The 56,046-nt window shown below is 64.6% G+C and carries 55 protein-coding genes and 3 tRNA genes (2 of these 58 cut by a window edge); 18 read left to right on the forward strand and 40 right to left on the reverse strand.

Annotated features, from left to right (window positions below):
* The 6 genes from G7Y85_RS01485 to G7Y85_RS01510 all read left to right on the forward strand — a co-directional run.
* Positions 1–426: the 3' portion of a TetR/AcrR family transcriptional regulator gene (locus tag G7Y85_RS01485; protein ID WP_166250838.1), read on the forward strand. It extends 210 nt beyond the left edge of the window; only the last 426 of its 636 coding nucleotides appear in the window; its start codon lies beyond the left edge, outside the window; its stop codon occupies positions 424–426.
* A gap of 56 nt (positions 427–482) precedes the next feature.
* Positions 483–2,852: an efflux RND transporter permease subunit gene (locus tag G7Y85_RS01490; RefSeq protein ID WP_366514897.1), complete on the forward strand. Its 2,370-nt coding sequence runs from the start codon at positions 483–485 to the stop codon at positions 2,850–2,852.
* 32 nt (positions 2,853–2,884) lie between these two features.
* Entirely contained in the window at positions 2,885–4,231 is a 1,347-nt protein-coding gene (locus G7Y85_RS01495; protein ID WP_166250839.1) for a DUF1329 domain-containing protein, read from the forward strand.
* Positions 4,232–4,481: 250 nt separating this feature from the next.
* Positions 4,482–4,793, forward strand: a complete 312-nt coding sequence (locus G7Y85_RS01500; protein ID WP_166250840.1) for a hypothetical protein — start codon at positions 4,482–4,484, stop codon at positions 4,791–4,793.
* A gap of 42 nt (positions 4,794–4,835) precedes the next feature.
* Positions 4,836–5,513: a response regulator transcription factor gene (locus tag G7Y85_RS01505; RefSeq protein ID WP_166250841.1), complete on the forward strand. Its 678-nt coding sequence runs from the start codon at positions 4,836–4,838 to the stop codon at positions 5,511–5,513.
* Complete coding sequence (locus tag G7Y85_RS01510; RefSeq protein ID WP_366514898.1) at positions 5,492–6,871, forward strand: ATP-binding protein; 1,380 nt, start codon at positions 5,492–5,494, stop codon at positions 6,869–6,871. The genes G7Y85_RS01505 and G7Y85_RS01510 overlap by 22 nt, the downstream gene beginning before the upstream one ends.
* Positions 6,872–6,935: 64 nt before the next feature.
* On the opposite strand, the gene orn is transcribed toward G7Y85_RS01510, so the two are convergent.
* Positions 6,936–7,493 (reverse strand): oligoribonuclease, encoded by a 558-nt coding sequence (gene orn, locus G7Y85_RS01515; protein ID WP_366514899.1) that lies wholly within the window; start codon positions 7,491–7,493, stop codon positions 6,936–6,938.
* A gap of 75 nt (positions 7,494–7,568) precedes the next feature.
* Between orn and G7Y85_RS01520 the strand changes: the two genes are divergently transcribed.
* From G7Y85_RS01520 to G7Y85_RS01530, 3 genes are read left to right on the forward strand one after another with little or no spacing between them, the layout of a single operon-like run.
* Positions 7,569–8,939: a pyridoxal-phosphate dependent enzyme gene (locus G7Y85_RS01520; RefSeq protein ID WP_166250843.1), complete on the forward strand. Its 1,371-nt coding sequence runs from the start codon at positions 7,569–7,571 to the stop codon at positions 8,937–8,939.
* Between the two features lie 16 nt (positions 8,940–8,955).
* Positions 8,956–10,125 carry a trans-sulfuration enzyme family protein gene (locus G7Y85_RS01525; protein ID WP_166250844.1) on the forward strand — a complete coding sequence of 390 codons (1,170 nt, stop codon included), beginning with the start codon at positions 8,956–8,958 and terminating at the stop codon, positions 10,123–10,125.
* A 43-nt stretch (positions 10,126–10,168) separates the two neighbouring features.
* Positions 10,169–10,504: a 4a-hydroxytetrahydrobiopterin dehydratase gene (locus tag G7Y85_RS01530; RefSeq protein WP_166250845.1), complete on the forward strand. Its 336-nt coding sequence runs from the start codon at positions 10,169–10,171 to the stop codon at positions 10,502–10,504.
* A gap of 41 nt (positions 10,505–10,545) precedes the next feature.
* On the opposite strand, the gene recR is transcribed toward G7Y85_RS01530, so the two are convergent.
* From recR to ppsR, 3 genes are all read right to left on the reverse strand, one after another.
* A complete protein-coding gene (gene recR, locus G7Y85_RS01535) occupies positions 10,546–11,145 on the reverse strand; it encodes a recombination mediator RecR (RefSeq protein WP_166250846.1) in 600 nt (199 codons plus the stop codon).
* Positions 11,146–11,186: 41 nt separating this feature from the next.
* On the reverse strand, positions 11,187–12,869 hold the full coding sequence (locus G7Y85_RS01540) for an alkaline phosphatase D family protein (RefSeq protein ID WP_166250848.1): 1,683 nt from the start codon (positions 12,867–12,869) through the stop codon (positions 11,187–11,189).
* Between the two features lie 107 nt (positions 12,870–12,976).
* On the reverse strand, positions 12,977–13,798 hold the full coding sequence (ppsR, locus tag G7Y85_RS01545) for a posphoenolpyruvate synthetase regulatory kinase/phosphorylase PpsR (RefSeq protein ID WP_166250850.1): 822 nt from the start codon (positions 13,796–13,798) through the stop codon (positions 12,977–12,979).
* 253 nt (positions 13,799–14,051) lie between these two features.
* Here ppsR and ppsA point away from each other — a divergent pair, with 253 nt between their 5' ends.
* From ppsA to G7Y85_RS01560, 3 genes are all read left to right on the forward strand, one after another.
* On the forward strand, positions 14,052–16,391 hold the full coding sequence (ppsA, locus tag G7Y85_RS01550; protein WP_241695961.1) for a phosphoenolpyruvate synthase: 2,340 nt from the start codon (positions 14,052–14,054) through the stop codon (positions 16,389–16,391).
* 5 nt (positions 16,392–16,396) lie between these two features.
* Entirely contained in the window at positions 16,397–17,023 is a 627-nt protein-coding gene (locus tag G7Y85_RS01555; protein ID WP_166250853.1) for a ribonuclease T2 family protein, read from the forward strand.
* Positions 17,024–17,957: 934 nt separating this feature from the next.
* A complete protein-coding gene (locus G7Y85_RS01560; protein WP_166250855.1) occupies positions 17,958–18,938 on the forward strand; it encodes a hypothetical protein in 981 nt (326 codons plus the stop codon).
* 61 nt (positions 18,939–18,999) lie between these two features.
* Here the strand turns inward: G7Y85_RS01560 and G7Y85_RS01565 are convergent, their stop codons facing one another.
* The 18 genes from G7Y85_RS01565 to cysC all read right to left on the reverse strand — a co-directional run bounded on the left by G7Y85_RS01565 (position 19,000) and on the right by cysC (position 29,823).
* On the reverse strand, positions 19,000–19,215 hold the full coding sequence (locus G7Y85_RS01565) for a DUF4224 domain-containing protein (RefSeq protein ID WP_166250857.1): 216 nt from the start codon (positions 19,213–19,215) through the stop codon (positions 19,000–19,002).
* A gap of 33 nt (positions 19,216–19,248) precedes the next feature.
* Positions 19,249–19,506, reverse strand: coding sequence for a hypothetical protein (locus tag G7Y85_RS01570; protein ID WP_166250859.1), 258 nt, complete (start codon positions 19,504–19,506; stop codon positions 19,249–19,251).
* Between the two features lie 344 nt (positions 19,507–19,850).
* Complete coding sequence (locus tag G7Y85_RS01575) at positions 19,851–20,900, reverse strand: DnaB-like helicase N-terminal domain-containing protein (RefSeq protein WP_166250861.1); 1,050 nt, start codon at positions 20,898–20,900, stop codon at positions 19,851–19,853.
* Entirely contained in the window at positions 20,897–21,778 is an 882-nt protein-coding gene (locus G7Y85_RS01580) for an LvrA C-terminal domain-related protein (RefSeq protein ID WP_166250864.1), read from the reverse strand. The genes G7Y85_RS01575 and G7Y85_RS01580 overlap by 4 nt, the downstream gene beginning before the upstream one ends.
* Positions 21,779–21,921: 143 nt before the next feature.
* Positions 21,922–22,254 (reverse strand): hypothetical protein, encoded by a 333-nt coding sequence (locus G7Y85_RS01585; protein ID WP_166250866.1) that lies wholly within the window; start codon positions 22,252–22,254, stop codon positions 21,922–21,924.
* Positions 22,254–22,631, reverse strand: coding sequence for a helix-turn-helix transcriptional regulator (locus G7Y85_RS01590; RefSeq protein WP_166250868.1), 378 nt, complete (start codon positions 22,629–22,631; stop codon positions 22,254–22,256). The genes G7Y85_RS01585 and G7Y85_RS01590 overlap by 1 nt, the downstream gene beginning before the upstream one ends.
* A gap of 61 nt (positions 22,632–22,692) precedes the next feature.
* Complete coding sequence (locus G7Y85_RS01595; protein ID WP_166250870.1) at positions 22,693–23,349, reverse strand: hypothetical protein; 657 nt, start codon at positions 23,347–23,349, stop codon at positions 22,693–22,695.
* 40 nt (positions 23,350–23,389) lie between these two features.
* Positions 23,390–23,827, reverse strand: coding sequence for a helix-turn-helix domain-containing protein (locus G7Y85_RS01600; RefSeq protein ID WP_174839728.1), 438 nt, complete (start codon positions 23,825–23,827; stop codon positions 23,390–23,392).
* Entirely contained in the window at positions 23,815–24,096 is a 282-nt protein-coding gene (locus tag G7Y85_RS01605; RefSeq protein ID WP_166250872.1) for a type II toxin-antitoxin system HigB family toxin, read from the reverse strand. Before G7Y85_RS01605 ends, G7Y85_RS01600 begins: the two co-directional genes overlap by 13 nt.
* Before the next feature lie 103 nt (positions 24,097–24,199).
* The gene (locus G7Y85_RS01610; protein ID WP_166250874.1) at positions 24,200–24,562 is read right to left on the reverse strand and encodes a hypothetical protein; all 363 of its coding nucleotides are present in this window, start codon (positions 24,560–24,562) and stop codon (positions 24,200–24,202) included.
* Positions 24,559–24,873 (reverse strand): DUF3077 domain-containing protein, encoded by a 315-nt coding sequence (locus G7Y85_RS01615; protein WP_166250876.1) that lies wholly within the window; start codon positions 24,871–24,873, stop codon positions 24,559–24,561. The genes G7Y85_RS01610 and G7Y85_RS01615 overlap by 4 nt, the downstream gene beginning before the upstream one ends.
* Positions 24,874–24,973: 100 nt before the next feature.
* Complete coding sequence (locus G7Y85_RS01620) at positions 24,974–25,207, reverse strand: hypothetical protein (protein ID WP_166250878.1); 234 nt, start codon at positions 25,205–25,207, stop codon at positions 24,974–24,976.
* A gap of 10 nt (positions 25,208–25,217) precedes the next feature.
* Positions 25,218–26,462, reverse strand: coding sequence for a tyrosine-type recombinase/integrase (locus tag G7Y85_RS01625; protein WP_166250880.1), 1,245 nt, complete (start codon positions 26,460–26,462; stop codon positions 25,218–25,220).
* Between the two features lie 167 nt (positions 26,463–26,629).
* Positions 26,630–26,705, reverse strand: a tRNA-Glu gene (locus G7Y85_RS01630).
* Between the two features lie 15 nt (positions 26,706–26,720).
* Positions 26,721–26,796: transfer RNA gene (locus G7Y85_RS01635), tRNA-Ala, on the reverse strand.
* A gap of 97 nt (positions 26,797–26,893) precedes the next feature.
* Complete coding sequence (locus tag G7Y85_RS01640; protein WP_166250882.1) at positions 26,894–27,874, reverse strand: DHH family phosphoesterase; 981 nt, start codon at positions 27,872–27,874, stop codon at positions 26,894–26,896.
* Positions 27,875–27,976: 102 nt separating this feature from the next.
* Positions 27,977–29,173 (reverse strand): sulfate adenylyltransferase, encoded by a 1,197-nt coding sequence (gene sat, locus G7Y85_RS01645; RefSeq protein ID WP_166250884.1) that lies wholly within the window; start codon positions 29,171–29,173, stop codon positions 27,977–27,979.
* 29 nt (positions 29,174–29,202) lie between these two features.
* A complete protein-coding gene (cysC, locus tag G7Y85_RS01650; protein WP_166250886.1) occupies positions 29,203–29,823 on the reverse strand; it encodes an adenylyl-sulfate kinase in 621 nt (206 codons plus the stop codon).
* A gap of 156 nt (positions 29,824–29,979) precedes the next feature.
* Here cysC and G7Y85_RS01655 point away from each other — a divergent pair, with 156 nt between their 5' ends.
* On the forward strand, positions 29,980–30,873 hold the full coding sequence (locus G7Y85_RS01655; RefSeq protein ID WP_166250888.1) for a LysR family transcriptional regulator: 894 nt from the start codon (positions 29,980–29,982) through the stop codon (positions 30,871–30,873).
* A 3-nt stretch (positions 30,874–30,876) separates the two neighbouring features.
* On the opposite strand, the gene G7Y85_RS01660 is transcribed toward G7Y85_RS01655, so the two are convergent.
* The 5 genes from G7Y85_RS01660 to G7Y85_RS01680 form a co-directional block, all read right to left on the reverse strand.
* Entirely contained in the window at positions 30,877–31,272 is a 396-nt protein-coding gene (locus tag G7Y85_RS01660; RefSeq protein WP_166250890.1) for a thermonuclease family protein, read from the reverse strand.
* Positions 31,273–31,402: 130 nt separating this feature from the next.
* A complete protein-coding gene (clpX, locus tag G7Y85_RS01665) occupies positions 31,403–32,677 on the reverse strand; it encodes an ATP-dependent Clp protease ATP-binding subunit ClpX (RefSeq protein ID WP_166250892.1) in 1,275 nt (424 codons plus the stop codon).
* Positions 32,678–32,776: 99 nt separating this feature from the next.
* The gene (clpP, locus tag G7Y85_RS01670) at positions 32,777–33,397 is read right to left on the reverse strand and encodes an ATP-dependent Clp endopeptidase proteolytic subunit ClpP (protein ID WP_166250894.1); all 621 of its coding nucleotides are present in this window, start codon (positions 33,395–33,397) and stop codon (positions 32,777–32,779) included.
* Between the two features lie 105 nt (positions 33,398–33,502).
* Positions 33,503–34,828: a trigger factor gene (gene tig / locus G7Y85_RS01675; RefSeq protein WP_166250896.1), complete on the reverse strand. Its 1,326-nt coding sequence runs from the start codon at positions 34,826–34,828 to the stop codon at positions 33,503–33,505.
* A gap of 40 nt (positions 34,829–34,868) precedes the next feature.
* Positions 34,869–34,953, reverse strand: a tRNA-Leu gene (locus tag G7Y85_RS01680).
* 144 nt (positions 34,954–35,097) lie between these two features.
* Here G7Y85_RS01680 and hemP point away from each other — a divergent pair.
* Genes hemP through G7Y85_RS01695 form a run of 3 tightly spaced genes read left to right on the forward strand, consistent with a single transcriptional unit; the run spans position 35,098 to position 37,162 of the window.
* The gene (gene hemP / locus G7Y85_RS01685) at positions 35,098–35,277 is read left to right on the forward strand and encodes a hemin uptake protein HemP (RefSeq protein WP_166250898.1); all 180 of its coding nucleotides are present in this window, start codon (positions 35,098–35,100) and stop codon (positions 35,275–35,277) included.
* Positions 35,278–35,324: 47 nt separating this feature from the next.
* Positions 35,325–36,368: a FecCD family ABC transporter permease gene (locus G7Y85_RS01690; protein ID WP_166250900.1), complete on the forward strand. Its 1,044-nt coding sequence runs from the start codon at positions 35,325–35,327 to the stop codon at positions 36,366–36,368.
* Positions 36,368–37,162 carry a heme ABC transporter ATP-binding protein gene (locus tag G7Y85_RS01695; protein WP_166250902.1) on the forward strand — a complete coding sequence of 265 codons (795 nt, stop codon included), beginning with the start codon at positions 36,368–36,370 and terminating at the stop codon, positions 37,160–37,162. The genes G7Y85_RS01690 and G7Y85_RS01695 overlap by 1 nt, the downstream gene beginning before the upstream one ends.
* 131 nt (positions 37,163–37,293) lie before the next feature.
* Here the strand turns inward: G7Y85_RS01695 and G7Y85_RS01700 are convergent, their stop codons facing one another.
* Positions 37,294–38,979, reverse strand: coding sequence for an AMP-binding protein (locus tag G7Y85_RS01700; RefSeq protein WP_166250904.1), 1,686 nt, complete (start codon positions 38,977–38,979; stop codon positions 37,294–37,296).
* Between the two features lie 79 nt (positions 38,980–39,058).
* Here G7Y85_RS01700 and G7Y85_RS01705 point away from each other — a divergent pair, with 79 nt between their 5' ends.
* Complete coding sequence (locus tag G7Y85_RS01705; protein WP_166250906.1) at positions 39,059–40,210, forward strand: acyl-CoA dehydrogenase family protein; 1,152 nt, start codon at positions 39,059–39,061, stop codon at positions 40,208–40,210.
* A 272-nt stretch (positions 40,211–40,482) separates the two neighbouring features.
* Positions 40,483–42,180: a thrombospondin type 3 repeat-containing protein gene (locus tag G7Y85_RS01710; RefSeq protein ID WP_174839729.1), complete on the forward strand. Its 1,698-nt coding sequence runs from the start codon at positions 40,483–40,485 to the stop codon at positions 42,178–42,180.
* A 73-nt stretch (positions 42,181–42,253) separates the two neighbouring features.
* Here G7Y85_RS01710 and G7Y85_RS01715 read toward each other — a convergent pair whose 3' ends face one another.
* The 12 genes from G7Y85_RS01715 to ribH all read right to left on the reverse strand — a co-directional run.
* Positions 42,254–44,251 (reverse strand): ATP-binding protein, encoded by a 1,998-nt coding sequence (locus tag G7Y85_RS01715; protein ID WP_166250908.1) that lies wholly within the window; start codon positions 44,249–44,251, stop codon positions 42,254–42,256.
* A 91-nt stretch (positions 44,252–44,342) separates the two neighbouring features.
* A complete protein-coding gene (locus G7Y85_RS01720; RefSeq protein ID WP_277817105.1) occupies positions 44,343–45,191 on the reverse strand; it encodes an enoyl-CoA hydratase/isomerase family protein in 849 nt (282 codons plus the stop codon).
* The gene (locus G7Y85_RS01725; protein WP_166250910.1) at positions 45,191–46,828 is read right to left on the reverse strand and encodes an acyl-CoA carboxylase subunit beta; all 1,638 of its coding nucleotides are present in this window, start codon (positions 46,826–46,828) and stop codon (positions 45,191–45,193) included. Before G7Y85_RS01725 ends, G7Y85_RS01720 begins: the two co-directional genes overlap by 1 nt.
* A gap of 116 nt (positions 46,829–46,944) precedes the next feature.
* Positions 46,945–47,814: an SDR family oxidoreductase gene (locus G7Y85_RS01730; protein WP_166250912.1), complete on the reverse strand. Its 870-nt coding sequence runs from the start codon at positions 47,812–47,814 to the stop codon at positions 46,945–46,947.
* Between the two features lie 72 nt (positions 47,815–47,886).
* Entirely contained in the window at positions 47,887–48,819 is a 933-nt protein-coding gene (locus tag G7Y85_RS01735) for an electron transfer flavoprotein subunit alpha/FixB family protein (RefSeq protein WP_166250914.1), read from the reverse strand.
* A gap of 23 nt (positions 48,820–48,842) precedes the next feature.
* Positions 48,843–49,589 carry an electron transfer flavoprotein subunit beta/FixA family protein gene (locus G7Y85_RS01740; RefSeq protein ID WP_166250916.1) on the reverse strand — a complete coding sequence of 249 codons (747 nt, stop codon included), beginning with the start codon at positions 49,587–49,589 and terminating at the stop codon, positions 48,843–48,845.
* Between the two features lie 105 nt (positions 49,590–49,694).
* The gene (locus G7Y85_RS01745; protein ID WP_174839730.1) at positions 49,695–51,356 is read right to left on the reverse strand and encodes an electron transfer flavoprotein-ubiquinone oxidoreductase; all 1,662 of its coding nucleotides are present in this window, start codon (positions 51,354–51,356) and stop codon (positions 49,695–49,697) included.
* A 144-nt stretch (positions 51,357–51,500) separates the two neighbouring features.
* Positions 51,501–53,309 (reverse strand): acyclic terpene utilization AtuA family protein, encoded by a 1,809-nt coding sequence (locus tag G7Y85_RS01750; RefSeq protein WP_166250918.1) that lies wholly within the window; start codon positions 53,307–53,309, stop codon positions 51,501–51,503.
* Between the two features lie 292 nt (positions 53,310–53,601).
* Positions 53,602–54,138: a phosphatidylglycerophosphatase A family protein gene (locus G7Y85_RS01755; protein ID WP_166250920.1), complete on the reverse strand. Its 537-nt coding sequence runs from the start codon at positions 54,136–54,138 to the stop codon at positions 53,602–53,604.
* A complete protein-coding gene (thiL, locus tag G7Y85_RS01760) occupies positions 54,135–55,091 on the reverse strand; it encodes a thiamine-phosphate kinase (protein WP_166250922.1) in 957 nt (318 codons plus the stop codon). The genes G7Y85_RS01755 and thiL overlap by 4 nt, the downstream gene beginning before the upstream one ends.
* A gap of 32 nt (positions 55,092–55,123) precedes the next feature.
* Positions 55,124–55,600 carry a transcription antitermination factor NusB gene (gene nusB / locus G7Y85_RS01765; protein ID WP_166250924.1) on the reverse strand — a complete coding sequence of 159 codons (477 nt, stop codon included), beginning with the start codon at positions 55,598–55,600 and terminating at the stop codon, positions 55,124–55,126.
* On the reverse strand, positions 55,597–56,046 hold the 3' portion of the coding sequence (gene ribH / locus G7Y85_RS01770; RefSeq protein WP_166250926.1) for a 6,7-dimethyl-8-ribityllumazine synthase. 81 nt of this gene lie beyond the right edge of the window; only the last 450 of its 531 coding nucleotides appear in the window; the start codon falls outside the window, past its right edge — the gene reads right to left on this strand; the stop codon is at positions 55,597–55,599. The genes nusB and ribH overlap by 4 nt, the downstream gene beginning before the upstream one ends.

Below are 56,046 nucleotides of genomic sequence, written 5' to 3' on the forward strand. Positions count from 1 at the left end.
GATCAATACGTGTTCGAACCGATGCGCGCCGAGAGCGATCCGGTGCGGGCCATCCTGCACGTGTTCACCGGCCTGCAGAAGTTGCTGCAGGACTCGCGCGTCGAGAAAGGCGTGGCAGGCTACTGGCTGATCCCCTCGCGCCCCGAAACGGCGGCACTGACCGCCGCACAGCGGGCCTTTGAGGCCGCCTCGATCGAAACCCTGCGCCGCAACCTCCAGCTCGCCAGCGAGCACGGTCAGCTCGAACTGGGCGGCGAGGCGGACGAGATGGCGCGTGCGGTGATCGCGCTGATCGAGGCCTGCGTCGTGCCGCTGCGCCAATACAGCGTCGACGAAATGCATGGCATTCTTGCCGTGCTCGCGCGCACGCTGTTCCGTGCGTATGCAAAATCGGACGAGCTGCTGAAGCTCGCGTTGACGATCTGACGCGCAGCGCAGGTCGACACGGCTGGCGTCGACCACAACAAGAAACGGAGGACGAGGTGGGCCGCAACGCCGAACGCATTCTGCGCATCGTCGAACCGATCGTGTACGCGCGACGCTGGCTGACCTTCGGCGTCCTGCTCGCGTTCACGGCCGGCATGCTGGTGCTGGCCTTGCGCCTGCAGCCCGACGCCGGCTTCGAGAAGCAGATACCGCTCGATCATCCGTACATGAAGGTGTTCAAGCGCTACGAGCAGGCGTTCGGCGGCGCCAACCTGATCTCGATTGCGGTCATGCGCAAACCCGGCACGCCGGGCGACATCTACGACGCCGGTTTTCTCGATACGCTGCACAAGGTCACGGACGACGTCTTTTTCCTGCCGGGTGTCGATCGCTCGCGCGTGACGTCGCTGTTCACGCCCGGCGTGCGCTACATGGAAGTCGTCGAGGACGGCTTCAGCACCGGCGACGTCATCCCGCGCGACTATCGCCCGACGCCGGAAATGCTCGCACGCATCCGCTCGAACGTCGGCAAGGCCAACGTGATCGGCCGCCTCGTGTCGCTCGATCAACGCGGTGCGATGGTGGTCGCCGAACTGCTGGAACGCGATCCGTCGACCGGTGCCCGCCTCGACTATCGCGCGGTCGCGGCCAGACTCGAAGCGATACGCCAGCGCTACGAAAACGATCAGATCGACATCCGCATCATCGGCTTCGCCAAGGTGGTCGGCGATGTCAGCGACGCCAGCAGCGAAGTGCTGATGTTCTTCGCCATCGCGCTGCTGTCGACGCTGCTGCTGCTGTGGATGTTCTGCGGTTCCTGGCGACTGGCGCTGCTGCCGCTGTTCGCCGCGCTCGCGGCGGTGGTCTGGGAACTCGGCCTGCTGCGACTCGCCGGTTTCGGCCTCGATCCGTTCGCGATCCTGGTGCCGTTCCTGATCCTGTCGATCGGCGTTTCGCACGGCGTGCAGTACGTCAACGCCTGGCGTTACGAGGTGGCAGTCAACGGCCTTGATTCACGCGAGGCCTCGATCGCCACGTTCCGCCAGCTGTTCATTCCCGGCACGGTCGCGATCCTGACCGACGTGATCGGCTTCGCGACGCTGGCGTTCATCAAGATCGACATCGTTCGCGAGATGGCGATCAACGCGGCGATGGGCATGGCGGCGGTGATCATCAGCAACAAGCTGATGCTGCCGATCGTGCTGTCGTGGGTGCGCGTGCACGACGTCGAGGCGTTCCGAGCACGTCAGCGCCAGCGCGTCGCCCTGTCCGATCGCGTCTGGCAGCGCGTTGCCGCGTTCGCGACCGCGCAAGCGGCCATCCCGACGCTGATCGTCGCCGCCGTCGCGCTGGTGTGGGCGCTGGTGATGTATCCGAAACTGACCGTCGGCGATCAACAGGCCGGCGTGCCGGAGTTGCGACCGGACAGCCGCTACAACGTCGACTCGCGCGCGATCGGCGGCAGCTTCGCGATCGGTGTCGACGTACTCAAGGTGTTTGCGGTCGGTGCGCCATACAGCTGCGTCGATCCGCAGAAGATGGAGGAAATCGATCGCTTTGCCTGGCACATGCAGAACACCGACGGCGTGCGGTCGGTGCTGTCGCTGCCGCAGATTGCCAAACAGGTGCGCGCCGGCTGGTTCGAAGGCTCGCCGAAATGGCGAGTGCTGCCGCGCAACCAGAACCTCTCGCAGCTGGTGGCGCCGGTACCGAGCCAGCTCGGCCTGCAGAATCCGGACTGCAGTGTGATGCCGGTACTGATCTTCACGCGCGATCACCGCGCCAGCACGATCGATCGCGTGGTCAATGCAGTGAAAACCTTTGCGCGCGACAACGCCGGCCACGGCGTCGATTTCCAGCTGGCGTCCGGCAACGTCGGCGTCTGGGCGGCGACCAACGAAGAAATCCGCGCGCGCGAACTGCTGGTGATCATCTGGGTACATGCGACGCTGGCACTGTTTGCATGGCTGAGTTTTCGCAGCGGCGTCGCGGTGTTCTGCATTCTCACGCCGCTGGTGCTGTGCTCACTGCTGACCTACGGCCTGATGGCGACACTCGGCATCGGCATGAAACCGGCGACCCTGCCGGTTGCCGCCTTCGGCGTCGGCATCGGCGTCGACTACAGCATTTACCTGTGGAGCGTGTTCTCGCGCCATCTGGATCGCGCGACGCCTCTGCGCAAGGCCTACTACGAAGCACTGCGTCACACCGGCAAGGCCGTGATCTTCACGTCGGCCTCACTGGTGCTGAGTGTCTTCACCTGGCTGTTCTCGGGCCTGCAATTCCAGGCCGACATGGGCCTGCTGCTGCTGTTCATGTTCAGCACCAATCTGTTCGGTGCGATTTTCCTGTTGCCGGCCCTCGCCTGGCTGGCTTTGCGTCGACGTGACACGAACCCGACGCCGGTTCGTGCAGTCGAAACCTGAAGGAGGCGGTCGCGCTGCGACCGAAAACCGTCATGATGCCTCGTATCGCACGCTGTCTCGCCCTGCTGCTGCTGCCGCTGATGGGCTGCGCGTTCGCCAAGGTCACGGCCGACGAAGCCGCCAGACTCGGCAAGGATCTCACGCCGATGGGCGCCGAACGCGCCGGCAATGCCGCGGGCACGATCCCGGCGTGGACCGGCGGCCTGCCGAAACAGGATCTGCCGCGCGGCGCCAATCCGTTTGCCGCCGACAAGCCGCTGTACACGATCACGGCGCAGAACATGTCGCAGCACGCCGATGTGCTGACCGAGGGTTACAAGGCGCTGTTCAAGACCTTTCCCGATTACAAGATGATCGTCTACCCGACGCGGCGCAGCGCTTCGTACCCGCAGTGGTATTACGACGCGACCGAGAAGAACGCGACCGAAGTCTCGCTGACTGACGACGGCTACGGCTTCTGCTGCGCCGCACAGGGCGATCCGTTTCCGATCCCGAAGAACGGCACGGAAGTGATGTGGAACCACATCATGCGCTACAACACGCGCGGCTTTCGCGGCTTCGTCGACTCGGCAGCGACCGCCGCGGACGGCAGCTTCGTCGTGCAGCGCGACTACGTCGAACTCGCCTTCATGTACAACAATCCGGACGCGACCGTGAAATCGCTGGACGGCATGAACCTGTACGCATTCCAGAAGACCGTCGCGCCGCCGAACCTCGCCGGCGAGGCGCATCTGCTGCACGTGCCGATCGATCGCATCGCCAACCAGACCGGCGTCTGGGTCTACAACAACACGGTCGGCCGGCCGCGGCGCATCGGCGAGGTCGGCTACGACAATCCGCTGTACGACGGCCTGATGACGCACGACCAGATCGACATGTTCAACGGGCCGCTCGACCGCTACACGATCAAGCTGCTCGGCAAGAAGGAAATGCTGATCCCGTACAACAGCTACAAGCTCTACGACCCGAAACTCAAGTACAAGGACATCGTCACCAAGGGCCACATCAATCAGGATCTCGCCCGCTACGAGCTGCACCGCGTCTGGGTGATCGAGGCGAACGTGCGGCAGGGCTACGCCCATCGTTACAAGAAGCGCGTGTTCTATGTCGACGAGGACTCGTGGATCGTCCACGCCGAAGACATCTACGACGAGCGCGATCAGTTCTGGCGGACCGCCGAGTCGCATTCGATCACGTTTCCGAACGAGCCCGTTGTCGTCAACGGCGTGCAGGTTCACTACGACCTGCAGTCGCGACGCTACGTGATCATCAACATGACCAACGAGGAGCGGAACCTGATCGAATACGACTGGAACGCCAAGCCCTCGTACTTCACGCCGCAGGCGCTGAAACGCTTCGCAACCAGCGGACCCAATTGAATCCTCACCGGAAACTGTCGTGACTGACAGCTTAGTCGCTGAAATTCCAGAAAAAATTAAGGACGAATTCAGTTAGCAGGGCTAGTCTGCAAACTTCTCGGTTCTTCTCGCCGCAAGCCTCGGAGACGCGCCATGATCCTGCTGTCGACTGCCGCCGACCCGGTGCTTGATGCGAAGCGCCCGGGCGGGCGTGGCGTCGCTCCGTGCCTCGACGTGGACGTACGGGCGCGCGCCGACTAAATTGCCTGCGATGCGTATCTCTTTTTTCATCGTCGTTGGCTTGGCCGGCGTCGTCCTGCTGCAGCCGGCGAGCGCGGCGCTGGCCCGCCCGGCCAAGCACGATGGCGATCGCGGCACCGTCCTGCGGGCCCCGGTACAACCGCCGCCGGCGCCGGCGCCGGCGCAGGATCTGCGCGCAACGACCTTCACGCCCGACTCGGCAGCGCGCGAGATCCAGCGCATGCACGGTGGCCGGGTGCTGGCCGTGCAGCCGGACGGCGCCGGATATCGCGTCAAGATGCTCAAGGACGGCGAAGTCCGAATCTATCAAGTCGATCCATAGCGGACCTGCCGGTCCGCTCCGTTTTAACAGGGAGAAAGCAGGATGCGTGCCCTAGTCATTGAAGACGATCCGGACCTGCGCGAGCAGGTCGCCAAGTTTCTCAGCGACGACGGCTTTGCCGTCGACGTTGCCGCCGATGGCGACAACGGCGCCTACATGGCCGAGGAATATCCGGCCGACATCGCCATCATCGATCTCGGCCTGCCCGGCATGCCCGGCATCGACATCATCCGCCAGGTCCGCAAATCGGGACGCAAGTATCCGATCCTGATCCTGACCGCTCGCGACGGCTGGCAGACCAAGGTCGAGGGCCTGGAAGCCGGCGCCGACGATTATCTGGTGAAGCCCTTCCATCGCGAGGAGCTGATCGCCCGCGTGCGGGCTCTGGTGCGCCGCGTCGGCGGCTGGACGCAGGCAACGCTGAACTCCGGGCCGTACATTGTCGACACCAGCGCCAAGTCGGTGATGGTCGACGGCAAGCCGGTCGATCTGACCAGCTATGAATTCCGCGTGCTCGAATACCTGCTCACGCATGCCGGCAAGGTCATCTCCAAGAGCGAGCTGACCGAACACCTGTACACCGAAGACGAGGAACGCGACAGCAACGTCATCGAAGTCTTCATCCGCCGTCTGCGTTCCAAACTCGATTCGGACAGCCAGTACAACCCGATCACCACCTTGCGCGGTTCAGGCTACCGGTGGGACCTGCCGCGCGCCTGAAGGCGACTGCAGCGCGCCGCCCGCGCCTCACGTCCCTTCGCGCCCGTCTGCTGATTTCGACCGCGGTCGTGCTGCTGGCCTTTGTCGGACTCGGTGGCCTGGCGCTGGAGAAGGCCTTCGAGCGTTCGCTGCTGCAGGCACAGCAAGACAAGCTCGAAGGCCTGATCTACGCGCTGCTCGGTGCGGCGTCGACCACGCCGGACGGCGATCTGACGATCGCGCTCGACGCAATCCCGGATCGCCGTCTGCGCGAACCGATGTCCGGCCTGCAGGCGGCGCTGTTCAACGAGCTCGGCATCATGGTCTGGAGTTCGTCGCAGTCCCTGGACATGCCGCCGCCGCCGTCGATCAACGTCGGTCAATGGAGTTTCCAGCGGCTCGCCAGTCCGAACGCATTCCGTCTCAGCTTCGGTCTGCGCTGGATCGATTCCGAACGCAACCAGCCGCGCCTGTACACCGTGAGCGTGATCGACGACACCCGTTCCTTCGATCGCCAGCTGGTGATTTTCCGGCGTACCTTGTGGATCTGGCTGGGCGGTACCGTGATCGCCCTGGTCGCGATCCTGCTGCTGATCCTGCGCTGGAGCCTGGCGCCGTTGAAGCGTCTGGGGCGCGAGCTGCATCGCGTCGAATCCGGGCTGCAGCTGGAAATCGAAGGTTCCTATCCGGACGAGCTCAAGCCCCTGACCCGCGATCTCAACGCGATGATCGTCAGCGAGCACAGCCACCAGACACGCTACCGCAATGCGCTCGGCGATCTGGCGCATTCGCTGAAAACACCGCTCGCGGTACTGCGTGGCATCAGCAGCGAACCGCAGATTCCGGCAGCGCAGCAGAGCCAGCTCGACGAGCAGGTCAGTCGCATGCAACACATCGTCGATCACCAGCTGCGCCGTGCCGCGGCTGCCGGCAGCCGCACGCTCACCGAGCCGATCCTGCTCAAGCCGCTGATCGACAAGCTGACGTCGGCGCTGACCAAGGTCTATGCGAGCCGCGGCGTCGGCTTCTACAACCGCCTCGACCCGGAATTGCGACTGCGCGCCGATCAAGGTGATCTCTACGAACTGTTCGGCAATCTGCTCGACAATGCTGCCAAGTACGGCGACGAACACATCCGCATCTCGGCGCACACCGAGAAGAATCTGCTGCACATCGATGTCGACGACGATGGTCCGGGCTTCCCTGACGAGCCGGAAAAGCTGCTCGAGCGCGGCGCCAGGGCCGACACCAGAAAGCCCGGCCAGGGCATCGGGCTGGCCGCTGTCAACGAGATCGTGCAGGCCTATGGTGGCCGGCTGGAACTGGCGCGCTCGCCGCTCGGCGGCGCCCGTGTCGGCGTGATCATGCCGACACGCTGAAGGCGCCGCTCGATTTCCGTGGCGACGCTCGAACTGCAGTGCGGCGCCAATTCAGCCGCTTCTCTCAGACTGCCGGAAAACGCAGGAAGTGATTGCGGTAGTAGCGCAGCTCTTCGATCGATTCCTTGATGTCGTCGAGCGCCAGATGGCGGGACTGCTTGTTGTAGCCGCGCGCGATTTCCGGTGCCCAGCGCGTGCACAGCTCCTTGAGCGTGCTGACATCGATGTGCCGGTAATGGAAATGGCGTTCCAGTGCCGGCATCCAGCGGGCCAGAAAGCGGCGGTCCTGGCAGATCGAATTGCCGCACATCGGCGATTTGCCGGCCGGCACCCACTTTTCGAGAAACGCGAGCGTGCGACGTTCGGCGTCCGTGTCGTCGACGTCGCTGTCGCGTACACGTTGCGTCAGGCCCGAGCGGCCGTGCTGATTGACGTTCCAGTCATCCATGAGCGCCAGCTCGTCCTGCGTGCGACGCACGGCCAGCACCGGCCCTTCGGCCAGAACATTGAGGTGCGGGTCGGTGACGACCGTCGCGATCTCGATGATGCGATGCTGCTCGGGAATCAGACCGGTCATCTCCAGATCGATCCAGATCAGGTTCTGCGGGTTTTGCTCCGTCACGGGGTTTTCTTTCATTCGCGGTGAGGAACGCGATGTTATCGTGAAGCGATCGTGCATGACGCCGAGGAGACGGCCATGGCCCACGAAGGAGCGATCCTGCAGACGATCGGCAATACGCCGCTGGTCGAACTGAAGAACCTCGACACCGGCTGCTGCCGGCTGTTTGCCAAGCTCGAGAACCAGAACCCCACCGGCTCGATCAAGGATCGCATCGGCCTGTCGATGATCGAAGCCGCCGAGCGCGAAGGTCGTATCCAGCCCGGCGGCACACTGATCGAAGCCACGGCCGGCAACACCGGCCTGGGCCTGGCGCTGGTTGCCAGCCAGAAGGGCTACAAGCTGATCCTGGTGATACCCGACAAGATGGCGCAGGAGAAGGTCCTGCATTTGCGCGCGCTCGGCGCCGACTGCCGCATCACGCGCAGCGACGTCGGCAAGGGTCATCCGGACTACTACCAGGATGTCGCCGAACGCCTGAGTCGCGAGAACCCCGGCAGTTTCTACGTCAACCAGTTCGCCAATCCCGCCAATCCGCTCGCGCATGAAGCCAGCACCGGCCCGGAGATCTGGGCGCAGATGCAGCAGATGCTCGATGCGGTCGTGGTCGGTGTCGGCAGCGGCGGCACGCTGACCGGCCTGTCGCGCTACTTCGCGCGCGTCGCGCCGCATGTCGAGATGCTGCTGGCCGACCCCGGCGGCTCGGTACTCGCCGACATCGTCAATACCGGCAGGATCCAGAAGGAAGCCGGCAGCTGGCTGATCGAAGGCATCGGCGAGGATTTCGTGCCACCGAACTGCAGGCTCGATGGCGTGAAGCAGGCCTTCGAGATCGACGACCGCGAGAGCTTCGAAGCAGCGCGCCTGCTGCTGCGTCGCGAGGGCATCCTCGGCGGTTCCAGCACCGGCACCCTGCTCGCCGCGGCGCTGCGCTACTGTCGAGCGCAGACCGCGCCGAAACGGGTCGTGACCCTGGTCTGCGACAGCGGCAACAAGTATCTGTCGAAGATGTACAACGACAGCTGGTTGTTCGAGCAGGGGCTGCTCGACCGACCGCAGGCCGGCAGCGTCGTCGACCTGATCGTGCGCCGCTACGCCGAAGGCTCGGCGGTCACGGTCACGCCCGAGGACTCCCTGCTGCACGCCTACCGGCGCATGAAACTGTTCGACGTCTCGCAATTGCCGGTGATGAACGGCGAGCAGATTGCCGGCATCGTCGACGAAACCGATCTGGTCCAGCACGTCGCACTCGATCCGGCGCGCTTTCACGACCCGATCGCGACGGCCATGGTTCGTGAACTGGAAACCGTCTCGCCGGATGCACCGATCGCCGAACTGATGCCGGTATTCGCCCGCGATCACGTCGCGATCGTGGCCGATGCGCAGGGTTTCGTCGGCTTGATCACGCGCATCGACCTGCTCAACTATCTGCGCAAGCAACTCGTGTAGCACCGGGGAATCCACCATGACCGATGACGCCAGGCCAGCCGCGTTCGCCACCCGCGTCATTCATGCCGGCCAGCATCCGGACCCGAGCACCGGCGCGATCATGCCGCCCATCTATCAGACTTCGACCTACGTGCAGACCTCGCCTGGCGTGCACCAGGGCTACGAGTACTCGCGCTCGCAGAATCCGACGCGTTTCGCCTACGAGCGCTGTGTGGCCGACCTTGAGGGCGGCCGCCACGGCTACGCGTTCGCATCCGGCCTGGCCTCGACCGCGACCCTGCTCGACAGTCTGCCGAGCGGCGCACACGTCATCGCCAGCGACGATCTGTACGGCGGCACCTATCGCCTGTTCGCGCGCGTACGGGAAAAATCGGCCGGCCTGCGTTTCAGCTTCGTCGACATGCGCGATCCGCAGAACATCGAAGCGGCCATCACCGCCGACACGCGGATGATCTGGGTCGAGACCCCGACCAACCCCATGCTCAAGCTGGTCGATCTCGACGCGGTGAGCGCCATCGCGCGACGGCACCGGCTGATTGCCGCCGCCGACAACACCTTCGCCAGCCCCTATCTGCAACGTCCGCTCGAACATGGCTTCGATGTCGTCATGCATTCCGCAACCAAGTACATCAGCGGCCACTCCGATGTGGTCGGCGGCATGCTCGTGGTCGGCGACAATTCCGAACTCGCCGAACAACTCGGCTTCCTGCAGAACGCGGTCGGCGCGGTCGCCGGTCCGTTCGACAGCTTCCTCGCCTTGCGCGGCGTCAAGACCCTGGCGCTGCGCATGCAGCGGCACTGCGAAAACGCCCTGCAGCTCGCGCAGTGGCTGGAATCGCATCCGAGCGTCGCACGCGTGCATTACCCCGGTCTGAGCTCGCATCCGCAACACGCGCTGGCGCAACGGCAGATGCCGCGCGGCAGCGGCGGCATGATCAGCATCGAGCTGCAAGGCACGCTCGCCGACGCACGGCGTTTTCTCGAACGCTGCCGGCTGTTCTCGCTGGCCGAATCGCTGGGCGGCGTCGAGAGCCTGATCGAACACCCGGCAATCATGACCCATGCCAGTGTGCCGGCGCCGGCGCGCGCGGCACTCGGCATCAGCGACACGCTGTGCCGCCTGTCGGTCGGCGTCGAAGCGCTCGACGACCTGCGTGCCGATCTCGCTGCCGCACTGCAAGGCTGAAGACTGCTTTAGAATCGCGGCCCAGCAATCCGGAACCGATGACATGAGCGAACTGGCAGAACGACGCTGCAAGCCCTGCGAGGGTGGCGTGCCGCCGCTCGACCTCGCTGCCGCCAGCAAACTCAAGGATCAGGTCAACGCGCGCTGGAAATGGAGCCGCGACGGCAAGGCGATCGAAGCCGCGTTCGAATTCGACAACTACTGGCAGACCACGGCGTTCGTCAACGCGGTCGCGTGGATCGCGCACACCACCGACCACCACCCGGACATCAGCTTCGGCTACAAGACCTGCACGATCTCGTACTGGACGCATGCGGTCGGCGGCCTGAGCGAGAACGATTTCATCTGCGCCGCCCGGATCGACGCGCTGCTCGATTGAGCAATACCGGTCGCACACATCGCGCTTCCGACCGAAATGCGTCAGACCGCGCGGCGCCCGCTCAAGGCATGCGTCAGCGTGCTGCCGTCGACGTATTCCAGCTCTCCGCCCATCGGCACCCCCTGGGCGATGCGCGTGACGCGCAGACCGCGCGCCTTGGCCATTTCGGCGAGGTAGTACGCAGTCGCCTCGCCTTCGACGGTGGGATTGGTGGCAATGATCATTTCCTGCATCGCGCCTTCGTCGAGCAGTTCCGCCAGGCGCGGCAGGCCAAGTTCGTCCGGGCCGATGCCGTCGAGCGGCGACAGCCGCCCCATCAGCACGAAATAGCGGCCGCGGTAGGCCGTTCCCTGCTCGATCGCGACCAGATCGGCCGGCCCTTCGACCACGCATAATTGTCCGCTCTGCGTCCGGTTGTCACTGCAATAGCGACAGGCCTCGTCCTCCTTGAACATGCGGCAATTCGGGCAGCGGCCGATGCCGGCCAGCGCCTCGCCGAGCGCGGTACCGAGCTGACCCGCGGCCTCGCGATCGCGATCAAGCAGATGGAAGGCCATGCGCTGCGCGGACTTCGGACCGACACCGGGCAGACGGCGCAGGGCATCGATCAGGCGGCTGAGACGGGGACTGTACTGGCTCACGGCCGATAGTCTAGCGGCCGGGCGATACGGCCGCGTCGCCTTCAGGGTGCAAAGGCAGGCGCGTCGCTGCGCGGCGAAGTCTGCTCGGCGGCGCTCATGTGGTTGTCGCCATCCGCCGTCTGATAGGCAGCGCCGAACGCCTCGGTCGTGCTCGGCTGGGTGATCGTGTCGACATACCAGTGCTCGCCGATCACGCGCTGCGGCGTGATATCGAGCAGCAGATACCCTTTCCTGGTGAAATCCGAGTACTTGATGTGCGGGTTCAGCACCGGGATCAGGGGCTTGATCGGCGCAAACGAATCCAGACCCGGCGAGGTGATCGAGGTGCAGACGAATTCGACCGCGACCGCACCGGCGCCGTCGAGCGGGTTGTAGCCGCCAAGCGGGGCCAGCGGATCGTTCGGATCGCGCGTCAGGTCCATGCACCAGGACGAATGAATGTCGCCGGTCAGCACCACGACGTTGTCGATCGCGGCGTCGGTGCCGCCACCGTCGATGATGTCGAAAACGCGGCCGCGCGCCGCCGGGTAGCCGTCCCATTGATCGGGATTGACGTAGACACCGCCGCTCAGGAGGTTCGGCAGCCCGGCGATCTTGAGCTGGCCGAACATCACACCCTGTCCGATCAGCTTCCACTTCGCAGGCGATTGGCGCAGCTGTCCGGACAGCCAGGCTTCCTGCTCGCTGCCGATCATCTGCCGGTCGGCGTTCTGCACCTCGCCGATCGGCAGCAGCAGGATTTCCGTATCGGCGAGATTGATGACGCCCGGCACCTGCTGATCACGCGCCAGCAGCCGCTCCTCCAGCATGGTCAGCTGCACCAGATCGCCGAACTGGAAACTGCGATAGTCCTTGCGCGGCTGGCCGGCGTCGAGTTCGCGGGTCGGCTGCCATTCGTAGAAGGCCTGCAGGGCACCGCTGACACGCACTGCCCAGTCGCCCTCCCCTTCGTTGTGGTTGTAGGCGCCGTCCTTCCAGGAATTGTCGGCCGTCTCGTGGTCGTCCCAGATGTTGATCAGCGCGTGCTGGCGGTGCATGGCCTGCAGTTCGGCCTCGCCGCGGTACTGGGCGTAACGCGTACGGTAGTCATCGAGCGTGAGGATCTCGTGCTCCGGCTCGTAGGCACGCAGGTTGCCGTACTGACCGCTGCCGTACTCGTAGATGTAGTCGCCGAGATGCACGATCAGGTCGAGATCCGCGCGCTCGGCCAGGCGCCCGTAGGCGTTGAAGTAGCCGTGCGCAAGACTCGCGCAGGACACGACACCGATGCGCAGGCGATCGACGCTGCCGACCGGCAGGGTGCGCGTGCGTCCGATCGGCGACTGCAGATCGCCGGCATGGAAGCGGTAGTAGTAGGTCGTCGCCGGCTGCAGCCCGGTTGCGTCCACCTTGACGGTGAAATCGCGCTGCGCGCTGGTCTGGACGGAGCCGTGCTTGACGACATCGCCCAGCTGCGGATCGCGCGCCACGACATAGTCGACGGTCGCCGTCGCGTCGCTGGCGACACCGCTGATGCGGGTCCAGAGCACGACCCGGTCGGAGAGCGGATCACCGCTGGCGACGCCATGCCGGAACTCGAGCGCGCCACCACTGCGCAGTCCGTCCGAATGCCCGCAGCCCGGCAGCATCGGCAGCAGGCCGACGGCGGCCGACGACAGACCGGCCTTCTTGAGAAATGCACGGCGCGAATAGCCGCGACGGCGCGGCTTGCGTGGTCCTGACATCGATTGCCCCCGGGAAAAGATTCCGTGCGCCGGTCTGGCGTCTGTTGCGTCGATCTTATGACAGTCATGTTGCCGTCGTTTGACGACCGACCGCCTGCGTCGGCCGACTAGAACGTCTGCCGGCGCAGGTTCTTCTCCTGCATGACGGTGGCCGCGATTTCCTCGACCGACATGTTCGACGAATCGACGAACGGGATGCCGAGCCGCTCGTAGAGCTTCTGCGCCTGACGCAGCTCGTACGAGCACTGCGCCAGCGACGCATATTTCGATCCCGGTCGACGCTCGTTGCGGATCTGCGCGAGGCGCTCGGCGTCGATGATCAGCCCGAAGCACAGCGCTTCACGGCCCTGCAGGGTCTTCGGCAGGTGCTGGCGTTCCAGATCATCCTCGGTCAGCGGAAAGTTGGCGGCGTAGATGCCGTGTTGCAGTGCAAGGTACAGACAGGTCGGCGTCTTGCCGCAGCGCGAGGGCGCGATCAGGATGACATTGGCCTTGGCGATCTCGCGCATCGAGGCGCCATCGTCGTGCTCCATGGTGTAGTTCATTGCCGCGATGCGCGCGTTGTAGCGCGCCGTATTGGCGCCGCCATGGGCGCGGCCGGTGGCATGCGAGGAGTCCTGCCCGACCTCGGCTTCCAGCACGTGGATGAAGTGATCGAACAGATCGAGAAACAGGCCGTTGACGTTGCGCAGGATCTCGCGGACCTCGTCGTTGACCGTGGTACTGAAGACCAGCGGGCGGATGCCGCTCTCGGTGGCGACGAAGTTGATGTAGTCGACGATGCTGCGCGCGCGTTCGGCGGAGTTGATGAACGGCAATGTGGTCTTTTCGACCTCCAGGCCATCGAACTGCGTCAACAGGGTATTGCCGAGCGTCTCGGCCGTGATTCCGGTGCCGTCCGAGACGAAGAACACAGATCTTTGGGTCATGGTTCGCAGTTTCCGGTCTTTTTCGCGGCCGCGCCAGCGGCCACGGTGAGGCGCCGGGGCGCCCGGTCCTTTATCATTGGCGCCCCGCGCGGCCAGCCGGACACGAGGCGACCCGCCGGCTTCAGCTTCAGGACAGCGTCAAGAAAAGATAGTCCGCAGGTTCGCCACCGGCCTGAGGGACAACGTGCACAACCCCTACCATCAACGAGATTCGATCGTGACCCGTAACGTCCTCTGGTACTCCGAACTTGGCATGCACGACGTGGAAATCGTCGGCGGCAAGAACGCCTCGCTTGGCGAAATGATCGCCAACCTTGCGCAGTCCGGCGTTCGTGTCCCGAACGGTTTCGCGACCACTGCCGATGCCTATCGCCAGTTCCTGACGTTCGAAGGTCTGGCCGATCGCATCAATGGCATGCTCGGCAAGCTCGATGTCGACGACGTCGCCGAACTGGCGCGTACCGGCAAGGCGATTCGCGAGGCGGTGCTGAAGGCACCCTTCCCGGCCGATCTCGAAAAGGACATCCGCTCCCACTACGAGCAGCTGGTCGCCGAATCCGGCCAGGAAATCTCGGTTGCGGTGCGCTCCTCGGCGACCGCCGAGGATCTGCCGGATGCCTCGTTCGCCGGTCAGCAGGAGACCTTCCTCAACGTCAACGGCATCGACAAGGTGCTGCATGCGATCAAGGAAGTGTTCGCCTCCTTGTACAACGACCGCGCGATCGCCTATCGCGTGCATCACAAGTTCGAGCATTCGACGGTTGCCCTGTCGGCCGGCGTACAGCGCATGGTCCGCTCCGACAAGGGCGCCGCCGGCGTGATGTTCACGATGGACACCGAGTCCGGCTTTCGCGACGCGGTCTTCATCACCTCCAGCTACGGCCTCGGCGAAGCCGTCGTGCAGGGCTCGGTCAATCCGGACGAGTTCTACGTCTACAAGCCGAACATTCGAGCGAAGAAGCCGGCGATTCTCAAGCGCGGCCTCGGCGAGAAGGCCAAGAAGCTGATCTATTCGGCCGACAAGACGATCGGCAAGACCATCGAGTTCGCGCCGGTCGCCCCGGACGATCGCAACCGCTTCTCGCTGACCGACGCCGAAGTCGAGGCGCTCGCCGCCCAGGCCCTCATTATCGAAGCGCATTACGGCCGGCCGATGGACATCGAATGGGGCAAGGACGGCGTCGACGGCCAGCTCCACATCCTCCAGGCGCGTCCGGAGACCGTGCAGTCGCGCGCGTCGGCCAACGTGCTGCGCCGCTACAAGCTCAAAGGCAGCAAGGGTGCACTGCTCGCCGAGGGCCGCGCGATCGGCCAGAAGATCGGCGCCGGGGCCGTGCGCCTGCTCAGCTCGATCGACGAAATGCACCGTGTGCAGGCCGGCGACGTGCTGGTCACCGACATGACCGATCCGGACTGGGAACCGATCATGAAGCGCGCCAGCGCCATCGTCACCAATCGCGGCGGTCGCACCTGTCACGCAGCCATCATCGCCCGCGAACTCGGCATTCCGGCCGTCGTCGGCTGCGGTGATGTCACCGAGAAGCTCAAGGACGGCAGCAAGGTCACGGTGTCCTGCGCCGAGGGCGATACCGGCTTCGTCTACGAAGGCGCCGTCGACTTCGCCGTCGACGAAATCGCGCTCGACAAGATGCCGGACATCCCGGTCAAGATCATGATGAACGTCGGCACGCCGGAACAGGCGTTCGACTTCGCGTCACTGCCGAACAAGGGGGTCGGCCTCGCCCGCCTCGAATTCATCATCAATCGCCAGATCGGCATCCACCCGCAGGCGTTGCTGGAACTCGACAAGCAGCCGGCCGAACTGCGTCGCATCATCGACCCGATGATCGCGCCGTACGGCGGACCGGTCGACTACTTCGTCAAGCGTCTCGCCGAAGGCGTGGCGACGATCGCCGCGGCGTTCGCGCCGGAGCCGGTGATCGTGCGCATGTCCGACTTCAAGTCGAACGAATACGCGAACCTGATCGCCGGCAAGCGCTACGAGCCGCACGAAGAGAATCCGATGATCGGCTTCCGTGGCGCCTCGCGCTACATCGCCGAATCGTTCCGGCCCTGCTTCGAGCTGGAATGCCGGGCGCTCAAGTACGTGCGCGACGAAATGGGCCTGACCAACGTCAAGATCATGATCCCGTTCGTGCGCACGCTCGACGAAGCGCGCCAGGTCAACGAGATTCTCGCCGCCAACGGCCTCAAGCGCGGTGACAACGGACTGCAGTTGATCATGATGTGCGAGCTGCCGAGCAACGCCGTGCTCGCCGACAAGTTCCTCGAACATTTCGACGGCTTCTCGATCGGTTCGAACGACATGACGCAGCTGACGCTGGGTCTCGATCGCGACTCGGGCCTGATCGCGCATCTGTTCGACGAACGCGACGAAGCGGTCAAGCGCATGTTGCACATGGCGATCGACGCCTGCCGCAAGCAGAACAAGTACATCGGCATCTGCGGCCAGGGGCCATCCGATCACCCGGACCTGGCACGCTGGCTGCTCGACGAGGGCATCGAGTCGATGTCGCTGAACCCGGACACGGTCGTCGAAACCTGGCTGTTCCTCGCCGGGCAGAAGGCCTAGGCCCGATGCGCACGCTCGGGTTTGCGGCAGCCGCGCTCTGCGCCCTGTTGTGCAGCCCGGGCGCCCCGGCCGGCGGCACGCCCGGACAGTTCGACTACTGGGTGCTGACGCTGTCGTGGTCGCCGGAGTACTGCACGGCGGACATCGGTGACGAGCAATGTCCGAAGCATCTCGATTTCGTCGTGCAGGGCCTGCAGCCGCAGAACGAACTCGGCCGCAGTCCGTCGAGCTGCGGCGACCGCACGCGGGTTCCCAAGGATCTGCTGGTCCGCATGCTGCCGATGATGGCCAGCGAAAAGCTGATCCAGCACGAGTGGAATACCCACGGAAGCTGTTCCGGCCTCGATCAGCAGAACTACTTCGAACTGGTCGAACGGGCTCGGCGCAAGCTCGAAATACCGGGAGCCTATGACGCTCCGGAACAGCGCATCGAAACCAGCCGCGACGCGGTGCTGCAGGCGTTCAAGTCGACCAACCCGGATTTCACCGGCGAGGACTTCGCGCTGGACTGCCGCGGTCACTGGCTGGACGAGATCCACGTCTGTTTCGATCGTGATCTCGATCCGCGCGCCTGCGCGTCGAACGTCGAGAACGACTGCGGCAACAAGGTGATGGTTCGCAGCAATCGATAGGCGACGTACGCCCGACGCCCTGCAATGCCCGTGCATGACCGGAGCAGTCGATTCGGCCGATGCGCCGGATCGACGCCATCATCGGAGAAATGATGGCGTCCCCACGGGAATGCACAAAAACGCCCTAACCGCTTGCTTTATAAGCTGATCGCGAAGCGTGCAGTTCCGACTTACTGCGATTCTTGTGCAGTTCGTGCAAAAGCGCCGCCTCTTTCAGGTCAAGAATCGGCACAGCTCGCGATAGGTGGCGAGCATTCTTCCCCGAACTGGCCGACGAACGGTCAAGACCGCACAGCCCACTTGCGCAACCTGTCATCGCCGGCACCTGCCTGGCGGAAATCCTCTACCCGAGAAACTCTTCGTAGCTTTCGAAAGGCGCCGCCTTCTGCGGCGTCGGGAATTACGCGAGTTGCGCCAGTCGCGATACACCCGCGCAATGCGGCATAGCAGGCTCAGAAATCGAAGGAGCTCGATTACGAGCTGGGGGTCAAAGTGTTCCATGCGTCGACTCCGGGAATGAAGGCGACAAACATCTTTCTGTCACGACGCGTCGAAGTCGACAAATCGGCGGATTGAGTGAGCCCGCTGGGCCGCACAGGTCTCTCAAAAACACCGATGTCTGCGCGGCCAATCGGCCTTTTCACGGTACGGCTGGCCGCTCACTGCCCGGTTCGCCGAATCCTTGATATTGGCATCGTCGTGACGAGCGCCTGAAGGCACCCTCCGCGCAATAGCAGGCTGCCACCCATTCTCTTGACTCGAGAACTCCGCTGGTTCACCGTATATGTGCGGCCACCGGCGCCGTTCCCGTTCTCAGCCAGAACCTGGCCATGGGGCAACCGGTATTCACACTAGATGAGCGCTTTCCTTTTGAGGAAACAGCCGTCGCAACGAGAACCCGAAGGCATCGTTTCCTCATCAATAGGAGCGACTCATGTTTGCTACTTCCTCTCCCTTTGTACGTCGTTACACCGCCCAAGCGCGCGCCGTTGCTGATGCCGTGCGGCTTGGCCACTTCCACCCCATTGCTTTTGATCAGGCAGCTGCCGAACTGATGCTGAAGATCGCGCGCGGCGGCGAGCTTCCGAATGCGCAGCAGGCTGCCCGAGTAGTCCGACGCGCAGCAGAGCTGAGCATCCCGCCGAAGCGCCTCGGCGCACAAGCTACGTTGGAATTGCTTGCGGCAGCGGACGGGTTCCGAAACTGGCCTACCCTGCGCGCCTCGCTGGAGAAATCCAGCAAACAGCAAGCGCCAGCATTGCCCACCCAGAGATCCGGGTCACCGGAATACACTGCCTTCCGTCGTGCAGTTCTGCAGCACCGCCTACATGGTTCGGTGGATAGTCCGACTGCGTTGCAACTCGGAAACCGGCGCGCCCTGGCCAGCGGCGGGATGAGCGGTGCTGACCTTCTGGAGTCCTTGGACGTGATCGGTCATGGCGTCAAGTTTTCGACCCTACCTGCGTCGACCGCGATTCTCATCGTAGAACTCGTTTCCGCGGCGGTTGAGGAACATCCAGCGCTCGCAGATCAGGATGCAGTCGGACTGGATCTCGCTTTAAGCCTCTCGGACTGCCTGACGCCTCAGGGGCTGTACCTCTACAGCGGCAAGGCGTGGGCGGCCGGAGAGGACGAGACCACTGATATTTCGCGCATGCGACGGCATATCTACGAGGTGGTGCGCGGCTCGGTGAACGACCATTTGGAGTCCGTGGGGAGCTTCTTTGCAATGGGACCGGTCGCGGGGTCAAAGCATCAACCGTTCAGTGATCTCGAATCGCTACACGCCCCAGTGATCGACGCTGTACGCGCAGCATTTGGCACGCAGCAGAATCGCCGGTACCGGTCCGTCGCGACGCAAACGTCTCTGAAATGGTCGCAGGCAAAGGCCGTCAATTCGACAACTCAACCTTAGCCGATTGTCGATCTGCGAATCGTGTCCGGCGCCGCAAGATGGCAGCGGCGCCGGACCACGACTACCGGATCGCATCCCAATTCGGTTCCGGGATAGCGGGCTTTGGCTTGCGCTTGGTGTCGGGATTCAGCAATGCCTCAACTGCAGAATGCAGCACAACGAGGGAACCGTCTCCACGCATGGCGTACTTCAATCCGATTGCATCCAGCGCGCGCGCCTGGGCAGCGTGCTGCTTCTTGCGCGTCAGTGATTCGATTTCTTCGTCAGTCAGGAACATCTGAGCACCTCCCCATTATTTTGATTACGAAGCTCACGGCTCTGACGCTGACCCAGAATCCATCCCGTCTTTTAGAAACGGCGGGGCCGGAGTCTCCTTCTGCGGAAAAGCAGCCGATTTGACCGGATACGGGGGCGGCGGCGTGAACGTTCCAATCTCCGGCGGCTCGCCTTGAGCACGAACGAACAGACCTTCCACCGGCTGAGGATAGAGCTGCGCCTTCGCGACCTTCTTGGCGTGCTGAACCCGGTCCGCTTCTTCGCGCGTCTTCGGTTTGCTGTCGGTGCTCATTGCCACACTCCTGCATACTGAAGCCGCGCCAGATGCACCGCAGACATCGCCTGCGTCCCCTGCTCCAACGTCCAAGACGTTCGGCCTCGATGCTCGCGCGCATCGCATGAGCAAGACAACCAGCGGCGAGAGGATCGGCGCCGCCGCTGGCGCTGAACGCGGATCTCTTCCGAGTCAGGAGGTCGTGCCGCTTCAAGCGTATCGTGCGAGTCCGACTGCAGCAATGTCCGGCGAATCAGCCCAAGCCTCGAATGCGTGTGCGTACTGTTCCGAAACGGGTACGCCCGTTTCGCTGGAAAGGGGCAGCCCCCACCTCGCGCGCGTACTGCTCGCTCAGGCCCGCGTCAGGGCACCTGAGCTGCGGGCGCCGTCTCGCTGGCATTGCCCGTGAGCGTCAATCCCAAGGCATCACTAGCGAGCTTCCGGTTCGGCCCCTTCAGCGTGTTGAGCTTCGCCGCTAGATCCATCAGATCCGCCTGCGGCGTGGCCACCAGATACTGCGACAGCTCCTGTGGCGTCGCATGCGGTCCGGCAAGCGTGGCGTACCGGTTCACGATGTAGCGCGGGTGAGCGCCGGCGGCGACGAGCCGCTGCAGTTCCTCGACGTTCCGCCTGGTGGCGCGCTGTGCTCCTTTCCGCGCCGCTTGCCCCAGCATCGGGACGACCACGGCACCGACGGGACCGCCCGCCGTGTAGCCGGCCGATGATCCGATCGCAGCGCCAACGACATTGGTCGCGGCATGAACGGCGATCTGGTTGGCAAGTGCGGTTTTGCCGATGCTCGTGCGCGCCGCGATGCCGATCAACTCGCCCGGCCGCATGCCGCCAGTGAGCGTATCGACGGCGGGAATGCCGAACGGTACGCCGAGCTCCCGGCCAGCCCGCCGGGCGGCAATCAGCGCCTCGGCCTGCTGCTCGGTCCGGTCGATGACCTCGCGAAAGCTCAGGGCGTTCGCGGTGCCGGTCGCGAGCACGGCGTCGAGCTTGCGCGTCAGCATGGCGATGGTGTCGCTGGCCGCCTCATGCTCGGCTGCCGTCATCGCCTCATGGCAGGCCGCGACGACGGCTCTGCGGTTCGCCAGGTCACGGAGATAGTGGGCGCGATGCTCGAGATTCGCCGTGCCGGTGGCGTACTGCGCCAAGCCAACGATGTCGGCGAACATGATGCCGTCTTCGCGCCCCTTCATCGCCTCGGCGACTGCCAAGCCGTCATGTGGCTGCTCGGCGCGCGCCAGGCGAAGCAGCTCGCCGTAGATCGCTCGATGATCCTCGCGGGCGAACGCGTCATCGCCGAGCACGCCAGCGAGCTCCACCGCCATAGGCTCACCCTGCAGGCTGGCGAGCATCAGGCCGCCAAGCACATCAGCTTCCGATTCGATGCTGACAAGGCTCATGACGGAAGCCCTTGGGCCCGAAGCACGTCCTCGGCGCTGTAGGTCGGCGCATCGTAGAAACCGCGCGGCGGCTGCCCTTCTTGCGGGGCACGTTCTGCCGCCTCGTCCTCCCACCGCCGGCCGTTGAGCCAGGTCGCCGGGTGCGGGATGTACTGCCCATTGTCGCGACGCCACTGATCCGACCGCCTGTCGCGCTCAAGGCCGGCGAGGATTGCCGGCAGCGCCTGCGTGTCGAGCCTCAGCTTCCGCCACGCGGCTTGCGCGTGGGGTTTGGAGGCTTTGCGGGGATAGGCGAGCCAGAACTCGGCGAAGCCGTCGGGCCGCGTGTCCGCCTTCCCGGCCGGCACGTCCCCCCGCCTGCGGGGGGTAAGGGGGGTATTGCTGTTATCTGCCTCTGCTTCTGCTTGGGCGACTTCGCGTGACAACCCGTGACTGTCACGCTTTGTCACGCCTTCACCGTGACATTCATCGGGCGGCGTGACAGCATGCGACTCACCGAGCGCAGCATCGCGCTGAGCTTCTCGGAGACGCCGCTGTCGTTCGGCGTCTGCTTCGCGCTTGGCCTCCTCATCGCGCATCTCGCGGTACTTGAGGTAGTTCAGCAGTCGCCAGCCGCCGTCGATGTTCTCAATGCGACGGCCTTCGTGATCGGGTGTGCGGCTGTATCGATCGGGCTGCCCGAATGTCTTGAGCGCGATCTCGCATTCTTCGAGCGTGATCCCGGCGCGGCGTGCCAAACCGGGGACGCTGGCGAACACCTCGCCTTTGCGATCCGCCATCGCGAGCATGGACACCCAGAGGATGCGCGTCGGGTACGGCTCGCACCAGACAGTGCTTTCGGTGATGCTCGAAAACAGTTTCGTGAACGTGCGGCTCATGTCAGACCCTGCATGCGCGCGCGATGCGCCGCATAGCCACCTGATACTCGTCAGCCGTTGCCCGTGGGTGAGCGGCTAGCCAGGCCGACTTCAGCGACTCGAAGCGGCCATAGTCGGCGCGGACGCGGCGCCTGCGGACGCGATTAGCGGCCTTCATAAGCCGTCTCCTTGCCCTCGGCGATCAACCGCGCGGCGTGCGCCTGGGCAAAGTGATGTGCCATCGTGAACAGGCCGACGCCGGTGCCGTACGACACGCCCGATGCCTGAATCGCTTCGCGCAGTCGACGTTTCGCGTCTTGCTCGCGATCGCGAAAGCTCTTTGGGCGAGTCGGCTGCTCAATCTCGACGTGCTCGGCCAAGTCGAGTTCATCGGCAACGCTGAGGCGTTGCATGGTGCTATGCTTTCGGCTCGAAACGCTGTCTTGAGCCGCTTGGACGTTGGCGCGTCCGGCGGCTTTTTCGCTGAGGGCGTCCATTAAGTGATCGCCTCCGCACACTGAATTCGGCGTGCCTTGCGCGCGGCAGCGCTCAGCTTCCCGAGTTCGATTCCGCGCTGCCTGTCGGCGATGCGTAGCTCGCGCTGCTCCGGCGTGTCGCGCTCCGCGATTTGACGACGAACGATCTCGCGGATTTCATCGTCGGCCGCCCCTCTCAGGCGGGCTTCGGCGATCTCGATGATTTCCGACTCAAGCCAGAACGAATTGCGGCCGTACTTGGCCGGCGGCGGCAGTAGGCCACGAGCCACATCCAAGGAAACAGTGGAGTCACCGCGACCGAGAATGTCACCTACGTCGCGGCGGCGAACAGCGCGGAAAGCTAGGGGTCGGCACGGCCCTTCGATGATTTCGTTCATTACCGTCTCGTTGCGGGTTACGAGACGAATCATCAGGCCAACTTTTTGGCCAACTTCCCTATTATTCAACCGCGAGTAACCAGCCTCCCTGTACTTCCGTGATGCGCCCCTCGCTCGATAGGGACGTAATCGCAGCTTCGCATGCGTCTGCTGTGATACCTGCGTTGGAGGCGATGAGGGCCACGTCGCTTGTAACGCAATTGTTGAGGCTGGCGAGCGACCGCATCGCTTTCAGAGTTTTTTCCTCGACTTCCGCGAAGGCATTCTCTTTAGCGGCGGGAACGACGATCTCTTTGAACTTCTGAAACGCATTTTGAGGCGTGTTCTTTGCGCCACCTTTGTAGGATGTTCTCACGGCCTTGCCGCCGCTTAATTGCCCCCTAGCAACCTCGAGCGCCAAGAGTGCATAGCTGACGAGCTTGGGGCGGCCACGGTTCCTCGGACCAAGTTCGGCGCGGTCTTCAGGCGTTATCAATTTGTCAGCGGAATAGCTGTATTGAAGGGGGAAACCTTCTACCCCTGTAATCGGATTTTTCGTGTAGCTGCATTCCAACTCCACGCTGGCAAGATCGTGCTCGAAATCTTCTACAAGCTTATTGACGCGCGACGATTCCGCAATGAGGGCACGGACATCGTCATCGGAAAGCTCCTCGCCAGCGGCTGCCCGCTTCTTCAACTCGGCAAGGTGTGCCGCGTCGTTCGCCCTCGCCTTACTCACGCGCAGTCACGGCTCTATCGGCGATCGGGCGATGAGCGGCTCATGGCAGGAACGCATCCGCCGTCATCTTGAACCGCTTGGCGAGGGCGCCGATCTGACGCGCGTTGAGCTGCCGTTTGCCGGCAAGGATCTGCGAGACGACGGACTGATTGCCGATCTCTGGAAGGTCGGATTGCCGAAGGCCGTGTTCCTTCATCAGGCCGCGCAGGATTTCGCCTGGCGGCATTGCCGCGACGGGATGCACTCGGGCTTCGTATTCCTCGATCGCCGGCGTCAGCAGATCGAGCAGGGCATTCATGGGGTGCTTCGCGTTTTCGCGCTCCGGCTTGCCGCGCGTGGCGTCCATGATCGCCTCGACAATCGCAAGCGCACGGTCGTAGTCAGCCTCGGTGCGGATCGCACCGAAGCCCGCGACTTCCACGAAGCCCTTGAACCCGCGCGTGATGCGAGTCAGTTCCGCTTTGTTCATGGCGCCCATTTGTCGTACTCCGCGTGTGTGAAAACGTACTTGATGAAGACCGTCTGCGAACGAAAGACCACATCACAAACGAGGCGATACTTGTTGCCGCCGACGTCGAAAACAACGTAGCCATCAACCCAATCCGACGACCCGAACAACGCCTTGAGCGTCGCGAAATCGGCGGGACTGGCCTTCTCCAAGATCGCGTGCCAGCGGGTCAGCGGTTCCTCGGCGTCAGGGTATTGATCCCAGAAAGCACGAAGCGTCCGCTTGGCGATGATGTGCATAGGAGAATATTATTGCGGAACGTAATAAATTGCAATACGCAATACAGGCGTATGTTCAAAAAGACCGCGCCCAGCCGGCGAAGACCGGGCGCGGTGGTGCGGATCAGCGGATACTCGTCGACCGGTAGACCGTCTCGACGTAGCCGACGACTTCGTAGCCGGCATCCTGAGCGGACAGATACGTCTCCCAGTCGCCGCGACCGGTCACGTCAATCCGCACGCCATCGCCACAGCAGGTCATGGGGCGAGCGCCGTAGTAAACGATCTCGCCGTCCTCCTTGATGACGTAGAGATAGATTCCGCCGCCGGTCGTGACCGTCCGCCTGTCGAAGTCAGCAACAACCAAATCAGCCGGCTGGATCAGGTCGCCGCACTGGCAGTACGAACCGCTGATGAGCGTGCGGCCACAGAACGCCGGCGCGCCGATGCGTACCACTTCCGGATAGTCGTCGAGGGCGGCGCTCATGACTGCACCTCCGCGAAGGTGTACGCCTGACAGGCATCCGTTATCGCCTTTGCGCACTCTGCCAGGAAATGCGCGGCGCACGCGTACTGTTCTGTCGAAACCGTCAGAGCCCCACCCGCGGTAAGTGCAAGGTCGCCCGCAAGATCAGAAAGATTGCTGGCCTGCTGAAGCGCCTCGCCGATCGGAACGCCGCCATTGACGGCCAGCAGGAATTTGAAACTCTGCCCTCTGACATCACCGCAATTGACGGTCCGAAACACTTGCGCCGTCGTAACCGGCTCAGGAGTAACATTCTTCACAGCTTGCGTCATGGGTTCTCTCCATGTTGCGAGTCAGGGCCGGCGACGTTCTCGTACAACGCCACCGGCCCGCCTCAGATCCGGTGTTCCGCACCGGCACGGTTTAAAATTGTCAGTCTGCAGCTCGACGGATCGCGGCCGCGGCATCTTCGGCACGCTCGCGCATGCGGCGAGCTTCGATGCGAATCACCGTGAGCACGTCGGGCGCGGCATGCGCAGCTTCGGCTTTGCGCGGAGACTCGAGCGCCGCGGCGAGCACGAGCGCCAGGGCGTCGATGCGACGGGCAACGTTGATCGCTGCGTCACAGCACACAGCGGGATCGGCGAGCGTGATTTCTTCGTTCATGTCGATCCCCTCAAGCTGCGCGCAGCGGCGTAACTTTGCTGTCGCCACGCTGCAGGCTGTCGAGATAGTCGGCCCATGCCTGCATCATCCTGCGGCGCTCATCGAGGAACGACGTGCGGTTGTAGGCGCGCCCGTTCGGGTCGAGCACTTCATGCGAAAGCTGGTGTTCGATGATGTCAGGCCGGAATCGCAGTATCTCGTCGAGCATCGTTCGCGCCATTGCGCGGAAGCCGTGCGGCGTCATCTCTTCGTTGGAAAATCCGAGCGTGCGCATCGCCTGCCGCAGCGCGTTCTCGGATAGCGGGCGCAGACGTGAGCGGGCGCCGGGGAACACGTAGCGCGGCGCATCAGGCTTCAAGCCAAGACCATGCCCCGTCAGCGGCTGCAGTTCGCGCAGGATCGCAATGGCCTGCTCCGACAATGGAACGAGGTGCGGCCGGCGCATCTTCATTTTCTCGATCGGGATGCTCCACTCGGCGGCGTCGAGGTCGAGTTCCGACCACTCCATGCGCCTGATTTCACCGGGGCGCTGAAACAGCAGTGCCGACAGAGCGAGTGCGCCGCGGACGATCGGCGAGCCCTTGTAACCGTGAATCGCCGTCATGAGCCTGGCTACGTCGTCCGGCTTCGTGAACGCGGCGTGGCTCTTGGCCTTTGCACGCTTCTCGCCACGCAGCGCATAGGTCGGATCGTGCTCCATAAGGCCGCGTCGGATCGCGAAGCGGCAGACCTGCCCGATGATGAGCTTGACGCGCCGGGCGGTGACATCGGCACCACGCTCGCGGATGCGATCCAGCATCAGCATCACGTCCGCGATCTTGATGCTGGCGATGGGGCGATCGCCAACGTAGGGCAGCACATTCAGTTCGAGCCGGCGCCAGACCAAAGCCGCCGTGTCCGGATTGGCGTGCTTCGCGAGCTCCAGCTCGCGCCAGCGCTCGGCGACAGCGCGGAAGGTCTGCTCTGAGGCCTCGGCCTGGGCGAGCTTCTCTTCCTTGCGCTGCAGGGCGGGATCAATGCCCTGGGCTATCAGCCGGCGGCCATCGTCGCGACGCAGGCGAGCACTCGCGAGCGAGACATCAGGGAAGACGCCGAGGCTCAGCGTGTTGCGCTTGCCGGCGAAGGTATACCGCAGACGCCAGTAGTGTCGGCCGTCCGGGTTGATGACGATGAACAACCCGCGCTCATCAGAGAGGTTGTACGGCTTGTCTTTGCGGGGCGCACGCTTGATGGTGGTGTCGGTCAGCACTGGCATAACTCCTTGGCGAAACTCTGGCCGACAGCCAAGTTATGCCAATTCTTATGCCAGTCAAGCAATGGCTGCCGGTGGACGCCGGTGGACAGCCAAAAACACGAAACCAACAAAAAACCGCGCATTAGCGCGGTTATCTGGTCGTTCTTGGACGTCTATGAACGAAGTTATGGCGTCCCCACGGGGATTCGAACCCCGGTACTTACCGTGAAAGGGTAATGTCCTAGGCCTCTAGACGATGGGGACGAGGCAATCCTGTTTTGGTGGAGCTAGTCGGGATCGAACCGACGACCTCTTGCATGCCATGCAAGCGCTCTCCCAGCTGAGCTATAGCCCCACTACAGGGGCGCGCATTATACCGAATGAAAGCGGGATGGGAAGCCTGTTCTCGATGGTCTTTTTCGCGAGTTCGTCGTCGTCGCGAAAGCAGCCGTTCAGACCGCGAACTGCGCCGTGAACTGACGCGCGAATTCACCGAACTGCGCCGCCGGCAGATCGTTGATGCCGGCCGCTGCCGCACGTCCGCCACCGGTCGGAAAGCGCCGGCACAACTCGTCCGCGCCCTTCTTGCGATTCAGCGGCGCACGCACGCTGATCAAGTAATTGCCGTTGGCTTTTTCGGTCAGCACGGCATGCGCGCGATCCGGGTACAGGTTGACCAGATCGTTGCTGTAGACGCCGCTGACGCGGCGCGCCCATGGCGCATCCGGCAGGATGAACAGCGCGGCGTGCGCGGTCGATGCCGCTTCCGGCTGGGTCGACTCAGCCCTCGCCATGTCGGTCTGGTAGCCGTCGGCGAGCTTTTCGAAATGCTCGCGGCCATCGCCGGCAATGAAATCGAACGGCGACGCGTGGCGGCTGACGAGGCGGAACAGCGCATCGGGCGCGAAGTGCAGATCGCCGACCGATTCGCCGTAACCGTTGTAGTTCAGATAGGTGCCAAGGTCTTCGAGCTGGCGCAGCTGCGCTTCGCTGACATCGAGACCCTTGGCGATCGTCTCGGCGCTCTTTTTCAGGTTGTCACCGAACGCACCGACGACGGCCCAGGCGAGAAAGCGGTTCTTCAGGTAACCGTTGACGAGCAGGCTCGTGCAGACATCCGGCGCCTCGTTGATGATCGTCTTCAGCTTGTCACCGGACGGCCCATCGTTGGGAATGGCTCCAGCGAAGTGGTGATCGACATAGAACACCTCGGCGCCGGCGGCGAGCAGACGCACGACGCCCTCGCGATTCTTGTCGAGCGAGACGTCGAGCACCGTCACGCGATCGCCGGCCCTGGCTTCGACCTGATCGAGCAGCTCGATATCGCGCTTCACGCCGGTGACAAGGCGCGCGTCGCGCGGTTCGGCGAGATGCAGCTGCGTCAGTGCGCAGATGCCGTCGGCATCGCCATTGAATACGTCGATAAAAGCCATCGGGGGAATCCTCGCTGCGTGCGTCGTCGCTGGTTCTTCGGCCTTTCACAAACAGAACGGGCCGGATTTGCGCAGCAAACCCGGCCCGCTTGACCGCTACGCTCAGGCCTTCCTGGCGTCTTCGATCTGGTAGTACTCCATCAGCACCTTGGCCACTTCCGGGCGCGAGAATTCCGGCGGCGGCGCGATGCCGGCGCCGAGCATCTGGCGCACCTTGGTGCCCGACAGCGCAACGAAGTCATCCGGCACGTGATCCGGCGCTTCGCGCATCATCACCACGCGGCCGAGCTTCTTGCTGAACGCGGTGTTGTCGGCGCGGAAGATCTCGATCTGCAGCGCACCCTTCGGCACCTTCTCGTCGAAGATGGCCTGCGCGTCGAACGGACCGTAGTAGTCGCCGACGCCGGCATGGTCGCGGCCGACGATCAGGTAATCGGCGCCCATGTTCTGACGGAACAGCGCATGCAGCACAGCCTCGCGCGGACCGGCGTAGAGCATGTCGAAACCGTAGCCGGTGATCATCACCGTGTTCTTCGGGAAGTAATGGTCGACCATCGTGCGGATGCACGCGTCACGCACCGGCGCCGGGATGTCGCCTTCCTTGAGCTTGCCGAGCAGCATGTGGATGACGATGCCGTCGGTGCCGAGGCGCTCGTGCGCCATGCGGCACAGCTCTTCATGCGCGCGGTGCATCGGGTTGCGCGTCTGGAACGCGACGACCTTCTTCCAGCCACGCTCGGCGATCTCGTTGCGGATTTCGACGGCGGTACGGAAGGTGTCCGGGAACTCGCTCTGGAAGTAGCTGAAGTTCAGCACATCGATCGGGCCCGACAGCACGGTGTTGCCGAGACCGAGGAAGGTCTTGACGCCAGGGTGCTTCTCGTCGAGGTTGCCGAAGATTTCCTTGGCCATCATGCGCAGCTGCTCGTCGCTGACCGCTTCGACGCCCTGCACGTCCATCACCGCGAGCACCGGGTTGCCTTCGACGTTCGGATCGCGCAGCGCGATGCGATCACCGGCCTTGATCCCCGACTCCTTCGTGATGTTGAGGATCGGCACCGGCCAGAACAGCCCCGACGTGGTCTTCAGGTCCTTGGCGACGCTGAGCGCGTCGGCCAGATTCATGTAGCCGGACAGCGGATTGAAATAGCCGGCGCCCAGCATCACGGCGTTGGCGGCGGCGGCCGAATTGAGCAGCAGGCTCGGCAATGACTGCGCTTCCTTGCTCAGCGCTTCGTGCCGGGCGGTGTCGTAGACAAAACGCGGCTGCAGGGAATCGGAACCGTGGGGCTTGATCATGTCGTCGTCTCTGTTGTCTGTTCGGGGATTCAGGCGGCCGGCAGGATGCCGCGCGCGCCCAGCAGCTTCAGCAGGGCTTCGACTTCTTCCTGCAGGCTCATCTGGTGGCTCGGCAGCACCAGCTCGGCCCGCTCGGGCGCTTCATACGGATCGCTGATGCCGGTGAAGTTCTTGATCTCGCCGGCGCGCGCCTTCTTGTACAGGCCCTTGGGATCGCGCTTCTCGGCTTCGGCCAGCGGCACGTCGACGTACACCTCGATGAAGTCGATGCCGGCGTCATCGTGCAGCTTGCGGACCAGATCGCGGTCGGCGCGGTACGGCGAGACGAAGCTCGACAGCACGATCACGCCGGCGTCGACGAACAGCTTCGCCACCTCACCGATGCGGCGGATGTTCTCCGCGCGGTCTTCGGCGGAAAAGCCGAGGTTCTTGTTGATGCCGAGACGCACATTGTCGCCGTCGAGCCGGTAGGCCAGACGTCCCTGCGACTGCAGCACCTTCTCCAGCGCAACGGCGACCGTGCTCTTGCCGGAACCGGACAGGCCGGTGAACCAGATCGTTGCGCCCTTCTGCCCGAGCAGGCGGTTGCGGTCGGCGCGGGTCACTTCACCTTCGTGCCAGGTGACGTTGGTAGCTTTCTGTTCGGTCATTGTTGCTCGGGAGATTTTGCGTGGGCGGTACGGCGTTACCGGCCAAACGCCGGAACGGCCGACATCATAGGCGCTTGCTTTCCATATTTAAAATGCAATATATGAAAATATGAGTTCTCTTTTATTCATGCATGAAAATTCGCCCGGCGTGAGCACATGAATCTCAATCACCTCGCGATCTTCCAGGCCGTTGCCGCCGGCAGCAGCGTCAGCGCCGGCGCGCGCCGACTCAACATCAGCCAGTCCGCCGTGTCCAAACAGCTCGCCGAATTCGAGCGCAGCGTCGGCGTCAGCCTGTTCCATCGTCTGCCACGCGGCATGCGCCTGACCGAAGCCGGCCGTGTGCTGCTGGGCTTCGCCAATCGGTTGTTCGCCATCGAGGCCGAGGCCGAACTGGCGCTGCGCGATCTGCGCCAGCTCGCGCGTGGCCGCATCGCGATCGGCGCCAGCCGCACGATCGGCGCCTACATGCTGCCGCAGGTGCTGGCCGCATTTCGCGAACAGCACCCGGGCGTCGAGCTGGCACTGCAGGTCGAGAACACGCAGGCGATCGAGGACAAGCTGGTTGCCGGCGAGATCGACATCGGCTTCGCCGAAGGCATCGTCCGCAGCGACGTGCTCGACTATCAGGTCTTCGCACAGGACGAGCTGGTGCTGATCGCCGCTCCGCACCATCAGGCTGCGGGCGCGGCAGCACTGAGCCTTCAACAATTGGCGAAGCTGCCGTTGCTGATGCACGAACCGGGTTCCGGCACGCGCGCCGTCACCGAACGGGCACTGCTGTCCAAAAAGCTCGATGTGCGGCCGGCGATGACGCTGGCGAGCACGGAGGCAATCAAGCACACGGTGGCGACCGGTGTCGGTCTCGCAATCCTGTCGGCGCTCGCCGTGCAGACCGAACTGCGCGCAAGAACGCTGGTCGTCGTACCGGTCAAGGACCTGCGCATCCGCCGCCCGCTGTATCGCGTGCAGCTGAAGAACATCTGGCCCAGCCCGTCGCTCGAGGCCTTCCTGCCGTTCCTGCGCTACGCGACCACGACGACCTCGTGACGATCAGTCCCTGCGCGGATGATCGCGACGCCATTGCCACGGCGGCTGCGGATCGGGGGCCGCCCAGAGACCGCGCCCGGCGGCGCGCGCCGCAGCCAGCGTCGTTCGACAGGCGCGCGTCGGTCGCATGCCGCACCAGGCCAGACCATCGGCGACCAGCTGCAGACCGATATCGCCGGCATCGTTGTCGATCTGCGCAACGGTACGGCCATAGCGATCGATCGCCCGGGACGTCACGGCGATCGGCCGTCCATGCACATGTTCGACCAGGGCCTCGCGCGCCGCCACGCCGTAAGCCTGCTGCAGTTCCGGGGCATCGATATCATCGACGCGCAGCGTCATGGCGGCGTGGTCGCCGCAGCGCACCGTCAGCGTATCGCCGTCATGAACCCGCAGCACGTCGGCCTGCCGACAATGCCAGGCGTATGCGGACGGTGCGCACAGCCACCCGAGCAACAGCCACGGCAGCGAGCGGCAGAACGAAAAAAGCCCCGCTTTGCGGGGCCTTTTGCCGTTCGCGGCGGCCGTGTCAGGCCGCCGAGCTTTCGCGCTTCGGCTCACTGTTTTCATAGACGATGAACGGCTTGGCTTCGCCCTTCACGACCGCTTCGTCGACGACCACCTTGCTGACGTTTTCCATCGACGGCAGGTCGTACATCACGTCCAGCAGCATGTTCTCCATGATCGTGCGCAGGCCGCGCGCGCCGGTCTTGCGCTCCTTGGCCTTGAGCGCGATCGCGCGCAGTGCATCCTCGCGTATTTCGAGCTGCACGCCTTCCATCGTGAACAGCTTGGCGTACTGCTTGACGAGTGCGTTCTTCGGTTCCTTGAGGATCGACATCAGCGCGGTTTCGTCGAGCTCCTCGAGCACGGCGCAGACCGGCAGACGACCGATGAATTCCGGAATCATGCCGAAGCGGATCAGATCATCCGGCTCGACCTTGGCCATCAGCTGATTGGCGTGCTTGCTGTCCTTGTCCGACTTCACCTCGGCCGAGAAGCCGATGCCGGTGCGCTCGGAACGCTGCTGGATGACCTTGTCGAGCCCTGCGAACGCACCGCCGCAGATGAACAGGATGCCGGCCGTGTTGACCTGCAGGAATTCCTGCTGCGGATGCTTGCGACCGCCCTGCGGCGGCACGCTGGCAACGGTGCCTTCGATCAGCTTCAGCAGCGCCTGCTGCACACCTTCGCCGGATACGTCGCGGGTAATGCTCGGGTTCTCGCTCTTGCGCGAGATCTTGTCGATTTCGTCGATATAGACGATGCCGCGCTGGGCCTTGTCGACGTCGTAATCGCACTTCTGCAGCAGGCGCGCGATGATGTTCTCGACGTCCTCGCCGACGTAGCCGGCTTCGGTCAGGGTCGTCGCATCGGCGATCGCGAACGGCACGTCGAGCAGGCGTGCCAGCGTTTCCGCGAGCAGGGTCTTGCCGGAACCGGTCGGACCGATCAGCAGGATGTTCGACTTGGCAATCTCGACGCCTTCACTGCCCTTCAGCGACAGGCGCTTGTAGTGGTTGTAGACGGCCACCGAGAGAATTTTCTTGGCGGTGTCCTGGCCGATGACGTACTCGTCCAGCACCGCACGGATTTCGTGCGGCTTCGGCAGACCCTTGGTCTGCGGCTTGGCGTGGACTTCCTCGCGGATGATGTCGTTGCACAGGTCAACGCATTCATCACAGATATAGACGGAAGGGCCCGCGATGAGCTTGCGCACTTCGTGCTCGCTCTTGCCGCAGAAGGAACAGTACAGGACGCGTCCGCTGTGGGCCGTCGTACCGCCCCGTGTTTCATTCGTCATCTCACATCCTCATCCGGTCGCTGATGCCCGGCGACCTCTGTATAGCACAGGGTCATTTTTCTGCAAAACTTGGCTCTCTGCCCATTCAAAGACGACCGTTCAGGTGGCCGAACCGCCCCGTTGGGTCAGAATCTGGTCGATCAGACCGTATTCCTTGGCCTGATCGGCATTCATGAAGTAATCGCGCTCGACATCGCGCTCGATCTTGTCGATCGCCTGACCGGTGTGTTCGGCCATCAGCCTGTTGAGTTTTTCGCGCAAATACAGGATCTCGCGCGCCTGGATTTCGATATCGCTGGCCTGCCCCTGCGCACCACCGGATGGCTGGTGAATCATCACACGCGCATTCGGCAGCGCGAAGCGCTTGCCCTTGGCGCCCGCCGACAGCAGGAATGCACCCATGCTCGCCGCCTGACCGATGCACATGGTCGAGACATCCGGCTTGATGAACTTCATCGTGTCGTAGATCGACATGCCGGCCGTGATCACACCGCCCGGCGAGTTGATGTAGATGTGGATGTCCTTGTCCGGATTTTCCGATTCAAGGAACAGCAGCTGCGCGACGACCAGGTTTGCCATGTGATCTTCAATGCCGCCGACGATGAAGATCACCCGCTCCTTCAGCAGGCGGGAGTAGATGTCGAACGCGCGCTCGCCACGGGCGGTCTGTTCAACCACCATCGGCACGAGGTGCTGGGCGCGGGTCACTATGTCGTTCATGGCGTTTCTGGATTCCTGGAGTGGAGGCGTGGCGCTGCGGTTCCCTGACCTGCAGCAGTGGAGGCGAAAGCGCGCCGTTCAAGCCGGCGCGCTTTCCGGCTCCGCCTACGCGCCCTGCGGCGCCTGCGGATTGAGCAGTGCTTCGAGCGCCAGCGGCTTTTCGCTGAGCGTGACGCCGTCGATCAGACTGTCGACGACCTGATCCTCGAGCACCATGGCGCGCAGGCCCTGCAGCATTTCCGGACGCGAGCGGTAGTAGGCCTTGACCTGTTCAGGCTGCTCGTAGTCGCCGGCGATGCCGTCGAGTGCGGTTTCGACACGTGCGCTGTCGAGCTTGATGTCACGCGCCTTGATCACTTCGCCGATCAGCAGGCCGAGCGCAACGCGCTGGCTTGCGGTCTGCTCGAACAGCGCATCCGGCAGCAGCTCGTCACGCTTCGCCGGATCGAGGTTCGCCATGTTCATGCGCGCGGCTGCCTCCTGGCGCAGGTTCGGGATTTCCTGCTTGATCAGTGCCTGCGGCAGTTCGATCGGGTTGGTCTTCAGCAGCTGTTCCAGCGCCTGGCTCTTGAGACGATTGCGAATCGCCTTGTCGCGCTCCTTCTCGAGCGCAAGCTTGCACTTCTCGCGCAGGCCCGCTTCGCCGGCCGCTGCGTCGACCTGATGAGCCTGCAGGAACTCGGCGTCGATTTCCGGCAGCTTCGGTTCGCGCAGTTCCTTGATGGTCACCTCGAACTGTGCGGTCTTGCCACGCAGATCCTCGGCGCGATAGTCCTCGGGGAAGTTGACGTCGACGACAAATGATTCGCCCGTCGCATGACCGGCGATTCCCGCTTCGAGATCCAGCAGGAAGCGGCCCTCGCCCAGCTCGAACTGCACGTCCTTGCCTTCACCGCCGGCGAACGGTGCACCGTCGACCTTGCCAAGGAAATCGACCTTGACCTGGTCGCCGTTCTGCGCGGCACGCGCCGCTTCGTTGAACTCGCGGCGTGCCTTGCGCAGATTGCCGATCAGGCGATCGATATCGGCATCGGTGATCTCGACGACCGGCTTTTCGATCTGCAGCGTGTCCAGGGCATTCAGCGTCACTTCGGGATAGACCTCGAAGTTGGCGACGTACTCGAAGGGCTCGCCCGCCTTTTCGGCGGTGATGTCGATCTGCGGCTGACCCGCCGGGCTGACGCCGGCCTGGCTCAGCGCCTGCGGATAGGTCTGCTGGACCAGATCGGAGATCGCTTCCATGCGCGCCGACTCACCGAACTGCTGTTCGATGACCTTGCGCGGCGCCTTGCCCGGACGGAAGCCCGGCAGCTTGGCACGGCTGGCCGCACGATTGAGCCTTGCGTCGATCGCCTTGGCGACCTGATCGGCAGGCACACGGACACGCATCTGCCGGCGCAGTCCGCCCGGCGAATCGACTTGAACTTCCATTTCTAACACTCTGAGGGCTATTGGTTATTTGAGGACAGCTTGGTGCGAAAGGCGAGACTCGAACTCGCACGCCTTGCGGCACGGGAACCTAAATCCCGGGCGTCTACCAATTCCGCCACTCTCGCAAAGGGGCCGAAGTATATCAGTCGCTTGCGCGACAGCATCGGCCGATCGTCGCGGTCGAATGGCAGAAATCGGACGCCTCGCATCGCTTGACTCGTTAATGAGAATCATTATTATCAAAGGCCAACACGCACGAGGGCCATGCCATGGATGAGTTCCGCACGATGCACCCGACGACCGCCCAGATCGAGCAGCGCGACGGTGCGGCGCCACGCGTGCGCAGCGACGAGCTCCTGCGCGGGGCGCGCGAAATCATCATCGAGCATCGCGGCCAGGAATATCGGCTGCTGCGCACCCGCAACGATCGGCTGATCCTCAACAAATGAGCTGAAGTTCTCAACGCGCTGTGCGCCGGCTGGCACAATGCCGGCGAATGAGCGATCCCGACCTGCGCCGCGTTCCCGTTTCCGTCTGCGCGGCTCTGCTGCTGATCGCACTGGCGTGCCTCGCGTTCTGGGCCGCGCTGGCCGGACCCTTCCCGCTGTCGTTCGCCGATCTGCAACATGCCGTCGGGTCCGGACCGGCCCTGAGCCCGGCGCAACACAGCGTACTCCTGCGCCTGCGCCTGCCGCGCCTGCTCGCCGCCGTCGCCATCGGCGGCGGTCTGGCGATCGCCGGCTGCAGCTTTCAGGCCGTGCTGCGCAATCCGCTCGCCGATCCCAGTTTCATCGGCGTCTCCGGTGGTGCCGCCGTCGCCGCTGCCGCCTGCCTGGCATCACTCAGCCATTTGCACTTCATCGCACTGCCACCGCAGATCCTGATCGCGATCTCGGCACTCGCCGGCGGCCTTGGCAGTGCGGCGCTGGTTCTGCGCATCGCGCGCGTCGATGGCGACGCGCAGCCGATCACCTTGCTGCTGGCGGGACTGGCGATCAATGCACTGGCCGGTGGCCTGCTCGGCCTGATCGCCTACAGCTCGAACGATCCGACGCTGCGCGCGATCACGCTCTGGCTGTTCGGTTCGCTGGACCGTGCAGGCTGGCCGGAACTCGCAGTCGCGGCGCCGGCGATCCTGCTCGCCGCACTGTCGCTGTGGCGCCTGGCACCGTCGCTGAACGCATTGCTGCTCGGCGAGGCCGAAGCGGCCCATGTCGGCGTCCACGTCGCCGCGGTCCGACGCGGCACCATCGCGCTCGCCGTGGTCTGCACGGCCTGCTCGGTCGCGCTTGCCGGCGTCGTCGGCTTCATCGGCCTGATGGTGCCGCACATGCTGCGCATGCTGATCGGCCCCGACCATCGCAGCCTGATGCCCTTGTCGTTCCTCGGTGGCGCCGCGCTGCTGACACTGGCCGACACGATTGCGCGTATCGCCGTGCAGCCTGCAGAAATTCCGGTCGGCATCCTCTGTGCGCTGCTAGGTGCGCCATTCTTTCTCGGCTTGCTGCTGCACTGGCGCCGCAGCCCGGTACTGAGCTGATGCTGCGTACCGACCAGCTCGCGTTCTCGATGCAGGGCCGGCTGTTGCTGGCGCCGCTGAGCGTGTCATTCCAGCCCGGCCGCCTGCATGCGATCTTCGGTCCGAACGGCGCCGGCAAGTCGACCCTGTTGCGGCTGCTGTCACGTGAATGGGGCACGGCGCGCGGACAGATCCTGCTCGACGATCGCCCGCTGAGCGACTGGGCCGCGGCGGACCTCGCCCGACACCGTGCGATCCTGCCGCAGCAGCATGCCCTGACGTTCGCGTTCAGCGCGGCGGAAGTCGTCGCGCTCGGCCGCCTGCACGCCGAGCGCCGCACGGCAACGCGCGAGCGGCAGATCGTCGCCGACGCCCTCGCCGCCTGCGGCGCCGGCACGCTCGCGGCACGCTCCTATGCACGACTGTCCGGCGGCGAACGGGCCCGCGTGCAGCTGGCGCGCGTACTGGCGCAGATCTGGGAAGCCCCGGCCGGCCGGGCGCGTTATCTGATGCTGGACGAGCCGACCGCGCACCTGGATCTGGCATTCCAGCATGCCTGCTTGCGGCTGGCGCGCGACTGGCTGCAGGCCGGGGTTTGCGTGATCGCCGTATTGCACGATCCGAATCTGGTTCTGGCCTATGCCGACGATGTGCTGGTGCTCGATCACGGCCGCCTGCGCGCGCAGGGTTCGCCATCGAGCGTGCTGAATGCCGAGCTGATGCAGGAGATCTACGGACTCGGTGCCGAGCGCCTGCAGACGCCGGATGGACAGCATTGGCTTGCGGTACGCGCAAATCGCGCGGCGACGCCCTGAACGAGGCCGAGCATCGCCGGGAAACAGCTCATATCGAGATCGTGCTGCAGCAGCCGGCTTTGCGGAGCGTGCCGCAGCGGCATGTGCTCGCTGCGTCGGCTTGCGGCACCGTCAACGCGAACCCGCTGGCATTACGGCCAGACTACCGGCTGGCCGCGCTTCTGCCACTCGGCGAACTGCGGCGCATAAGTCTTCTCGATCTCGTTGCGCTTGATTTTCATGGTCGGCGTGATGAACCCGTTCTCGACCGTCCACTGTTCGCGCACGACCGTCAGGAAATCGAGGCGCTCATGAGGGTCGACACGCGCATTGACCGCTTCGCGCAAGGCCCGCAGTTCGGCATCGACGGTCGCCCGCAGCGCCTGATCACGTGAGGTCGCGGCCGACAGCTCGGCCGGCAGCATCAGCAGGGCGAATGGCTGCGCATGATCGGCACCGGCCACGCAGACCGCTTCGATGCGCGAGTGCGCGCCGAGCAGATTCTCGATCGGCGCCGGCGCCACGTATTTGCCCTTGCTGGTCTTGAACTGCTCCTTGGCGCGGCCGGTGATGCGCAGCCGCCCGAGCTCGTCGATGTCGCCGAGATCGCCGGTGCGCAGCCAGCCGTCGGCGGTCAAGGCCTCGGCGCTGCGTTGCGGATCGCGGTAGTAGCCCTGCATCAGCCAGGGCGCCTTGACCAGCACCTCGCCGATCTCCGACAAGGTGCATTCGACATGCGGCCAGGGTGCGCCGACATAACCGACGCGCATCGTCTCCGGCCGCGAGGTGTGCGACAGGCCGAAGTTCTCGGTCATGCCGTAAACCTCGAGCAGATCGAGCCCCAGGCTGCGATACCACGCGATCACTTCGGCCGGCAGCGGCGCGGCGCCGGTCGCCGCAAAGCGCACGGCATCGAGCCCGAGCTGACGGACGATCTTGCGCTTCAGCGCCGCACCCAGAAACGGAATCCTGATCAGGCGATCGAGTTTCTTCTTCGGCAGTCTGGCGAACACCGCCTGCTGGAACTTGACCCACAGACGCGGCACGGAGAAGAAAACGGTCGGCCGCGCACGCTGCAGATCGTCGGCGAACGTATCGAGCGACTCGGCGAAATAGACGCGGAAGCCGTGATACAGCGAATTGGCCTCGACCCCGATGCGCTCGGCCACATGCGCCAGCGGCAGATACGACAGCACGCGCTCGTCCGCACCGAAGCGGAACACCTCGCCCATGGTCCTGGCCGTCGTCGCGATATTGGCAAAGCTGTGCATCACGCCCTTGGGCATGCCGGTCGTGCCGGAGGTGTAGATGATGGTCGCCAGTTCGTCGGCACCACGCACGGCCACGTCCTGCAGCGGCGCCACGCCGGCGATCACCGTATCCCAGTCGGGGTCGGCCGTCGGCGGCGCCAGCGGAAAACGGATGCGGACGATGTCATCCGGCACGCCCGACGCCATCGCCTCCCAGCCATCGAGCTTGCCGATGAAGATCGCGCGTGCCTGCGAGTGTTCGAGGATCTGCCGGATCGAAGCGGCGGCCAGGGTCGGATAGATCGGCACGCTGACGTGCCCGGCCATCCAGATCGCGAAGTCGGCGATCAGCCAGTGCGCGCAGTTCTTCGACAGGATCGCGATGCAGCTGCCGGCCGGCCATGCAAACGCGCGCAAGTGCGCCGCCATGCGCCGCGCCTCGTCGACGGTCTGCGCCCAGCTGAAATCACGTGTCACGCCGTCGCCCGTCGGTTGCGTCAGATAGATGCGCTGCGCGAACTCGCGCTCCCAGCGGAACAGGCGCTGCAACGGCAGGTCGTCATCGTCGAGCCGCGGCGTAAGCTCCATTACTTCACTCCTCGTTCTATAGTCGGCGCGCTGCCTGCAAGACCATCAGACAGCGTTTCGTTCTCCTGCGCAACGGGTAATGAATGTGACCGGACCGTCGCCCTTCTACACAGAAGACCACGCCAGTTTTCGCGAGCAGGTGCGGCGCTTCGTCGAACGCGAAATCACGCCGAACGTCGAGCGCTGGGAGGCCGCCGAGGAATTGCCGCGCGAGCTGCACCGACGCGCGGCCGAAGCCGGCCTGCTGCAGATCGGCTTCCCGGAACACTGTGGCGGCGTCAAAGTACCGGACCTTTTCTACATGATCGTGCTGACCGAGGAACTGGCACGCGCCGGCAGCGGCGGCGTGATCGCCAGCCTGCTGTCGCACGGCATCGCCTCGCCGCCGATCGCGCATGTCGGCAGCATCGAGCAGCAACAGCGCTTTGTCGCGCCGGTGTTGGCGGGCGAGAAGATCGCGGCGCTGGCGATCACCGAACCCGGCGGCGGTTCGGATGTCGCCAATCTCGGAACCCGCGCAGTCCGCGACGGCGATCACTACATCGTCGACGGCAGCAAGACCTTCATCACGTCCGGGATGCGCGCCGATTTCATCACCACGGCAGTGCGCACCGGCGGCGACGGCATGGGCGGTATTTCCCTGCTGGTCGTCGAAACCGATACGCCGGGCTTCTCGCGCTCGCCGCTGAAGAAGATGGGCTGGTGGTGCTCGGATACGGCAACGCTGTATTTCGACGGCTGTCGCGTGCCGGTGGCCAATCGCATCGGCCCGGAAAACCAAGGCTTCATCGCGATCATGATGAACTTCAACCAGGAGCGCCTGATGCTCGCCGCCCAGGCCTGCGGCTTCGCGATGGTCTGTTACGAGGAATCCCTGGCCTACGCCCGCGAGCGCCAGACCTTCGGCCGCCCGCTGATCCGCAATCAGGTGATCCGCCACAAGCTGGTCGACATGCAGATGAAGATCGCTGCAGTACGGGCCAATCTCGATCTGCTCGCGTGGCATGTTTCGTGCGGAAGAACTCCGGTTGCGGAAGTCTGCATGCTCAAAAACCTGGCGACGACGACGCTCGAGCAGGTTGCCAACGACGCGCTGCAGATATTCGGAGGGGCCGGCTATCTTCAAGGCACCAAGATCGAGCGTATCTACCGCGAGACCAAGGTGCTGACGATCGGTGGCGGTTCACTCGAAATCATGAAAGACCTTGCCGCCCGGCAACTCGGTCTCTGATCCAATGCGGCGGTGACTGCGCACCCCGATGGAACGCTCCATCGCGGTGCGACGCGAACAGCAAAGGCGCGGCAATCGCACTTCCATTGCCTGCCGATGCGACGAACGCTGCGCCCTGCAGGGCGCGTTCGGCCGGCGCGAACGGTCATCGGTGCGGCGGACCTGTCGTTCTCCTGCGTTTCTTCCGGCTGTTGCTTGCGGGCGTGTCTGTCTGCACGTTGCCGCCCGAGATCAGATCATTCGTCGACCACTAGCGGGACCCGGGGGTTTTCATGAACAAGTTGAAACGCGCGCAGCAAACGCTGCTGGCCGGTCTTGCGGGCCTGTGCGCCCTGTTGCAGATGCCGACGGCGGCGGCCTACACGCCGGGTTGGTATTTCGAGCTCGACGGCCTCTACAGCGACACGCGCGACTCGCACGGCACCACCACGCAGCCGGCCACGTCCGGCACTGCCGGCACGCCCGGCTCCAGCTGCGCGCTCGGCAATCTGCTGGGTCTGGGTTCGCTGCTGGATTCGCTCGGAGGTATCGGTGACAGTGGCTGTCTGCTCGGCCTGCTCGGGCCGGGCATCGCACCGGTCGATCCGACGGCCGGCACGCCGGCGGCCAGCTTCGACACCATCATTCGCTACAAGGGCGGCATCGGTGGCGGCGGCACCGTCGGCTACCTGTTCGACGGCGGCCTGCGTACCGAACTCGATTTCACGTACTCGCAGGCCGACTGGGACCGGATCACCCTGACCGATACCGTCGGCAACAGCGTCACCAGTTCCACCGACTCGGCGAAGCTCAAGGCCATGCGGGCGATGGCCAATGCCTGGTACGACATCGACTTCGGCAGCTGGGTCGTGCCCTATCTGGGCGGCGGCGTCGGCTACCAGCGCAGCGAAGTGTCGTCGAGCGGCAGCGATGACAGCGACAGCGGCTTTGCCTGGCAGCTCGGCGGCGGCCTCGGTTTCCTGCTCAGCGATCGCATCACGCTGTCGCTCGACTATCGCTACGTCGACGCCGGCAATCCGCAGTACGGCACCGCGGACGGCGGCAAGCTGAAGACCTCGTACCAGTCGCACAACGTCGGCCTCGGGCTGCGTTACGCGTTCGGCGCCAACATCAAGGACAGCGATGGTGACGGCGTGCCGGACCGCCTCGACAAATGCCCGAACACACCGGCCGGCGTCACCGTCTATTCGAACGGCTGTCCTGTCGATGTCGACGGCGACGGGGTCCCCGACTATCTCGACAAGTGCCCGAACACGCCGCCCGGCGTGCAGGTCGACGTCAGCGGCTGCCCGCTCGATTCCGACGGCGACGGCGTACCGGACTACCTCGACAAATGTCCGGGCACGCCGAAGGGCATCAAGGTCAGTGCCGACGGCTGCTCGACCGCCGATTCCGATGGCGACGGCATTCCGGACGATCTCGACAAATGTCCGAACACACCGGCCGGAGTCACCGTCGGTCCGGACGGCTGCCCGCTCGATTCGGACGGTGATGGCGTTCCGGACTACCTCGACGAGTGCCCGCATTCGCCGCCGGGCGCCAAGGTGCTGCCGAACGGTTGCGCGCTGGTCGGCGACTGCCGCAAGCCGCACCCGGGCGAGCAGGTCGACGCCAATGGCTGCGCGGTCGAACAGAACTTCATTCTGCGTGGCGTGAAGTTCGAGTTCGACTCCGACCGCCTGACGCCGGAAGCGCAGCGCATCCTCGATCAGGTGGCGATCACGCTGCAGTCCTATCCCAAGGTGCAGGTCGAGGTCGAAGGACACACCGACAACATCGGTTCCGATGCCTACAACCTCGGCCTGTCGGAACGCCGTGCAATCGCCGTCAAGAAATACCTGAGCGACGCGGCGGTGAGCGCTGCGCGCATGACGCCGGTCGGTTACGGCGAAACGCGTCCGATCGACACCAACGAGACCGACGCCGGCCGCGAAAACAACCGCCGCGTCGAACTGCACGTCGTCGACTAGCGTGAAACGCGCGCAGACCCGCCCCGTCTATGCGGGGTGGGTCTGCGCGCGCACAGGGGGTCGGCGCCGCGGCTCAGCCCGCGAGACGAAGATGCGCGAGCAGCTGGCGGCTCTTGACCTGCTGACCCGGCTGTACGCCGATCGTCTCGACCGTACCGCCGACCGGCAGCGCGAGCTGGAATTCCATCTTCATCGCTTCCAGCACGATCAAGGTCTGCCCTTTGCCGACGATATCGCCGGCTTGCACGTGCACGGCGACGATCTTGCCGTCGGAGTGCGCGAGCAGGCGGCCGTCCGACCCGGCCACGGCGGCCTCGGCAGGTGCCAGGGTGACATCACGATAGACACCCGCCCGGCCGTCGGCGTCGATCCAGATCAGATCGCCATCGCGCGCGCAGCGGGCCTGGTACTGCACGCCGTCGCAGCGATAACGGAATTCGCCGGCCGCGCTGTGCGTAACGACGATTTCGACACGCTGCTCCGCCGCGTCGATCACGAACTGCCGGCCGCCGCTCACCAGCACGGCAAGGCGATATTCGTGTTCGCCGTACTTCAGACGGTATTCGCCCGGCGTGTCGTGCGAACTGCGCCAGCCGATCAATTCCGGCACCAGCTGCCGCGTCTCGGCGAGCGTGGCAGCTGCGTCGAGATACAGTGCGACCACGGCCAGCGCCAGATGCCGAAGCGACGGCTGCTCGTCGGCGATACGCGTCTGCGGGAAATGGCGACCGACAAAGTCCGTGCTGAACTGGCCGGACGCAAAGTCCTCGTGCGCCAGCATTGCCGCAAGATGATCGCGGTTGTGGACGACGCCGAGCAGCGTGGTGTCACGCAGCGCGCTCAGCAGACGGGTGCGTGCGATTTCGCGATCTTCGCCCCAGGCGATGATCTTGGCCTGCATCGAATCGTAGAACGCACCGATCTGCTGACCCTGACGCAGATAGCTGTCGACGCGCACGCCGGCGCCCGCCGGCTCTCGCCAGCACAGGATCTGACCGGTCTGCGGCAGATAGCTTCGCCGCGGATCTTCGGCGCACAGGCGCACTTCGATCGCCCAGCCGTGCTTGCGCGAAAGGATCTGCTCCTGCGTCAGCGGCAAGGCCTCGCCCTGCGCCACGCGCAGCTGCCATTCGACGAGATCGACGCCATAGACCAGCTCGGTCACCGGATGCTCGACCTGCAGGCGCGTGTTCATTTCGAGGAAGTAGAACTGGCCGTCCTTGCCGAGCAGAAACTCGACCGTGCCGGCGCCGACATAATTGACGGCTCGCGCCGCCGCCACCGCCGCCGCGCCCATGCGCAGGCGCAGCGCCGCGTCGACCGCCGGACTCGGCGCTTCCTCGATCAGCTTCTGGTTGCGGCGTTGCACCGAGCAGTCGCGTTCGCCGAAGTGCACGACCTGGGCGTGACGATCACCGAAAACCTGGATCTCGACGTGGCGCGCGTCGATTACCGCCTTCTCGATCAGCAGCTGGCCACTGCCGAAGGCGTTGCTCGCCTCCGAACGTGCCGAGGCGATCGCGACCGCCAGCTCGCCATCGTCGTGCACCAGCCGCATGCCACGGCCGCCGCCGCCAGCCGCCGCCTTCACCATCACCGGCAGGCCGATCTTTCCGGCTTCTGCGATCAGCGTCGCATCGCGCTGATCCTCGCCCTGGTAACCGGGCACGCAGGGCACGCCGGCCGCAAGCATGCGGATCTTCGATGCCGACTTGTTGCCCATCGCCTCGATCGACGCCGGATCGGGACCAATGAAGATCAGTCCGGCTTCCTGCACGGCCTGCGCGAAGTCGGCACGCTCTGACAGGAAACCATAACCGGGATGGATCGCCTCGGCGCCGGACTGCTTCGCGGCAGCCAGGATCGCGTCGATCAGCAGATAGGAGTCCTTCGCCGGCGCCGGACCGATGCGCACGGCCTCGTCGGCTTCCAGCACATGCAGGGCACCGGCGTCAGCATCGCTGTAAACCGCGACCGTGCGATAGCCGAGACGGCGCGCACCGCGCAGCACGCGGACCGCGATCTCGCCGCGATTGGCAACCAGGACCTTGCTGAATCGTCTGTCTGTCATTGTTCTCGTTCCTGTCCGCACATCCCGGCCACCCGGCGCGACCGCGCTATCGGCTTCCGGACGATCAGGCACCGACGTCCAGTCACGTCCATCACGGCAAGCCCGACGCGCCTGCCCAGCGCGGCGCGCGCTTCTGCAGGAAGGCGGCAATGCCTTCCGGCGCTTCGCTGCCGCGCACGCTGGCTGCGAATTTCTGCGCAGCGTCATCGAGCACCGCGTCCATGTCGCGCCTGCCGACTTCGAGCAGGATCTGCTTGGTCACGGCAGTGGCCAGCGGCGCGCACTGCATCAGCTGTGCGAGCGTCGCGGCCAGCATGGCCTGCAGTTCATCCTCGCCGGAGAAGCACTCGTGGACCAGCCCGAGCCGCAAGGCTTGCTCGCCGCGAAACGAGGCGCCGGTCAGGCACAGCCGGCGCGCCTGCGTCAGACCGATGCGCTCGACGACGAACGGGGCGATCTGCGCCGGCGGCAGGCCGCGCGTCGTCTCCGGCATGCCGAACTTCGCATCGACATGCGTGAACGCGATGTCGGACACGCAGGCCAGACCGAAGCCGCCGCCGAGCACCGCGCCTTCGCAGATCGCGATCACCAGCTGCGGCGCCTGCGCCACCTTGCGAAGCATCGTGCCGAACGCGCGATTGACCGCCGCGATCGGGTCGGCACCGTTCGCTGCGGCGTCGCCGCCGCCGGCCGTCATCATCGACTTCAGATCACCGCCGGCGCAGAAGTGACCGCCGGCACCGCGCAGCACGATCGCGCGCACGGCGCGGTCGTCGCGCACCGTGTCGATCGCGTGTTCGATCTCGGCCAGCATCGGCGCGTTCATCGCATTGCGCGCTTCCGGCCGGTTCAGGGTCAGGTGCAGAACACCCCGCTCGCTGCGCACGCACACCGTACTGTCGCGATCCTTGTCCATCGCCGTTTCGCCTTGCATCGCCATCAGAGGCGCGCAACGCCGAAACTGCTGGCGAAGGTCTGCCGGGCCCTGGCTTCGCGACAGACCGACAGGCACAGACCCAGCACCTTGCGCGTGTCGCGCGGGTCGATCAGGCCGTCGTCGAACAGGCGTGCGGTCGCGGCAAACGCGTGCGACTCGCGATCGAACTGGTCGATGATGTTCTTGCGGATCATCGCCAGCATCTTCTCGTCCGTCTCGCCCATCTGCTTGCCCTGCTTCGCCCACTTCTCGCGGGTGATGATGTCCATCACGCCGGCAGCCTGCTCGCCACCCATCACCGAGGTGCGCGAATTCGGCCATGCAAAGATGAAATGCGGACCGAAACCACGCCCGCACATGCCGTAATTGCCGGCACCGAAGGAGCCGCCCATGACGATCGTCAGCTGCGGCACCGTCGCGTTGGCAACCGCCTGGATCATCTTCGAGCCGTGCTTGACGATGCCGCCCTGCTCGGATTCGGTGCCGACCATGTAGCCGGTCGTGTTCATCAGGTAGACGATCGGAATGTCGGCCTGGCAACAGAGCTGGATGAACTGACCGGCCTTGGTCGCGCCCTTGGACGTGATCGGCCCGTTGTTGGAGATGATGCCGATCGCATGGCCGTGCAGTACCGCGCGTCCGCAAATCGTCTGCTGGTCGTATTCGGTCTTGAAATCGAGAAACTCGGAGCCGTCGACCAGGCGTGCGATCACCTCGCGACAGTCAAAAGGCTTGCGGTAGTCCGGCGGCACCACGCCGCACAGCTCCTCGATGTCGTGGAGCGGTGCACGAATCGGCAGCAGCGCGGGCGCCACACGCTGCCGCGACGCCGCCGCGTTCCAGTTCAGGTTGCCGACGATCTCGCGCGCGATGCGCACACCGTCGGCATCGTTCTCGGCCACGAACTCGGTGGTGCCGGCGATCTGCGCATGCATCTGCGCGCCGCCCAGCGATTCCTCGTCGGCGATTTCGCCGGTCGCCGATTTCAGCAGCGGCGGCCCGGCGAGAAAAACCCTGGCACGCTTGCGTACCATCACGACGTAATCGGACAGGCCCGGCAGGTAGGCGCCACCGGCGGTCGACGAACCGTGCACGACCGTGACCTGCGGGATGCCGGCCGCCGACAGGCGCGCCTGATTGGCGAAGGTGCGACCGCCCGGGATGAACAGCTCGGCCTGATACATCAGATTGGCGCCGCCGGATTCGATCATCGAAACCATCGGCAGCTTCTGCTGCAAGGCGATCTCCTGCATCCGCAAACCCTTCTGCACGCCCCAGGGTGTCATCGTGCCGCCCTTGATCGCCGAGTTTGACGCACCGACGAGGCAGCGCACGCCGGACACGTAGCCGATGCCGGCAATCTGGTTGCCCCCGGCCAGCGCGCCGTCCTTGTCGTCGTGCATCCTGTAACCGGCGAGCGTCGACAACTCCAGCCATGGCGAACCGCGATCGAGCATCAGATGCACGCGCTCGCGCGGCAGCATCTGTCCGCGCCGGTGATAGTGCTCGCGCTTGCCGTCTTCCTCGCTGCGCCCCCTGGCCTCGATCGCGCGCCATTCGGCGATCAGCTTCAGCATGGCCTCGCGGTTCTGCTGGAACTGCGCGCTGCCGCTGTCGATCTGCGAGTCGATGATCGCCATTATCGTGATTACCGGAATTTGAGCTACAGACTCGATTCTAGGCTCGTTCTCCCAGCAAATTCACGAACAATATACATTTCCATGATGCGGGATTTCGGTCGCGGTACGGTGCGATCTCAGCCGCCGACCGCCTTCGGCTTCACGGCGCGGTGAAAGCCGCGATACGGCTTCGAGTTCTGGTGATCGAGCAAGGGGTATGCCGGGCTGCGGCCGAGGCTGGCGCCGCCATCGATCTTGATGCAGGTGCCGGACACGAATGCCGCACCTTCGCTGAGCAGCCAGACGATCGCCGAGCTGACCTCCGCCTCCTCGCCCAGCCGCTTGAGCGGTGCCTGTCCGGCCAACACCGGAATGACGTCCCGGGCAAATGTCGGGTCGTAGTGATCCATGCCGCTGGACTGCACGTAGCCCGGCGCCACGGCGTTGACCCGCACACCCGAAACGCCCCACTCGATCGCGGCGGTTTCCGTGAAATTGAGCATGCCGGCACGCGCAGCGCCGCTGTGCCCCATGCCCGGCATGCCACCCCACATGTCGGCGATCATGTTGACGATCGCACCGCCGTTTTTCTGCATCCACTGCGTGTAGGTCTCGCGCGCCACCAGGAAGCCGCCGGTCAGATTGCTCGCGACCACCGCATCCCAGCCCTTCTTGCCGATCGCCGCCAGCGGCATCGGATACTGGCCGCCGGCATTGTTGACGAGGCCGTCGATGCGGCCGCGTTCGGCGAGTACCGTGCCGATCGCCTGCCTGACCGCCTCCTCGTCGCGAATGTCGAACAGCAGCGACGAGACACTGCCGCCGTCCTCGCGAATTTCGGCGACGGTCTTGCCCAGCTTCTCCGCCTTGCGGCCGGTAACGACGACGTGCGCGCCGAGGCTAGCGAGTTCATGCGCCGTGCAGCGGCCGATGCCGGAACCGCCGCCGGTGACGATGATGGTCTGCCCTTCGAACAAGCGTGCACGAAAAACCGATTGGTAAGCCATATTCCTGCTCCCGGAAATGACGAAGGCCGGCAAGAGCCGGCCTTCGTTTCAACACTCAGACGCGGTGACGCATCAGACCTTGCCCTGCAGCTCCGGCACGACCTGGAACAGATCGCCGACGAGGCCGTAATCGGCGACTTCGAAGATCGGCGCTTCGGCATCCTTGTTGATCGCGACAATGGTGCGCGCGTCCTTGATGCCGGCCAGATGCTGGATCGCGCCCGAGATACCGACCGCGAAGTACAGCTCCGGCGCGATGATCTTGCCGGTCTGGCCGACCTGCAGATCGTTCGGCACATAGCCCGAGTCGACCGCGGCGCGCGAAGCACCGACGGCGGCGCCGATCTTGTCGGCGAAGTCGTAGATGACCTTGAAGTTCTCGCTGGAGCCCAGTGCACGGCCGCCGGACACGACCTTGGCGGCCGCCTGCAGGTCGGGACGCTCGGATTTCTGCGCCTCCATCTTCACGAAGCGCGTGTGCGACGGCAGCGCCGCCGAGGTGCTGGCCGCTTCGATCGCAGCCGAGCCACCCTCGCCGACCGCTGTGAACGAAGCCAGACGCACCGTCGCGACGACCGTGCCCGCCGGCGCTTCGACGGTGGTGATCGCGTTGCCGGCATAGATCGGACGATCGAAGCTGCTCGCGCCATGCACATGCATGATGTCGCTGAGCTGCTGCACGTCGAGCTTGGCGGCGACGCGCGGTGCGATATCCTTGCCGAACGCGGTGCCGGCAAACAGCACGTGGCTGTAGTCCTTGGCGAGTTCGGCAATCTGCGGCGCGAAGGTCGCCGCGAGAATGTGCTCGTTCTCGGCGCGTTCGACCTTCAGCACCTTGGCAACGCCGTCGAGCTTGGCGGCGGCATCCGCCGCAACGCCGACATCCTTGCCGAGCAACGCAATGACGATGTCGCCGCCGATGCCCTTGGCGGCGGCCACGACCTTGGCGGTACCGGAATTCAGCTTGCCGTCGGCGATTTCGCCGATGATCAGAATCTTGCTCATGTCTTGATCTCTATCCTTCGTGCTCAGAGCAGGCCCTTGGCCTTCAGGGCGGCGACGAGTTCGTCGACGGTCTTCACCATGACGCCCTTGCTGCGCGTCGGCGGCGGTACGGTCTTGGTCACCTTGAAGCCGGCGCCCGGCGTGACACCGAGATCGGCAAACGTGGTCGCGTCGAGCGGCTTCTTCTTCGCCTTCATGATGTCCGGCAGCTTCAGATAGCGCGGCTCGTTGAGGCGCAGGTCGGTCGTGATGACCGCCGGCAGATCGACCTCGATGGTCTCCAGGCCGGCATCGACTTCGCGCGTCACTGTTGCCTTGTTGCCGTCGACCTCGACCTTCGACGCAAACGTCGCCTGCGCGATGTCGAGCAGCGCGGCGACCATCTGGCCGGTCTGGTTGGCGTCGTCGTCGATCGCCTGCTTGCCGGCGATGAACAGCTTGGCGTCTTCCTTCTTGAGCACGGCAGCGAACGCCTTGGCGGCCGTCAGCGGCTGCACTTCGCCTTCTTCCTTGATGTGGATCGCGCGGTCGGCACCGAAGGCCAGCGCGGTGCGCAGGGTCTCTTCGTTCTTGGCGCCGCCGATCGTCACGGCGACGATTTCGGTGAGCTTGCCTTTTTCCTTGAGGCGCACCGCTTCTTCCATCGCGATCTCGTCGAACGGATTCATCGAGTGCTTGACGCCGTCGGTGACGACACCCGAGCCATCGGACTTCACCTGGACGCGGACGTTGTAGTCCACCACGCGCTTGACGCTTACTAGGGCTTTCATTCGCTCTTTTCCTGATACCTACCGAGTGAAATGGTGTGCTGGAACCGGCACATTGATGCTTGAAGGGCGATGCCGCCTGCCCTCCGTGCCGGCTGCTTGCGGAACTTACATATTGGCGTAGTTCGGACCGCCGCCGCCTTCCGGCGCGACCCAATTGATGTTCTGCGCCGGATCCTTGATGTCGCAGGTCTTGCAGTGCACGCAGTTCTGCGCATTGATCTGGAAGCGCTTGTCCTTGGCTTCGCCGACGACCTCGTAGACACCCGCCGGGCAATAGCGCTGCGCCGGCTCGTCGTACATCGGCAGATTCTTCGCGATCGGGATCGATGGATCCTTGAGCTGCAGATGGACCGGCTGGTCTTCCTCGTGATTGGTGCTCGACAGGAACACCGACGAGAGCTTGTCGAAGCTCAGCTTGCCGTCCGGCTTCGGATAAATGATCTTCTCCGAATCCTTCGCCAGCTTGAGCGTCTCGTGATCCTTCTTGAGATCACGGAAGCTCCACGGCGCCTTGCCGCCGAAAATGTTCTGCTCGATCCAGTTGATGGTGCCGCCGATCAGCGCGCCGAACTTGTGGATCGCGGCACCGAAGCTGCGGCTCTTGTCGAGCTCGTCGAACAGCCAGCTCGCCTTGAACTTCTCGGGCAGGGCGGTCAGCACATCGCCGCCTTCGGAACCGGCCTTGAGTTTCTCGGCGACTGCCTCGGCGGCCAGCATGCCGGACTTCATCGCCGTATGGCTGCCCTTGATCTTGGCGAAGTTCAGATAGCCCGCATCGTCGCCGATCAGCGCGCCGCCCGGGAACACGGTCTTGGGCAGGGCATTCAGGCCGCCCTTGACGATGGCACGCGCGCCGTAGGACAGGCGCTTGCCGCCTTCCAGATACTTGGCTGCGACCGGATGGTGCTTGAAGCGCTGGAAATCATCGAACGGCGACAGATACGGATTGGTATACGACAGATCGACGATCAGGCCGACCACGACCTGGTTGTTCTCGAGGTGATAGAGGAACGAGCCGCCGGTGCTGTCCGTGCCGGTGACCGACAGCGGCCAGCCCGCACCATGCACCACGAGACCCTGCTCGTGGCGGCTCGGATCAATCTCCCACAACTCCTTCAGGCCGATCGCGTAATGCTGCGGATCGGCGCCTTCGGCGAGCTTGTAACGCTCGATCAGGCGCTTGCCGAGATGCCCGCGGCAGCCCTCGGAGAACAGCGTGTACTTGGCGCGCAGCTCCATGCCCGGCGTGTAGCCGTCCTTCGGCTGGCCGTCGTGACCGACGCCGAGATCACCGATCTGCACGCCGCGCACGACGTCGTCCTCGATGAGGATTTCCTGCGCAGCGAAGCCCGGATAGATCTCCACGCCCAGGCCTTCGGCCTGCGTTGCCAGCCAGCGGCAGAGATTGCCCAGCGAGATCACGTAGTTGCCGTGATTGTGCATGGGCTTGGGAATCATGAAGTCGAGGAAGCGGAACGACTTCTGCGGGCTGTAGAAAAAATGCAGTTCGTCGCGCTTGACCGGTGCATTGAGCGGCGCGTCGAGTTCCTTCCAGTTCGGGAACAGTTCGTTCAGGGCACGCGGCTCGAACACCGCGCCGGAGAGGATGTGCGCACCGACTTCCGAGCCCTTTTCGACGACGCAGACGCTGATTTCCTGGCCGGATTCGGCGGCAATCTGCTTCAGGCGGCAGGCGGCGGACAGACCGGCCGGGCCGGCACCCACCACCAACACGTCGTATTCCATGACATCGCGTTCGACGGACATGCGCTCTCTTTTCCTGGCAGCCTCGCGGCTGGCTTGGGCAGTCTGGACGGTTTAAAGGGCGCGTATTGTATTACGTGCAGGGCAATGACGCAGCGCCGCATTTACAGGAGCGTGCTGTCGCAGAAGTCAAAAATACCGAATGGACTAAAGCTGTTGCGCGAGCGCGGCCGGAATCGCGACTGGAATGTCGAGCAGCATCTGCGCAAAGGCCTTGCCCTGCGGATCGGTGCGCAGGCTCGCCGCACCGCCGCCGCCGAGGGCATGACGCAGCAGGATGTTGAACGAATCGCTGCCGGGCAGGCGCCAGCGCGCGACCGATCCGGGCCCGTCGTCGGCCAGCACATGCGCGAAATACCGGCGCAGCACCTCGGTGCCAAGCGCCGATTCGATCCAGGGCAGGTACTCCGGTTTGCGGGCGATGACGCCGATATTGGCATGGTCACCCTTGTCGCCGGAGCGCGCCAGCGCCAGCTTGATCAGCGGCACCCGCACCGCATCGAGCAGCTCGTGCGGCGCATCAGCGGCAAAATCATGGCCGGATGGCGGTACATGGCCACCAGCCAGCGGCACTTCGACGGCCAGGCGCTGATCGCCGATCGCGACCTCGATCGGCACGCGATCCTTGGCAACCAGCGTCGAAAAAAGCTTGGGCACCATGTGCGGTTCCGGACGTCCGGAGGCGAAATAACCGGTAAAGCCGGGGGCCATGCCGGTAGCGGCCTGCGCGACCTCGCGCGCGAACAGTTTCAGTGCCTTCGGGTTCGGATGCTGCACGGCGATCTTGACGACCACTTCGCGCGTCGCCGCAGCACCCGCCCGCGCATGCGGACCGTAGCTTTCCTCGGCACCGATGCAGTGAATATCGACACCACTGAAATCACCAAGCTTCTGCGCCAGCAGCTGACGCCGGACCTTGTCGACGATGGCGCCGGCCGATGCCCGTCCCTTTCGGGCCGCATCGATGCCGCCGATCATGAACAGCGCTGCGCAACGCAGGCCGGCTGGATAGGTGGCGCTGAGCTTGTACGACGCCGTCGGCGGCGAACCGCGCGCACCGCCGACACGAACCCGGTCCCCGGCTTCCTGTACCAGCTTCACCCGGGTGAAATCGCAGCTGACATCCGGCAGCAGGTAGGCACGCGGATCGCCGATTTCATACAGCATCTGTTCAAGCACCCCGTGAACGGTCACGCGACCGCCGGTGCCGGCCGGCTTGGTGACGACGAACCCGCCATCGGCTTCGACCTCGACGATCGGAAACCCCATGTTCGCGAACCCGTCGCGCATCGTTTCCCAGTCGGTGAAATTGCCGCCCGTGCACTGCGCGCCGCACTCGATGATGTGCCCGGCCAGCGACCCGGCGGCCAGCCGGTCGTAATCGTCGACACGCCAGCCGAACTCGTGCATCAAGGGCCCGAGCGCGAGCGCCGAGTCGACGCAGCGGCCGGTGACGACGACGTCGGCGCCTGCCGCCAGCGCGCGCGCGATCGGAATCGCGCCCAGGTAGGCATTCATCGAGATGGTTGTCGCCGGCAGCGTCGGCGCGCTGCCCGGCGCGGCATCGAGTTCGACGCAGTCCACGAACTCCTTGCGGCGCGCATTGAGATCGTCGCCGAGCACGACCGCTACACGCAGCGCGACGCCGGCCATTTCCGCAACTTTTTCGAGCGCGGCCTTGCAGGCCAGCGGATTGACGCCGCCGGCATTGGCAACCACCTTGAGGTTCTGCTCGCGCATGCGCGGCAGCAGCGGTGCCATGACGTGCTCGACGAAATCGCCCGCATACCCGTCGTTCGGATCGCGCATGCGCTTGGCGGCGAGTATCGACATCGTGATCTCGGCCAGATAGTCGAACACCAGATAATCAAGCGCGCCGTGCTCGACGAGTTGCGCCGCCGCGGTGTTGGTATCACCCCAGAATGCCGAAGCGCAGCCGATCCGAATTTTCTTCACCCGCGTCTCCGTCCCATGGCGTCTTTGCGCAGGAGAATGGGTGCAGCGGCGCGAGCGACGCAAGGACAATTTTCCTTACGCCGGACATGCGGATGACGCCGGGGAGGCGCTGCGCAGCTTGGCGCGCGGGCGCCTGCGCTGCCCGCCGGAGCGCAGGAATCGCAGTGCATGCAGCAGTACATGAGCGCATGTGGCGCATCGGGAAGTGACTCGATGTCACGCTCCGACCCGGCCAGATGCGAGCACCGCGGGGCGGCTTCAGGCGCACGCGCAGTCGCCGTGCAGTGCCGCCCTAGAACGGCAGCAGCCAGCGACGCAGCACGAACAGCACGGCGGCCGCGCCGATGCCGGCGACGATGTCGTCGATCATGATGCCGAAGCCGCCATGCACATGGCGATCGATGAGGCGGATCGGCCAGGGCTTGACGATGTCGAAGACGCGGAACAGCACGAACGCGATCACGATGCCGGCAATCCAGCCGCCGACGCTGGCCGGCGCCAGCCAGACCAGCGGTGCCGCGGCCACCAGATAGCCGACGATCTCGTCGAACACGATGCCGCCGTAATCATGCACGCCGAGCAGACGCGCACTGGCACCGCAGATGAAGCAGCCCGCGACGAACAGCAGCAGGCTCGCGGCCGCGAATACCGGCCACGGCAGCCACAGCAGCGCGAGGAAAAACAGGATGCCGACCAGGGTGCCGAACGTGCCCGGCGCCCGCGGCGCCAGTCCGGCGCCGAAACCGAAGGCGAGCACGTGTTCCGGCGTCGACCAGATCAGTTCGGCGGGCGGTCTCGGAAACGCGTCGGTCTTGGATTTCGGCTTCATGAAAAGTGGCGATAGGCCTGCGCTGGGGAGGTGACGATAGCACCCGCAGCATCGCGCAACCGGATGCCGGGTACCTCGACGATGCGGCCGATCACCGTCAGCGGCAGAGCGCCGTAGGCCTTGCGTACGGCTTCCAGTTGCGCCGGCGGCACGCACAGGCACAGTTCGTAGTCGTCGCCACCGGCAATCTGCAGACCCAGGCGCGCGTCCGTCGGCGCCAGTGCGGCGAAGGCCGGCGACGCCGGCAGCTCGCCGATCGCCAGCTCGGCGCCGACACCACTGGCCTGACAGATGTGCCCGAGATCACCGAGCAGGCCGTCCGACAGATCGATCGCGGCGTGGGCAAGCCCTCGCGAAGCCACACCGGCGGCGTTGCGCGGTGTCGGTCGATCGAGTCGCGCGCGCAGCATCCGTTCGTGCGCGCTTGCGGGTGCGCGTCCGTCCTGCCAGAAGCGCAGCGCCAGTGCCGCGTCGCCGAGCGTGCCACTGACGCAGATCAGATCGCCAGACCGTGCCGCGTCGCGTCGCAGTGCCGTTTCCGGCGGCAAATGGCCGAGCACCGTGATCGTGATCGACAGCGGGCCGCGCGTCGTGTCGCCACCGACCAGCGCGATACCTGCAGTCCGCGCGCATTCGCGCAGGCCATCGGCAAATCCGGCAAGCCAGGGTTCGTCGACGGCCGGCAGGCTCAGTGCCAGCGTGAAGGCGAATGGCTGCGCGCCCATGGCGGCCAGATCGGACAGGCTGACAGCCAGCGATTTCCAGCCGATGTCGGCGGCTGTCGTCTCCTGCGGAAAATGCCGGCCGGCGATCAGCGTATCGGTGCTGATCGCCAACTGCGCGCCCGGCGGCGGCACCAGCAAGGCGCAGTCGTCGCCGATCCCGAGCGCAATGCCCTCGCCCGGCGGCGTCAGCTCCGCGAACCAGCGCCGGATGAGGGAAAACTCATCCATGCCGCGTCATCGTCGGGTGCAAATCGCGGCGCTCAGAAGCCGCGCATTTCCTGCGGGCGCATGGCGTGCGCGAGCTTGTCGAGCACGCCGTTGACGAATTTGTAGCCGTCTTCGGCACCGAACATCTTGGCCAGATTGACCGACTCGTTGACGGCCACCTTCCAGGGCACGTCGCGACGATGTTCGAGCTCGTAGGCCGCCAGCAGCAGGATCGCGTGTTCGACCGGGTCGAGTTGCGTGATCGGACGATCGAGATGCGGCGCGATCGCCATCGTCAGTTCCGGTGCGTGCGCGACGATGCCGTTCAGCAGTTCCTCGAAATACTGCGGGTCGGCACGACCCAGGCCTTCGTCCTGCTCCCGGAACTGCTTGAGCAGCGCCGCCGGTTCGCCTTCGTTGAGCAGCCACTGGTACACGGCCTGCACGGTCACGCGGCGCGCCAGGCCGCGGCGGCTCTGTGGCAGGCTCTGCGCCTGCCCGGCACCCTGCACATTGCGCGCCTCGCTCATTTCAGCTCCTTGCCCAGCCGCAGCATTTCGAGCATCGCGGCAGCAGCCTCGTAGCCCTTGTTCGATGAACCCGGCCCCGCACGTTCGACGGCCTGCTTGACGGTATTGACCGTCAGCACGCCGAAACCGACCGGCTTGCCGGTCTGCAGTTGCACGTCGATCAGGCCGCGCGCGCACTCGCCGGCGACGAAATCGAAATGCGGCGTGTCGCCGCGAATCACCGCGCCCAGCGTCACGACCCCATCAAAGCCGCTGTCCAGCAGCAGTTTTGCCGCGAGCGGAATCTCGTAGGCGCCGGGCGCGCGATGAAAGCTGACGCGCTTGTCGGCAACGCCCCAGTCCTTGAGACAGGCGCGTGCGCCCGCCACCAGCGCATCGACGATCTCGACATTCCAGCGGGTCGCGACGATCGCGATCTTCGCCTTCGCGAATTCGCCCGCCGCCGG

This window comes from Solimonas terrae, assembly GCF_011067135.1.
Classification (GTDB): domain Bacteria; phylum Pseudomonadota; class Gammaproteobacteria; order Nevskiales; family Nevskiaceae; genus Solimonas; species Solimonas terrae.

Bases quoted from the DNA above. Each gene is read 5' to 3' on its own strand.
- G7Y85_RS01495 (WP_166250839.1), top strand. From the start codon at position 2,885: ATGATGCCTCGTATCGCACGCTGTCTCGCCCTGCTGCTGCTGCCGCTG.
- G7Y85_RS01500 (WP_166250840.1), top strand. From the start codon at position 4,482: ATGCGTATCTCTTTTTTCATCGTCGTTGGCTTGGCCGGCGTCGTCCTG.
- G7Y85_RS01505 (WP_166250841.1), top strand. From the start codon at position 4,836: ATGCGTGCCCTAGTCATTGAAGACGATCCGGACCTGCGCGAGCAGGTC.
- G7Y85_RS01520 (WP_166250843.1), top strand. From the start codon at position 7,569: ATGGCCCACGAAGGAGCGATCCTGCAGACGATCGGCAATACGCCGCTG.
- G7Y85_RS01525 (WP_166250844.1), top strand. From the start codon at position 8,956: ATGACCGATGACGCCAGGCCAGCCGCGTTCGCCACCCGCGTCATTCAT.
- G7Y85_RS01530 (WP_166250845.1), top strand. From the start codon at position 10,169: ATGAGCGAACTGGCAGAACGACGCTGCAAGCCCTGCGAGGGTGGCGTG.
- G7Y85_RS01540 (WP_166250848.1), bottom strand. From the start codon at position 12,869: ATGTCAGGACCACGCAAGCCGCGCCGTCGCGGCTATTCGCGCCGTGCA.
- ppsR (WP_166250850.1), bottom strand. From the start codon at position 13,798: ATGACCCAAAGATCTGTGTTCTTCGTCTCGGACGGCACCGGAATCACG.
- ppsA (WP_241695961.1), top strand. From the start codon at position 14,052: ATGCACGACGTGGAAATCGTCGGCGGCAAGAACGCCTCGCTTGGCGAA.
- G7Y85_RS01555 (WP_166250853.1), top strand. From the start codon at position 16,397: ATGCGCACGCTCGGGTTTGCGGCAGCCGCGCTCTGCGCCCTGTTGTGC.
- G7Y85_RS01560 (WP_166250855.1), top strand. From the start codon at position 17,958: ATGTTTGCTACTTCCTCTCCCTTTGTACGTCGTTACACCGCCCAAGCG.
- G7Y85_RS01565 (WP_166250857.1), bottom strand. From the start codon at position 19,215: ATGTTCCTGACTGACGAAGAAATCGAATCACTGACGCGCAAGAAGCAG.
- G7Y85_RS01570 (WP_166250859.1), bottom strand. From the start codon at position 19,506: ATGAGCACCGACAGCAAACCGAAGACGCGCGAAGAAGCGGACCGGGTT.
- G7Y85_RS01575 (WP_166250861.1), bottom strand. From the start codon at position 20,900: ATGAGCCTTGTCAGCATCGAATCGGAAGCTGATGTGCTTGGCGGCCTG.
- G7Y85_RS01580 (WP_166250864.1), bottom strand. From the start codon at position 21,778: ATGAGCCGCACGTTCACGAAACTGTTTTCGAGCATCACCGAAAGCACT.
- G7Y85_RS01585 (WP_166250866.1), bottom strand. From the start codon at position 22,254: ATGGACGCCCTCAGCGAAAAAGCCGCCGGACGCGCCAACGTCCAAGCG.
- G7Y85_RS01590 (WP_166250868.1), bottom strand. From the start codon at position 22,631: ATGAACGAAATCATCGAAGGGCCGTGCCGACCCCTAGCTTTCCGCGCT.
- G7Y85_RS01600 (WP_174839728.1), bottom strand. From the start codon at position 23,827: ATGGGCGCCATGAACAAAGCGGAACTGACTCGCATCACGCGCGGGTTC.
- G7Y85_RS01605 (WP_166250872.1), bottom strand. From the start codon at position 24,096: ATGCACATCATCGCCAAGCGGACGCTTCGTGCTTTCTGGGATCAATAC.
- G7Y85_RS01610 (WP_166250874.1), bottom strand. From the start codon at position 24,562: ATGAGCGCCGCCCTCGACGACTATCCGGAAGTGGTACGCATCGGCGCG.
- G7Y85_RS01615 (WP_166250876.1), bottom strand. From the start codon at position 24,873: ATGACGCAAGCTGTGAAGAATGTTACTCCTGAGCCGGTTACGACGGCG.
- G7Y85_RS01620 (WP_166250878.1), bottom strand. From the start codon at position 25,207: ATGAACGAAGAAATCACGCTCGCCGATCCCGCTGTGTGCTGTGACGCA.
- G7Y85_RS01625 (WP_166250880.1), bottom strand. From the start codon at position 26,462: ATGCCAGTGCTGACCGACACCACCATCAAGCGTGCGCCCCGCAAAGAC.
- G7Y85_RS01640 (WP_166250882.1), bottom strand. From the start codon at position 27,874: ATGGCTTTTATCGACGTATTCAATGGCGATGCCGACGGCATCTGCGCA.
- sat (WP_166250884.1), bottom strand. From the start codon at position 29,173: ATGATCAAGCCCCACGGTTCCGATTCCCTGCAGCCGCGTTTTGTCTAC.
- cysC (WP_166250886.1), bottom strand. From the start codon at position 29,823: ATGACCGAACAGAAAGCTACCAACGTCACCTGGCACGAAGGTGAAGTG.
- G7Y85_RS01655 (WP_166250888.1), top strand. From the start codon at position 29,980: ATGAATCTCAATCACCTCGCGATCTTCCAGGCCGTTGCCGCCGGCAGC.
- clpX (WP_166250892.1), bottom strand. From the start codon at position 32,677: ATGACGAATGAAACACGGGGCGGTACGACGGCCCACAGCGGACGCGTC.
- clpP (WP_166250894.1), bottom strand. From the start codon at position 33,397: ATGAACGACATAGTGACCCGCGCCCAGCACCTCGTGCCGATGGTGGTT.
- tig (WP_166250896.1), bottom strand. From the start codon at position 34,828: ATGGAAGTTCAAGTCGATTCGCCGGGCGGACTGCGCCGGCAGATGCGT.
- hemP (WP_166250898.1), top strand. From the start codon at position 35,098: ATGGATGAGTTCCGCACGATGCACCCGACGACCGCCCAGATCGAGCAG.
- G7Y85_RS01690 (WP_166250900.1), top strand. From the start codon at position 35,325: ATGAGCGATCCCGACCTGCGCCGCGTTCCCGTTTCCGTCTGCGCGGCT.
- G7Y85_RS01695 (WP_166250902.1), top strand. From the start codon at position 36,368: ATGCTGCGTACCGACCAGCTCGCGTTCTCGATGCAGGGCCGGCTGTTG.
- G7Y85_RS01700 (WP_166250904.1), bottom strand. From the start codon at position 38,979: ATGGAGCTTACGCCGCGGCTCGACGATGACGACCTGCCGTTGCAGCGC.
- G7Y85_RS01705 (WP_166250906.1), top strand. From the start codon at position 39,059: ATGAATGTGACCGGACCGTCGCCCTTCTACACAGAAGACCACGCCAGT.
- G7Y85_RS01710 (WP_174839729.1), top strand. From the start codon at position 40,483: ATGAACAAGTTGAAACGCGCGCAGCAAACGCTGCTGGCCGGTCTTGCG.
- G7Y85_RS01715 (WP_166250908.1), bottom strand. From the start codon at position 44,251: ATGACAGACAGACGATTCAGCAAGGTCCTGGTTGCCAATCGCGGCGAG.
- G7Y85_RS01720 (WP_277817105.1), bottom strand. From the start codon at position 45,191: ATGGCGATGCAAGGCGAAACGGCGATGGACAAGGATCGCGACAGTACG.
- G7Y85_RS01725 (WP_166250910.1), bottom strand. From the start codon at position 46,828: ATGGCGATCATCGACTCGCAGATCGACAGCGGCAGCGCGCAGTTCCAG.
- G7Y85_RS01730 (WP_166250912.1), bottom strand. From the start codon at position 47,814: ATGGCTTACCAATCGGTTTTTCGTGCACGCTTGTTCGAAGGGCAGACC.
- G7Y85_RS01735 (WP_166250914.1), bottom strand. From the start codon at position 48,819: ATGAGCAAGATTCTGATCATCGGCGAAATCGCCGACGGCAAGCTGAAT.
- G7Y85_RS01740 (WP_166250916.1), bottom strand. From the start codon at position 49,589: ATGAAAGCCCTAGTAAGCGTCAAGCGCGTGGTGGACTACAACGTCCGC.
- G7Y85_RS01745 (WP_174839730.1), bottom strand. From the start codon at position 51,356: ATGTCCGTCGAACGCGATGTCATGGAATACGACGTGTTGGTGGTGGGT.
- G7Y85_RS01755 (WP_166250920.1), bottom strand. From the start codon at position 54,138: ATGAAGCCGAAATCCAAGACCGACGCGTTTCCGAGACCGCCCGCCGAA.
- thiL (WP_166250922.1), bottom strand. From the start codon at position 55,091: ATGGATGAGTTTTCCCTCATCCGGCGCTGGTTCGCGGAGCTGACGCCG.
- nusB (WP_166250924.1), bottom strand. From the start codon at position 55,600: ATGAGCGAGGCGCGCAATGTGCAGGGTGCCGGGCAGGCGCAGAGCCTG.